Annotated in this window: 51 protein-coding genes and 2 pseudogenes; 46 read left to right on the top strand and 7 right to left on the bottom strand. The window is 33.0% G+C overall.

Going from position 1 to position 45781, the window contains the following annotated elements; translation table 11 throughout:
* The 4 genes from JCM14822_RS24525 to JCM14822_RS10445 form a co-directional block, all read right to left on the bottom strand.
* Positions 1–143: MerR family DNA-binding transcriptional regulator (locus JCM14822_RS24525; protein WP_157047720.1), on the bottom strand; the 143-nt coding region annotated here is incomplete at its 3' end.
* 181 nt (positions 144–324) lie between these two features.
* Complete coding sequence (locus JCM14822_RS10450; RefSeq protein ID WP_054742164.1) at positions 325–936, bottom strand: YesL family protein; 612 nt, start codon at positions 934–936, stop codon at positions 325–327.
* The gene (locus JCM14822_RS24520; RefSeq protein ID WP_334291647.1) at positions 936–1061 is read right to left on the bottom strand and encodes a hypothetical protein; all 126 of its coding nucleotides are present in this window, start codon (positions 1059–1061) and stop codon (positions 936–938) included. The genes JCM14822_RS10450 and JCM14822_RS24520 overlap by 1 nt, the downstream gene beginning before the upstream one ends.
* A 7-nt stretch (positions 1062–1068) precedes the next feature.
* Complete coding sequence (locus JCM14822_RS10445; RefSeq protein WP_306307335.1) at positions 1069–2001, bottom strand: LacI family DNA-binding transcriptional regulator; 933 nt, start codon at positions 1999–2001, stop codon at positions 1069–1071.
* Between the two features lie 290 nt (positions 2002–2291).
* Between JCM14822_RS10445 and JCM14822_RS10440 the strand changes: the two genes are divergently transcribed.
* The 39 genes and pseudogenes from JCM14822_RS10440 (at position 2292) to JCM14822_RS10265 (ending at position 33255) form a co-directional block, all read left to right on the top strand.
* Complete coding sequence (locus JCM14822_RS10440) at positions 2292–3218, top strand: ABC transporter permease (RefSeq protein ID WP_054742162.1); 927 nt, start codon at positions 2292–2294, stop codon at positions 3216–3218.
* Between the two features lie 14 nt (positions 3219–3232).
* Positions 3233–4129 (top strand): carbohydrate ABC transporter permease, encoded by an 897-nt coding sequence (locus JCM14822_RS10435; protein WP_172674807.1) that lies wholly within the window; start codon positions 3233–3235, stop codon positions 4127–4129.
* A 39-nt stretch (positions 4130–4168) separates the two neighbouring features.
* Positions 4169–5830, top strand: coding sequence for an extracellular solute-binding protein (locus JCM14822_RS10430; RefSeq protein WP_054742159.1), 1662 nt, complete (start codon positions 4169–4171; stop codon positions 5828–5830).
* 117 nt (positions 5831–5947) lie between these two features.
* Positions 5948–6903 (top strand): annotated as a pseudogene (locus JCM14822_RS23135) (glycoside hydrolase family 32 protein); the annotation flags it as partial.
* A 6-nt stretch (positions 6904–6909) separates the two neighbouring features.
* Positions 6910–7437, top strand: a complete 528-nt coding sequence (locus JCM14822_RS25005; RefSeq protein ID WP_408606198.1) for a GH32 C-terminal domain-containing protein — start codon at positions 6910–6912, stop codon at positions 7435–7437.
* A 17-nt stretch (positions 7438–7454) separates the two neighbouring features.
* Complete coding sequence (locus tag JCM14822_RS10420) at positions 7455–8420, top strand: PfkB family carbohydrate kinase (protein ID WP_054742157.1); 966 nt, start codon at positions 7455–7457, stop codon at positions 8418–8420.
* Positions 8421–9049: 629 nt separating this feature from the next.
* Positions 9050–9658: a sugar O-acetyltransferase gene (locus tag JCM14822_RS10410; RefSeq protein WP_054742154.1), complete on the top strand. Its 609-nt coding sequence runs from the start codon at positions 9050–9052 to the stop codon at positions 9656–9658.
* A gap of 90 nt (positions 9659–9748) precedes the next feature.
* A complete protein-coding gene (locus JCM14822_RS10405) occupies positions 9749–10345 on the top strand; it encodes a DNA-3-methyladenine glycosylase I (RefSeq protein ID WP_054742153.1) in 597 nt (198 codons plus the stop codon).
* A 133-nt stretch (positions 10346–10478) separates the two neighbouring features.
* Entirely contained in the window at positions 10479–10730 is a 252-nt protein-coding gene (locus JCM14822_RS10400) for a hypothetical protein (protein WP_054742152.1), read from the top strand.
* A 40-nt stretch (positions 10731–10770) separates the two neighbouring features.
* A complete protein-coding gene (locus tag JCM14822_RS10395) occupies positions 10771–10974 on the top strand; it encodes a helix-turn-helix transcriptional regulator (protein ID WP_054742151.1) in 204 nt (67 codons plus the stop codon).
* Positions 10975–11057: 83 nt separating this feature from the next.
* Positions 11058–11978: an aldo/keto reductase gene (locus tag JCM14822_RS10390; RefSeq protein WP_054742166.1), complete on the top strand. Its 921-nt coding sequence runs from the start codon at positions 11058–11060 to the stop codon at positions 11976–11978.
* 132 nt (positions 11979–12110) lie between these two features.
* Entirely contained in the window at positions 12111–12299 is a 189-nt protein-coding gene (locus JCM14822_RS10385; protein WP_207643264.1) for a hypothetical protein, read from the top strand.
* A 251-nt stretch (positions 12300–12550) separates the two neighbouring features.
* The gene (locus JCM14822_RS10380) at positions 12551–14659 is read left to right on the top strand and encodes a glycoside hydrolase family 3 N-terminal domain-containing protein (protein WP_054742149.1); all 2109 of its coding nucleotides are present in this window, start codon (positions 12551–12553) and stop codon (positions 14657–14659) included.
* A gap of 60 nt (positions 14660–14719) precedes the next feature.
* Positions 14720–15181 (top strand): annotated as a pseudogene (locus tag JCM14822_RS10375) (flavodoxin family protein); the annotation flags it as partial.
* Between the two features lie 544 nt (positions 15182–15725).
* Entirely contained in the window at positions 15726–16925 is a 1200-nt protein-coding gene (metK, locus tag JCM14822_RS10370; RefSeq protein ID WP_054742147.1) for a methionine adenosyltransferase, read from the top strand.
* Positions 16926–16942: 17 nt separating this feature from the next.
* A complete protein-coding gene (locus JCM14822_RS10365; RefSeq protein ID WP_054742146.1) occupies positions 16943–17704 on the top strand; it encodes an ABC transporter permease in 762 nt (253 codons plus the stop codon).
* A gap of 11 nt (positions 17705–17715) precedes the next feature.
* Positions 17716–18189 (top strand): ABC transporter ATP-binding protein, encoded by a 474-nt coding sequence (locus JCM14822_RS23125; RefSeq protein ID WP_306307332.1) that lies wholly within the window; start codon positions 17716–17718, stop codon positions 18187–18189.
* Positions 18190–18224: 35 nt separating this feature from the next.
* Positions 18225–18488 carry a hypothetical protein gene (locus JCM14822_RS23120; protein ID WP_306307331.1) on the top strand — a complete coding sequence of 88 codons (264 nt, stop codon included), beginning with the start codon at positions 18225–18227 and terminating at the stop codon, positions 18486–18488.
* A gap of 30 nt (positions 18489–18518) precedes the next feature.
* Positions 18519–19553: an aliphatic sulfonate ABC transporter substrate-binding protein gene (locus JCM14822_RS10355; protein ID WP_054742144.1), complete on the top strand. Its 1035-nt coding sequence runs from the start codon at positions 18519–18521 to the stop codon at positions 19551–19553.
* Between the two features lie 13 nt (positions 19554–19566).
* The gene (locus JCM14822_RS10350) at positions 19567–19797 is read left to right on the top strand and encodes a hypothetical protein (RefSeq protein ID WP_054742143.1); all 231 of its coding nucleotides are present in this window, start codon (positions 19567–19569) and stop codon (positions 19795–19797) included.
* Entirely contained in the window at positions 19797–20831 is a 1035-nt protein-coding gene (locus tag JCM14822_RS10345; protein WP_054742142.1) for a radical SAM protein, read from the top strand. Before JCM14822_RS10350 ends, JCM14822_RS10345 begins: the two co-directional genes overlap by 1 nt.
* Positions 20832–20844: 13 nt before the next feature.
* Positions 20845–21309: a hypothetical protein gene (locus JCM14822_RS10340; RefSeq protein ID WP_054742141.1), complete on the top strand. Its 465-nt coding sequence runs from the start codon at positions 20845–20847 to the stop codon at positions 21307–21309.
* Positions 21310–21411: 102 nt separating this feature from the next.
* On the top strand, positions 21412–22488 hold the full coding sequence (locus tag JCM14822_RS10335) for a LacI family DNA-binding transcriptional regulator (protein WP_054742139.1): 1077 nt from the start codon (positions 21412–21414) through the stop codon (positions 22486–22488).
* 118 nt (positions 22489–22606) lie between these two features.
* A complete protein-coding gene (locus JCM14822_RS10330) occupies positions 22607–22855 on the top strand; it encodes a DUF1292 domain-containing protein (protein ID WP_054742137.1) in 249 nt (82 codons plus the stop codon).
* A 377-nt stretch (positions 22856–23232) separates the two neighbouring features.
* On the top strand, positions 23233–24330 hold the full coding sequence (locus JCM14822_RS10325) for a 4Fe-4S dicluster domain-containing protein (RefSeq protein ID WP_054742135.1): 1098 nt from the start codon (positions 23233–23235) through the stop codon (positions 24328–24330).
* Positions 24306–24842: a hypothetical protein gene (locus JCM14822_RS10320; RefSeq protein WP_054742133.1), complete on the top strand. Its 537-nt coding sequence runs from the start codon at positions 24306–24308 to the stop codon at positions 24840–24842. The genes JCM14822_RS10325 and JCM14822_RS10320 overlap by 25 nt, the downstream gene beginning before the upstream one ends.
* Positions 24843–24848: 6 nt before the next feature.
* Positions 24849–25430: a TetR/AcrR family transcriptional regulator gene (locus tag JCM14822_RS10315; RefSeq protein ID WP_054742132.1), complete on the top strand. Its 582-nt coding sequence runs from the start codon at positions 24849–24851 to the stop codon at positions 25428–25430.
* Positions 25431–25593: 163 nt separating this feature from the next.
* Positions 25594–25971: a hypothetical protein gene (locus tag JCM14822_RS10310; protein WP_054742131.1), complete on the top strand. Its 378-nt coding sequence runs from the start codon at positions 25594–25596 to the stop codon at positions 25969–25971.
* A gap of 101 nt (positions 25972–26072) precedes the next feature.
* Positions 26073–26261 (top strand): hypothetical protein, encoded by a 189-nt coding sequence (locus JCM14822_RS23875; protein ID WP_054742129.1) that lies wholly within the window; start codon positions 26073–26075, stop codon positions 26259–26261.
* 136 nt (positions 26262–26397) lie between these two features.
* Positions 26398–26667, top strand: coding sequence for a hypothetical protein (locus tag JCM14822_RS23870; protein WP_054742123.1), 270 nt, complete (start codon positions 26398–26400; stop codon positions 26665–26667).
* Between the two features lie 188 nt (positions 26668–26855).
* On the top strand, positions 26856–27032 hold the full coding sequence (locus tag JCM14822_RS20280; RefSeq protein ID WP_157047719.1) for a hypothetical protein: 177 nt from the start codon (positions 26856–26858) through the stop codon (positions 27030–27032).
* A 125-nt stretch (positions 27033–27157) separates the two neighbouring features.
* On the top strand, positions 27158–28279 hold the full coding sequence (locus tag JCM14822_RS10295; RefSeq protein WP_054742121.1) for an alpha/beta hydrolase family protein: 1122 nt from the start codon (positions 27158–27160) through the stop codon (positions 28277–28279).
* Positions 28280–28335: 56 nt separating this feature from the next.
* Complete coding sequence (locus JCM14822_RS10290; RefSeq protein ID WP_054742118.1) at positions 28336–28836, top strand: GNAT family N-acetyltransferase; 501 nt, start codon at positions 28336–28338, stop codon at positions 28834–28836.
* A gap of 122 nt (positions 28837–28958) precedes the next feature.
* Positions 28959–29495, top strand: coding sequence for an MATE family efflux transporter (locus tag JCM14822_RS21860; protein WP_242861474.1), 537 nt, complete (start codon positions 28959–28961; stop codon positions 29493–29495).
* Positions 29496–29509: 14 nt separating this feature from the next.
* A complete protein-coding gene (locus JCM14822_RS21855; RefSeq protein ID WP_242861473.1) occupies positions 29510–30325 on the top strand; it encodes an MATE family efflux transporter in 816 nt (271 codons plus the stop codon).
* 187 nt (positions 30326–30512) lie between these two features.
* On the top strand, positions 30513–30998 hold the full coding sequence (locus JCM14822_RS10280) for a serine hydrolase (protein WP_054742116.1): 486 nt from the start codon (positions 30513–30515) through the stop codon (positions 30996–30998).
* On the top strand, positions 30999–31226 hold the full coding sequence (locus tag JCM14822_RS10275) for an ATP-binding protein (protein ID WP_054742114.1): 228 nt from the start codon (positions 30999–31001) through the stop codon (positions 31224–31226).
* A gap of 73 nt (positions 31227–31299) precedes the next feature.
* Positions 31300–32151 carry a patatin-like phospholipase family protein gene (locus JCM14822_RS10270; RefSeq protein ID WP_054742111.1) on the top strand — a complete coding sequence of 284 codons (852 nt, stop codon included), beginning with the start codon at positions 31300–31302 and terminating at the stop codon, positions 32149–32151.
* Between the two features lie 654 nt (positions 32152–32805).
* Positions 32806–33255, top strand: a complete 450-nt coding sequence (locus JCM14822_RS10265) for a MerR family transcriptional regulator (RefSeq protein ID WP_054742109.1) — start codon at positions 32806–32808, stop codon at positions 33253–33255.
* Between the two features lie 207 nt (positions 33256–33462).
* Here JCM14822_RS10265 and JCM14822_RS10260 read toward each other — a convergent pair whose 3' ends face one another.
* A complete protein-coding gene (locus tag JCM14822_RS10260) occupies positions 33463–34926 on the bottom strand; it encodes a DUF1846 domain-containing protein (protein WP_054742108.1) in 1464 nt (487 codons plus the stop codon).
* Positions 34927–35271: 345 nt separating this feature from the next.
* Here JCM14822_RS10260 and def point away from each other — a divergent pair, with 345 nt between their 5' ends.
* From def to JCM14822_RS10245, 3 genes are all read left to right on the top strand, one after another.
* Positions 35272–35724 carry a peptide deformylase gene (def, locus tag JCM14822_RS10255; protein ID WP_054742107.1) on the top strand — a complete coding sequence of 151 codons (453 nt, stop codon included), beginning with the start codon at positions 35272–35274 and terminating at the stop codon, positions 35722–35724.
* 652 nt (positions 35725–36376) lie between these two features.
* A complete protein-coding gene (locus tag JCM14822_RS10250; RefSeq protein WP_054742101.1) occupies positions 36377–38914 on the top strand; it encodes a beta-glucosidase in 2538 nt (845 codons plus the stop codon).
* 265 nt (positions 38915–39179) lie between these two features.
* Positions 39180–39401, top strand: a complete 222-nt coding sequence (locus JCM14822_RS10245) for an MATE family efflux transporter (RefSeq protein WP_054742099.1) — start codon at positions 39180–39182, stop codon at positions 39399–39401.
* 102 nt (positions 39402–39503) lie between these two features.
* On the opposite strand, the gene JCM14822_RS25000 is transcribed toward JCM14822_RS10245, so the two are convergent.
* A complete protein-coding gene (locus JCM14822_RS25000; protein WP_083461380.1) occupies positions 39504–39767 on the bottom strand; it encodes a helix-turn-helix domain-containing protein in 264 nt (87 codons plus the stop codon).
* A gap of 5 nt (positions 39768–39772) precedes the next feature.
* Entirely contained in the window at positions 39773–40402 is a 630-nt protein-coding gene (locus JCM14822_RS10240) for an AraC family ligand binding domain-containing protein (protein ID WP_054742098.1), read from the bottom strand.
* A gap of 127 nt (positions 40403–40529) precedes the next feature.
* Between JCM14822_RS10240 and JCM14822_RS10235 the strand changes: the two genes are divergently transcribed.
* The 4 genes from JCM14822_RS10235 to JCM14822_RS10220 all read left to right on the top strand — a co-directional run bounded on the left by JCM14822_RS10235 (position 40530) and on the right by JCM14822_RS10220 (position 45734).
* Positions 40530–42557: a glycoside hydrolase family 31 protein gene (locus tag JCM14822_RS10235; RefSeq protein WP_054742097.1), complete on the top strand. Its 2028-nt coding sequence runs from the start codon at positions 40530–40532 to the stop codon at positions 42555–42557.
* A 644-nt stretch (positions 42558–43201) separates the two neighbouring features.
* Complete coding sequence (locus JCM14822_RS10230; protein ID WP_054742096.1) at positions 43202–43867, top strand: YczE/YyaS/YitT family protein; 666 nt, start codon at positions 43202–43204, stop codon at positions 43865–43867.
* A gap of 123 nt (positions 43868–43990) precedes the next feature.
* On the top strand, positions 43991–44725 hold the full coding sequence (locus JCM14822_RS10225; RefSeq protein WP_054742095.1) for a DUF554 domain-containing protein: 735 nt from the start codon (positions 43991–43993) through the stop codon (positions 44723–44725).
* Between the two features lie 838 nt (positions 44726–45563).
* Positions 45564–45734, top strand: a complete 171-nt coding sequence (locus JCM14822_RS10220; RefSeq protein WP_054742094.1) for an alpha/beta-type small acid-soluble spore protein — start codon at positions 45564–45566, stop codon at positions 45732–45734.
* Positions 45735–45781 lie beyond the last annotated feature (47 nt).

Below are 45781 nucleotides of genomic sequence, written 5' to 3'. Positions count from 1 at the left end.
CGAAGTGCTTCAAGTTCATTGCTCTTAAATACTCTAATGCCGGATTTCCTTTCAAGATTAGGGAATAAGCCTTCCTTATCATAATATCTTAATGTTGATACTGGTAGATTAAACATTTCAGAGACTTGTCCAATCGTATACATAAATGTGTCCTCCATATAAGATGTAAAGATATATTAATCTAAAGCTAAGTTTAGGTATTACAATGTATTATATGATTTAGAATATAAAAATGCAATAGGAATATAGAAATCATATAAATAGATAGGGGAGTAGGTATGAAAATATGCTAATGTCATGAAAAAGCATATGAATTTGGAAAAGTTAAGTTTCTAATTGTTTTATAATTCTACTTAATAAAAGAGAACATAAAAAAGCACAAGTACCCATACCAAAGATGATGGCAGGTGTATAGAATCTCACCACTATGACGAGCATTGCAAAATAGATAAGTGCCATGAGAATAGTGCATAGTAAGTAGCGGACACTTAGTATAAGCGCATTCTTAAACATAGCAAAAGTTGTATTTTGGAAGCGAGCAAGTAAAGGAAAGATATACATGAGGATCATACCAAATATAATGCACGCTACAATGAAGATTGCTGTAAGTATAGTCCAAAATACAGATTTAGTGTATAAGTGATAAAGCACATAGCCATCTACGGTTAAGATACTTCCTAAAGCTATTAGGATAACACTGATACGAATCCCTTGTTTCATATTTGCCTTAAATGATTTAAAGAAATTATTTGTGATACGTCCTTCTGTATCATTTACTATGTTCTGACAGCAATAAAAGAGTGCAGCAGTAGATGGGCCAATTGTCACAATTGGGATACAACAGATAAACCAAAGGATATTAAGCCAAATGGTATAAGCTAGTTTAGTAATAAACTGCATAATAGGGTTATCAGGACTAAGTAAGTTACTAAACATTATTTTTCTCCTTTAATTAAAGTTGATTCTCTATAGATAAGATCTGTCTCTGTATAAAGTGTACGATAGTTTAAATCAGGTTGATTGATTCTTGAGATGAGTAACTGCGCTGCAGAGAACCCCATGATTTGACTATGAATGTGACAAGTTGTAAGTTTTGGCGTCATAAGCTATTGATTCTGGTGAATCATCAAATCCAACTATTAAGATATCATCTGGGCAATTAATGCCTTGTTTTTTTAATGCTTGAAGCAAATCAATGGCAGCAAAGTCATTGGCACAGATAAAAACTTCAGGTAATTCTTTCATATTTTCTACAGAATTATATAGATACTCTGTATAGTGCATGCCATTAGGGCTTGCTTCTTTAAGTGAATATTCTTCAACAACAGGAAGAGAGTATAAGTACATTGCGTCTCTAAATGCTGTATAACGTTCAAAGAATGAACGACAGTGAGTGATTTCACCAACGAATCCGAATTTACTTAATCCCTTCTTTTGAAGATCATTTATTAATTCAAAAATCCCTGTATTATTATTCATAAGTAACATATCTGCATTTAAAGGTCTGGCATATGTAAGCACAGGCCCATCTACCATGAGCATAGGAAGATTTAAGTCACTGAGTATTTTACAGTAGTTATAATCAAACATTTCAATGCACATAATCCCTTTTGTATTAATTGGATTAAATGTAATCGGTAAAGTTTGTGTCTCTATGTTTTCAGGTGAAATTCTGTGTATGGTCATACTATATCCTAATGCAGAGATATCTTTTTGAAATTTATCTAACATAATTGAGGCAAAATGTGAATTCCCAATAAAATTCCCTGTAAATAAGGCTATTTCTCCAGGAGCCTTAGCTATTTGTTTATTGACTTCCTCTGGACTAGGTAGTGAAGCTAAATAGGAAAATTGCTTATATCCCATTTCAATTGCTTTTTGTAATATTTTTTCTCTTGTACTATCTGCTAGAACGCCAGTATTGTTAATTGCCTTTGATACGGTATTTCGTGACAAGCCTAGGGCGTCTGCTATATCTTGTATAGTTACTCTTTCAGCCATAAATATAAACTCCTTATCTATGAAATTGTGCAAATGTAAAATAAATGAAATCGTGTAGTATGTACTTGTTGATATTATATATTCTTAAATATATTATATATTCTTCAATTGCATTAGTCAAATGTAAAACAAATGATGCAAAAACTAAATAAAATTTGTGCAAATGTAAAAATATATGTTGACACAAATATAAAAAAATGATTATAATAACAGTATAAATAGTTTTATTTAGAAAATTCATTTTACATTTGCACAATGATGCACAAGATAAGAGAAAGGAGTAGTTTAAAATGCCTTTAAAGGAAAAAACAAATAACAACAGCTTGCGTAATACATTATTATATTTGAAACAACATTGGCAGTTATATGTATTGTTCTTAGGTCCAGCTTTACTACTGACAATTATTTTTAAGTATATTCCTATGGGAGGAATACTGATTGCTTTCCAAAAGTACAACCCAATCAAAGGCATATTAGGAAGTAAATGGGTAGGACTAAAGTATTTTGAAAGATTCTTATCATCACCTGACTTTATAAGATATCTTCTTAATACATTGAAACTAGCTGTTTATGGATTGTTATGGGGATTCCCGGTACCAATTATTTTAGCCTTACTATTAAATAGAATAGGAAGTTCAAAGATTAAGCAAAAGATACAGTTAGTACTGTATATGCCAAACTTCATTTCTATCATCGTTTTATGTGGTATGGTTAGAATTCTTCTTTCTGTTAATGGTCCAATTAATATGTTGTTAGGAACTAAACTTAATTTCTTAACAATGCCTGAAGCATTCAGAAGTATATACATAGCAAGTGGAATATGGCAAGGAGCTGGTTGGGCTTCTATTATGTATACAGCAGCATTAGCCAACGCAAGTAAGGAATTAAAAGAAGCAGCTATGATTGATGGGGCTAATATATTCCAACAAATAAAAGCGGTTGAATGGCCAGCAATTAAAGATATGGTAGTTATTCAATTTATTTTAGCAGCAGGAAATATCATGAGCATTGGATTTGAAAAAGCATATGCCTTACAAACAGATTTAAACTTACATTCTTCAGAAATTATAGCAACTTATGTTTATAAAAAAGGGCTTTTAGATGGTGATTATAGTTTTTCAACGGCAATCGGTTTATTTAATACAATCATCAATTTAATTCTTCTGATTATCGTAAATCAATCAGTTAAAAAGATGAATGATGGCAAAGGCTTATAGGAAGGAGAAAAATTATGGAAAATAATAAGTTTTCAAGATATGGAACTGCTGATAAAGCCTTTCTCATAACAGGGTACATTTTATTAGGATTATTTGTACTAGCAATTATTGTGCCAATGCTATATATCATTGTGGCATCCTTCATTGATCCAGTAACACTACAAAATCAAGGTATCACATTTGACTTTAGTAAATGGACTTTAACAGCTTATGAACGTGTTTTAGCTAATAAACAGATTTGGGTTGGATTTAAAAATTCAATTATTTACTCAATAATATTTACAGTGGTATCAGTAGCTATAACAATGTTATGTGCTTATCCAATGTCTAGAGCAGATTTCAAAGGAAAAGGTTTCTTTAATATCATATTTGTAATCACTATGTTCTTTGGTGGTGGATTAATTCCAACTTACCTTTTAATAAGTAAATTAGGTATGTTAAATAGTATGTGGGCAATCATTCTTCCTGGAGCATTTAGTGTATGGAACATGATTATTGCTAGAACATATTATCAAGGCATTCCAGCAGAACTTAGAGAAGCCGCTGAAGTAGACGGTGCAAATGATGTAGAATTTTTCGCTAAAATATTAATACCAGTATGTACACCAGTAATTGCTGTTTTAGCATTATGGCAATTCGTAGGTATGTGGAATAGCTACTTTGATGCAATGATTTACTTAAATGATGCATCAAAACAACCTTTACAATTAGTTTTAAGATCAATCTTAATACAAAATCAACCAGAATCAGGCATGATCTCAGATATGCAAAGTACAGCACAAAGAGCACAGCTTGCTGAATTATTAAAATATGCAACGATTATTATCTCAAGCTTACCACTGCTTGTAATGTATCCATTCTTCCAAAGATATTTTGATGCAGGAATTATGGCAGGGTCAGTAAAAGGATAAATAGAAGTTAATATAATAAGAGAAAAGGAGAACAAAATCATGAAAAAGAATTTATTATGTTGGACTTTATTATCAGCCATGGCAATGGGAACTTTAGCAGGGTGCGGAAGTAACTCTCAAAGCTTAAATAGTGGAGAAGAAATGCAAAAGGTTGACGTATCAGAACTTTCATTTCCTCTTGCAGAAACTGCAACAATTACAGGGATGACAAGCTATCCTGTAGGAACAGAAGCAAATCCAAACAATAGAACGATTTTCAAACGCCTTCAAGATAGTACAAATGTACATGTAGATTGGACAGCAATCTCATCTGACCAATGGGGAGATAAAATTGCGCTCAATATGGCAAACACAAATACATTAACTGATTTTGTTTTCACAGCTGGCTTTAATGATAATGATCTTATTAAATATGCAGAACAAGGGGTTATCATTAATCTTGAAGAATACATCGATGCCTATATGCCTAATTTAAAAGCAGTTTTTGATGCTTATCCTGAATATCGTACAATGTGTACTGATGAAAATGGACACATATGGGCGCTTCCTTGGATTGAACAATTAGGTTCAGAAAAAACAGCGATTCAAGCAGTGGGAAATATGTCATTTATCAATAAAAAATGGCTTGATTTCCTTGGGCTTCAAATGCCTACAACAGTAGATGAATTTGAAAAAGTTTTAATCGCATTTAAAGATAATTCAGCAAAACTTCAAGCTGAGTTTGGAATCGATGGAGACATTATTCCAATGTCTTGCATCGTTAATAACGGAGACCAAGACCCTTCTTTACTTATCAATGGATTTGGTGAAGGATATGGAGATAATGATGATTCAAGACATATTGCAGTAACAGATGACCTTAAAGTTATTTGTACAGCAACACAACAAGGCTACAAAGATGGAATCAACTGGCTTAACAAATTATATACACAAGGATTAATTGATCCAGAATGCTTTACACAAGAATGGGCGACATACGTTGCAAAAGGTAAATCAGGAAGATACGGCGTATGCTTCTCATGGGATGTTGCTAACATTGATAATATAACAGACTTCGTACCACTTGCAGCATTAAAAGCAGATACAACTAACATTACACCTGAAAATAGTTCATTTACATCTGGATTTGATCGTGGACGCTGCGTAGTAACAGCTGTATGTAAAGAGCCAGCATTAGTTTGTGCTTGGTTAGATCAAATGTATGCACCTATTCAATCTCCACAAAATAACTGGGGAACATATGGTGAGGATGATGGATTTGATATCTTTGAATTAAGTACTAATGCAGATGGCGACGAGATGTTAAAACATGCTAGTCTCGGAGAGGCATCACCTGTTGAAGTAAGAGAAGCAGAAGCTGTAGGTGGACCACTTGCAATTCTTGATGAATACTATGGTAAATATGTAACATGTCCAGATGATGCTAAGTACAGATTAGACTGGATTAAAGATTACTATACAAAAGATATGAATGGTAAATATGTATATCCAAATGTATTCATGAGTTCAGACGATACAGAGGAACTATCAAACTTACAAACAGATATCCAAAAATACATTAATACTAATAGAGCAGCCTGGATTATGGATGGTTTAACAGATGCTAAGTGGGATGAGTATCTTAAAGAATTAGATGCATATGGGTTAGAAGATTACCTTGCTATCTTCCAAAAATACCTCGATACATATTATGCAAAATAATTAGGAAGATAGATAAGTTTCAGCACGAGAAATAATTATTAAGAGGGCTGTCAAATTGGCAGCCCTTATTTAGTAGCACAAAAAGACATTATTTTCATTAAAGGGGACTATAACAATATGATGAGTGAAAAGCTTAAACAAGCAAGAGAATATGAAGTAACAAAAGAAAAAAATATAAAGACAGAAGATCGTCCATGTTTCCATCTTACTTCAAGAGTGGGTTGGATGAATGACCCTAATGGATTTAGTTATCATGATGGGAACTATCATATGTTCTATCAATATCATCCATATAATGCTGCATGGGGTCCAATGCACTGGGGACATGCTGTAAGTAAAGACCTTTTACATTGGGAGTACAAACCAGTGGTTCTTGCTCCAGATGAAAAATATGATAGTTTTGGCTGTTTCTCAGGTAATGCTATCACAATGCAAAATGGTAAACACTTACTCATGTATACAAGTGTAATGAAAGAAAAAATGGAAGATGGCACTGAAAAAGAATACCAACAACAAGCTATAGCAATTGGTGATGGCGAAGAATATGTTAAACATGAAGCAAACCCAGTTATTTCTTCGAATCAAATTCCAGAAGGGCTTAGCACAGTAGACTTTAGAGATCCTAAAATTTGGTTAGGAAAAGATGGCGTATACCGCAGCTTAATTGGTGGCCGCGATGCAGATGGATGTGGTAATCTCCTTCTATATAAAAGTAAAGACTGCGTTAAGTGGGAATTCGCAAAATTTTTGCTAAAAATGATAACCGTTTCGGAAAAATGTGGGAGTGTCCAGATTTCTTTGAATTAGATGGAAAAGGTGTTATCATTGTAAGTCCACAAGATATGATTGCAGAAGGAACAGAGTACTACAATGGAAATGGCACACTTTGTTTAATCGGTGAATATAACGAAGAAACAGATGAATTCGTACCACAATATGATCAATCAGTTGATTATGGTATTGACTTCTATGCACCAGAAAGTATCTGTACACCAGATGGTAGAAGAGTCATGATTGGATGGATGCAAAACTGGGATACTTGTGGTGGACGTGATATTAATGAGCCATACTTTGGACAAATGTCACTTCCAAGAGAAGTAAGCATTATAGATGGCAGATTATATCAAAGCCCAATAAGAGAAATTGAAGCATTTAGAGCTGATGAAGTAAAATACACAGATGTTGAAGTAAATAACACGGAGATTACATTAGATAAAGTATCAGGTAGATGTCTTGATATGACAGTAGAAATTAGTGCGGCAGATAAGGAAACTCTTTATGATCGCTTCGTTATTTCAATGGCTAAAAATGATACATATCATACAGACTTTGTTTTCCGTCCTAAAGAAGCAGCAGTAGAAGTAAACCGCGAAGCGGCTGGCTCTAGAAGAGCATTTGCACACCATAGAAAAGCAGCAGTTACTAATAAAGAAGGTTACTTAAAAGCTAGAATCATCATGGATAAACATAGTATTGAAATCTTCTTAGAAGATGGAAGAGAAGTAATCACAACTACAATTTATACAGAGTTAGAAGCAGATCAAATTACATTCCAAGCTCTTGGAAATGTAAAAATGAATGTTATAAAATATACACTTAATATGTAAAAGTAGGTGCAAAGAATATGAAAAAATTTGATGTTGTAGCGCTAGGTGAATTATTAATAGACTTTACAAGTAATGGTGTAAGTGGGCAAGGTAATCCCCTCTTTGAAGCTAATCCAGGAGGTGCACCTTGTAATGTTTTAGCTATGCTTAATAAGCTTAGAAAGAAGACAGCTTTCATTGGAAAAGTGGGAGATGATATGTTTGGACATATCTTAAAGGATAAAGTAGAAGAAGTTGGTATTGATATATCAGGACTTAGTCTTTCTAAGGAAATTCCTACAACCCTTGCTTTTGTACAAACCTTTGAAAATGGTGATAGAGACTTTTCATTCTATAGAAAACCAGGTGCTGACATGATGCTTGAAAAGGCAGATTTAAATGAAGAGATTCTTACAAATGCAAAGATATTCCACTTCGGTACTTTATCAATGACTCATGAAAATGTGAGAGAAGCTACAAAGGAAGCTATTAGAATAGCCAAAGAAGCGGGTGCAATCATTTCATTCGACCCTAATTTACGTGCCCCTTTATGGAATAGTCTAGATGAAGCAAGAGAACAAATTATGTACGGGCTTAGTGTATGTGATGTTTTAAAAATTGCGGATAATGAAATTGAATTTATGACAGGCACATCAGATTTTGATGAAGGCGTTAAGACTTTAAAAGTAAAATATCCTCAAATAAAAATCTTTAATGTAACAGCTGGTGCAGAAGGGAGTTACTGTTACTATGAAGACAAAAAAGTATTTGTACCTTCATTTAGATTAGGTGGCACTATTGAAACAACTGGGGCAGGAGATACATTCTGTGGAAGTGTATTAAACTATGTTTTAGAAAATGGCTTAGAGGGATATAGTGAAGAAAATATGAAAGAAATGCTTATCTTTGCTAATGCAGCAGCATACATTGTAACAACTAAAAAAGGTGCAATCTGCTCTATGCCAGAAATAGAAGAAATCGAAAAAGTAAAAAATACAAAGTAATAAAAAAAGCTAGGGCCTAATTAATCAATTAGATTAGTTAGGTTGTAGCTCTTTTTGTAAGTATGAAATTATATACTATAAATGTGCAAAATTAGTTTCAATAATTTTCTTTGCAGATGTAAATGAATTTAATATCGAAAAACATTACACAACAATTTCCAGATTTCTTAACAAAAGTTCATGGGATAAATCTTTACTATTTCAGGAAATGAAATGATACGGTTAATGAGAAAACAGTGCCCTCGTCAAAGGCTAAAAATATCATTCAAGGTTGTTCATTTCATAACTTCCATTTAAAAAGAAAAACAGTATATGGACATCAGTTTGTTACTGTTATGCTTCGATGTGGAGATCTTGTGCTCCCGTATGAGATTGTACTTTATCAAAAAGATGCGTCACTTATGCATTTGTTGAACAATACTTTGAAAGAGGACAATGGTTTTTAATTAGTAGTGGCTTAGTAGGCATAATCTTTTTGATGAGCAGTATTATTTATGTGGTAACAAAGCAACGTACATTGAAGCAAAGCTTATTTTCTTCTATGATTACTTATATAGGACTCAGCATGATTGCCATAGCAATTGTGGAAGGTTAAAATAAATAATAAAATGGCAAAGGAGAAAATATTTATGAATAATATTGAGAGAAGAGATGCAGGTTTACCATATATTGGAGATGAAGATGTATTTGAACAGCAAAAACGGGCTAGAAGATTAACACAAAAATTAAACACTACAGATAGAAGTGATTTTGAAGCCATTAGTGAAATTGTAAAAGAGCTTTTAGGCAAATCAGAAGATGCCTTTATTAATCCACCATTTTATTGTGATTATGGATTTAATATTGAAGCAGGTAAAAACTTTTTTGCTAACTATAATTGTACAATTTTAGATGTAGCCAAAGTAATCATAGGGGATAACTGCCAGATGGCACCGAATGTGGCAATTTACACAGCGGGTCACCCAGTGCATCCGGATTCAAGAAATAGTATGTATGAATATGGGATACCTGTGACTATAGGAGATAATTGTTGGATTGGTGGTAATACAGTAATATGTCCAGGTGTTAACATCGGAAATAATGTTGTCATCGGGGCAGGCAGCGTGGTGACTAAGGACATTCCAAACTGGTCTATTGCAGTAGGTAATCCATGTAAGGTCATTAGAAAAATTACAGAGGAAGACCGCAAGTTTTATTATAAAAATAAGGGATTTGATCAAGAGGCATGGCTGATTTAGTAAGCAGAGGATTTGGAGGAAAATAGTATAAAATTAAATACCTTTATATTCTTGTTGTAAGAAAGTAGAAAGCAAACTTAGGAGGACTTTATGGAAAGATGTGATTGGTGCAAGGATAATGATTTGAATCAGCAGTATCATGATGAAGAATGGGGAAATCCTTTACATGATGATCAAAAGCATTTTGAATATATTTCATTAGAAGTGATGCAGTGTGGTTTAAGCTGGTCATTAATGCTAAAGAAGCGAGAGATTTTTAGGGAATGCTTTGCAAACTTTGATTATAAAAAAATAGCCCAGTACACAGAAGAAGATGTAGAACGCATTATGAATGTGGAAGGGATGATAAAATCTAGAAGAAAGATAGAAGCTATCATTTCAAATGCTAAGGCATTTCTTAAGATTATTGAGGAATTTACAAGCTTTGATCAATATATATGGGCATTTACAGATTATCAGACTTATATTTATCCTAAACATCATAATGGTCAATGGGAAGCAAGCAATGCGTTATCTGATAAAATTAGCAAAGATTTAAAGAAGAGAGGCTTTAAATACCTTGGTTCTATTACTGTTTTTTCACATCTTCAAGCTTGCGGTATTATTAACGACCATGCACCAAAGTGTTTTAGGTATAAGGAATTAGTACAGCTAGGAAATATAAAGTATATTGAAAGCTTTTATTAATTAAGCAATGAATTAGAAAAGTGAATTTTGCATAAAGTTATATATTTTTAGTTTTAGTATTGAATGTTCAGAAATAAAGTGATATATTTATCACATGAATGTGAGAAATATATCACTTTATGAGATAGATATTATGGATAAGAAAGTATCGCTAAAGGAGATTGTTGGTACAAAGATAGTTTTGCAATATATGCTAGAAGAATTCTTTGATGAACTTGCAGAACAAAATCTAAGACGTTGTGATGCTATTTGTCTTAAATTATTTGTGGGGCTTATGGTTGTAGCTGCTTGGATGTGTGCCATTATAGGTCATGTAGATACAATGAGTGTAGCAATTGTAGGTTGGGTTATTGTAGTATCTATTATGGTTATATCTATTGTGTGAACAGTAATGTTTTCAATCATGGATCAAAAAGGAGTCTAATATGGCGCTACAAACAAAGGTTAGAGAATACAGAGAAAAGTTTGGTTATAAACAAAGTGAGCTGGCCGAAATGGTAGGTGCTAGAAGAGAAACTATTGTGCATTTGGAAAATGGTAAGTATAATCCATCACTAAAATTAGCCATGGATATTGCTAAGATATTTAATGCTAAAGTAGAGGACTTATTTGAATTTATGGAGGATTAGCAGGAGATTCATATCATATGTATATGTCTTATTATAGAGATAATATACTAAAGATAAAACTTATTGATTTTAAAGGAGAAAATATGAAAAAGATTCATCTTGGAAGCAGTAATATAGAAGTATCAGCTGTTGCAGTTGGTTGTATGAGAATGAGTGGATTAACAGTAAAAGAAGCCGAAAGTTATATTTTATCTTGCATGGAACAGGGGTTAAACTTCTTTGATCATGCAGATATTTATGGTGGTGGACAATGTGAAGAAATCTTTGGGCAAGTTTTAGCACAAAATCCTGGGTTACGTGAAAAGATGTTTTTACAATCTAAATGCGGTATTATTCCAGGAAAAATGTATGATCTGTCTAAGAAACACATTTTAGAGAGTGTGGAAGGTAGTTTAAAAAGACTTCAAATAGATCACTTAGATATGTTATTACTTCACCGCCCAGATGCTTTAATGGAGCCAGAGGAAGTCGCAGAAGCTTTTGATACACTTCAAAGTCAGGGCAAAGTAAAACACTTTGGGGTATCTAATCAAAATCCAATGCAAATGAAACTTTTACAAAAGTATATGAAGCAGCCTATTTTAGTGAATCAGCTTCAATTTAGTGTACCAGTTTCAAATATGGTATCTGTCGGTATGGAAGTCAATATGAACACAGATGGAGCAATTAATAGAGATGGCAGTGTTTTAGATTATTGCAGATTAAATGATATTACAATTCAAGCTTGGTCACCATTCCAAAAGCCTAACTGGGGAGGACTATTCTTAGACAGTGAAGATTATGCGGAGCTTAATAAAGTGTTAGAAGAAATAGCAGCTAATTATGACGTAACAACAACTACTATTGCTACGGCTTGGATATTACGTCATCCAGCTAATATGCAAGTCATTGCAGGCAGTATGAAAACATCACGTATGACAGAAATTGCAAAGGCAGCAGATATTAAGCTTACAAGAGAAGAATGGTATAAAATTTATTTATCAGCAGGACATTTATTACCATAATGATTGGTAATATTTAAAATGAACATAGCATTCATTAACGAAAGTTAGTGGATGCTATTTTTATGTTGCAATAGAAAAAGTATTCTTCGGGAAATATAGATTTAAATTAACAAGGAGGAAAGTAAACCCAACATGGAAGGTACATGTGAATTATGTTATAGAGAAAATGTTGTTTTAACCAAGCATCATTTATTACTTAGAGCAGAAGGTGGGAAAGAAGAACATATATCTTATATTTGTGAGGCATGTCATAAGCATATTCATACGTTATATACCAATAGAGAACTAGCTGTAGGGTTAAATACAATTAAAGATCTTTAAGAAGATGAAAAGACAGCAAAATACCTAGAGTTTATTAAGAAGCAGATTTCTAGTAAAAAAGTGAAAAGTTGTAAGTCTAGAGAAAGAAGAAGGCGTTAGATAAGAAAAAAGAACGTTGCGATTAAGAGAATTTGTAACGTTTTTTTATTTGCTGATTCAAATAGTAATTGTTAAATGGCCAAGGAACATATATAATCAAGATATAGCTAAATTAATTTAGAATATTTTGTTTTGTTGGAGGGGAATAATTTATGAAAAACCGCAAGATAGAAGAACTATTAAAAGTAATGACGTTAGAAGAAAAGGTAGCACAAATGGTGCAGGTTTCTTATGCTCATCTTGGAAGGGAAAAAGCGTTAGAATGGGCTAAGAGAGGGGCAGGTTCATTCCTCCATGTTTTAGGAGATGATGCAAGAGAAGTACAAAAAGTGGCATTAGAATCTGGACATGGTATTCCTGTTATATTTGGTATTGATGCCATTCATGGACACGGGTTAAATGATCATGCAACGATTTTTCCAACTCAACTTGCTATGGCTTGTAGTTGGAATAAAGAACTTATAAAACAAGTGGGAAGAATTACAGCTAAAGAAGTAGCAGCAGATGGTCTTCATTGGACTTTTTCTCCTGTTTTATGCCTTGCTAGGGATACAAGATGGGGAAGAATAGATGAAACATTTGGGGAGGATGCCTATCTTACAGGAGAATTAGGTGCAGCGATTATTGAAGGTTATCAAGGGGAAAGCATTGATAGTCCAGATAGTATATTAGCATGCGCCAAACATTACATAGGTTATGGTGAAGCAATAGGTGCAAGAGATTCTTATGATACAGAAATGACATATCGTAAGCTTAAGGATGTTTTCTTACCACCATTTAAAAAAGCTGTAGATGCTAAATGTGCTACGATTATGACAGCTTATGGTTCTATAGATGGGGAGCCTTTTACTGCAAGTAAAAAAGCACTTAAAGATATCTTAAGAGATGAACTTGGCTTCCAAGGCTTTGTTGTAACAGATTGGGATAATGTAAATAGTTTAGTAAATAAACAATATGTAGCAGCTGATATAAAAGAAGCGTCTAAACTTGCGGCAGAAGCTGGTAATGATATGATTATGAGTAGTTTAGAGTTCTATGAAGCAGCTATCCATATGGTTAAAGAAGGCAAATTAGATGAAGCTGTTATTGATGAGGCAGTTAGAAATATCCTTAACATTAAATTTGAAATGGGATTATTTGAACATCCTGAAAAAGAAATGGACTCAGCATGCATAGGTTGTGCTGAGCACTTAGCATTTAATAAAGAAATGACTAATGAATGTGTTGTTTTATTAAAAAATGAAGATGTGCTTCCTATAAAATCATCAATTAATAAAATAGCTGTTATTGGACCAAATGCTGATGACATCAAAACACAATATGGGGACTGGGCATACTTTACACATCCATTACCAAATCCAGACAGACAGCCAGTAAGACCGTATACTACAGTGATAGAAGGTATTAGAGAAGCAGCTGGAGAAGATGTAGAGGTAAGTTATATTAAAGGGTGTAGTGTATTAGAAAATGAAAATGATGATGTCATGGCTGCTAAAGCAGTAGCTCAGGAAAATGATTTAATCGTATTTGTAATCGGAGATGAAATCGATCAAGCCGGTGAAATCAAAGACCGTGCTAACCTTGAATTATCAGGTAAACAATTAGAACTTTTCCGATTGCTTAAAGAAACAGGTAAACCAATCGTAACAGTATTAGTTTCTTTCAAACCGCTTTGCGTAGAAGAGGTAGTAGAAGGTTCAGATGCATTTATGGTGGCCTTCAATGGTGGTATGTTTGGCGGAAATGCTGTGGCACAAATCTTATTTGGTAATGTGAATCCATCAGGTAAGCTTCCTATTTCATTTCCAAGACATACAGGACAAATACCAGTATATTATAACTACTTACCTGGATGGCATGGTGGTAAATATATGGATTTACCAGAAACACCATTATTTACTTTTGGACAAGGATTATCTTATACAACCTTTGAGTATGGTGCTATGAAAGTAGATGAAGCAAACTTAACAATAAGTGTAGATGTAACTAATATAGGGGCTAGAGATGGTGCTGAAATCGTACAACTTTATTTCAATGATAAAGTAAGTTCTATGATGACACCTGTAAAACAGCTTGTAAGATTTGCAAAAGTATTTATTCCAGTTGGTACAACTAAAACAGTAACATTCACATTAACAAGTGAAGACTTTTCATTTGTAAATTATGAAGAGAAAAGAGTTACAGAACATGGTGAAATCGAACTTATGATAGGTGCAAGTTCAGCAGATCAAGACTTACAAAAAGTAACCATTAATATATAGTGAAATGCAGGCGGCTACAACATAAGCCGCCTATAATATAAATCCTTTGCCTTTGCAGAAGGTGCAAGGGAGCATAATGAAGTAGAGATTATTTCAGTAGCAGACTATAAAGTAAATCCTTGTGTAGGGTGTAACACTTGTTTTAAAAGAGAAGACCATAGTTGTTTTCAAAAAGATGATATGACTAAGGTTTATGAGAAATTAGAAAAGACAGACATTATTGTTATAGCTTCACCAGTTTATTTTTATGGGATTAGTGCGAAATTAAAGGCTATAGTAGATCGCTTACATTCACCTAAGCGTAATGCATTTAAGGTGAAAAAATTAGGGCTTTTATTAGTAGCAGCAGATACGCTTCCTACTGTTTTTGATGCGATTAAGGTACAGTATCAATCTGTATTGGATTACTTTAAATTAGAAGATGAGGGAAAAGTCTTAGTAAGAGGCGTTATAGAAAAAGGTGATATAGAGGGAAATGAAGCTTTAGAAGAAGCTTATAATTTTGGGAAAAACATTAGATAAAAAATGAGTGATGGGGTGATAAAATGTATAAATTTTATTATCCCTTTTTGTTTTTTGAATTTACAGAAAATAATTAACTCGTATATCGAAGCTCGATATAGGAGTTAATTATATATTCAGGTGATATTATGGAAGATAGAATAAGAAGGGTATATTATACTGGAAAGTTTGAAAAAGATTGAGAGAAAACGATTTCTAAAATTAAAATAAACAATAAAAAAGACATAATTTTTTATGTCTTTTTGTCGTTTTTAATTAAAAGATAGCGAGGTGCTGCAAACGATTTCAAAGATAGGTTTTGTTTTTTAGTTGTTAGAATGTTAAGATTACAACATCAAATTTTACAAAACAAATATGAATTACAGGAATTAAGACAAGGGGTGATACTTATGATGAAAAACATGAAAGCGGGCGGAATTATATATTGTATGTATAGTATGGAATAAGGTTGTACCGAGGAGTAATAAGGTAAATCCTTTGTAAGGGTTAAAAGTTAAGAGTAAATATTGATATAAAATTTGATAAATAGATGGGAGATTATAATATGGGAAATTTATATAAAGGAAAATTATTTACATCAGAATCAGTAACAGAAGGACATCCAGATAAAATTGCAGATCAAATTTCAGATGCAATTTTAGATGAACTTATTAAACAAGATCCTTATTCAAGGGTTGCAGCAGAAACAACAGTTGCTACAGGACTTGCACTTGTCGTAGGGGAAATTACTACAAAAGCTTATGTAGACATTGCTAAAGTGGCAAGGGAAACAATTAGAGAGATTGGCTATGCAAACAATATAGATGGTTATAATGCAGATTCAATTGCAGTACTTACTTCTATTGATGAACAGTCAGCAGATATTGCACTTGGTGTAGATAAAGCCTTTGAATCAAAACAGGATGGAGCTACAGAAGATTTTGGAACAGGTGCTGGTGACCAAGGTATTATTTTTGGTTATGCAACAGATGAAACACCAGAGTATTTACCACCAGCTATCTCTTTTGCACATAGACTTACAAGACAACTTACTAAAGTAAGAAAGGATGGCACACTTCCTTATCTTAGACCAGATGGTAAATCTCAAGTAACTGTTGAATTTGGAGAAGATGGCCAAACAGTTAAAAGAGTACATACAATTGTTATTTCAACACAACATTCAGAGGATATAAGCCTCGAACAAATTAGAAAAGATATTATTGAATATGTTATTAAACCAGTTATTCCAGCAGAGCTTTTAGATGAAGACACTATCTACTATGTGAATCCAACAGGACGCTTCGTAATTGGGGGACCACAAGGAGATGCAGGACTTACAGGAAGAAAAATTATTGTAGATACATATGGTGGTACAGGACGTCATGGCGGTGGTGCTTTCTCTGGAAAAGATCCAACAAAAGTTGACCGCTCAGCAGCATATGCAGCACGTTGGGTAGCTAAAAACTTAGTTGCAGCAGGACTTGCAAAGAAAGCAGAAGTAGAACTTGCATATGCTATAGGCGTTGCAAAACCAGTTTCTATAGCAGTTGAGACTTTTGGAACAGGTACAATTCCTGAGGCACAAATTGTAGAGATTATTGAGAAGGTATTTGATCTTCGCCCAGCTGCAATCATTGATGCTTTAGATTTAAGAAGACCAATTTATAAACAAACAGCAGCTTATGGACACTTTGGTAGAACAGATATAGACCTTCCTTGGGAACACTTAGACAAGGTTGAAGAAATTAAAAAATTATTTGCATAAAAGAAAGGAAAAGCAGTATGAAAAGGAATGTAAAACTAATAGAATACGTAGAATATTTTCTTCCTCTAGTGCTGCTTTTAACACTCTGGCACTTTGCAACTTCAAGTGAGACTTATAGTGAGGTACTTTTTCCAAAGCTGACAACAATTATTGATACATTTATAAGAAAGACTATAGATTTGAGTTTGCCAAGTGCCTTAGGTACTAGCTTATTAAGAGTGTTAAAAGGCTATTTACTAGCAGCAGTAAGTGGGATTAGTATGGGCATTTTAATTGGACTTTCAAATCGTTTTCAAAAATGTTCAGATTTACTTATTCAGCTTTTAAAACCAATACCTCCTATTGCATGGATTCCACTTGTGATTTTATGGGCAGGAATTGGAGAAGCATCTAAAGTATTTCTTATATTTATAGGAGGATTCTTCCCTGTTTTACTTAATGTCATTGATGGCATTAGATATACAGATAAGAAGCTCTTAGAAGTAGCATCTGTTATGGAGACACCAAGGAAAAAATATATATTTAAATTAATTATTCCTGCTGCATTTCCAAGTATTTTTACAGGGCTAAGGGTAGCTATGGGAAGCTGCTGGACTTGTGTAGTAGCGGCAGAATTAGTTGCATCATCTAGTGGCATTGGCTATATGATTTCAAATGCCAGAAACTTTGGGCAGATGGATGTGGTTATAGTAGGAATGATTTCTATAGGTATCGTAGGAAAGTTAATGGATGTCATACTTAGGGAGATTGGAAAAAGACTTCTAGCATGGAACTTGTAAGGGGGATTGAGATGAGGAAAAGTTATCTTGAAGTTAAAAATCTATCAAAGCAATTTCAAGTAGGTCAGCAAACGTTAGAGGTGTTTAAGAATATTAATTTTAGTATTCAAAAAGGTGAGTTTATTTGTATTGTAGGCGGCAGTGGATGTGGAAAAAGTACATTACTAAGAGCCTTAGCTGGATTAGATGCAGACCATGGCGGTAAAGTCACTATAGATGGTGAAGAAATTCTAAAACCAAGAAAAGATAGAGGGGTAGTCTTCCAAGAAAGTAGACTATTCCCTTGGCTTACCGTTGAAGAGAATGTAAAGTTTGCCTTAGATGAAGGAAAAGAAGAAGATAAAAGAAAAAAGGTACAAGAAGTACTGGAGTTAGTTAATCTTAAAGGTTTTGAAAAACATCTTCCAAAGGCACTTTCAGGAGGGATGGCACAAAGAACAAATATTGCTAGGGCATTAGTAAACAATCCACCAATACTTTTTTAGATGAACCTTTTGGAGCTTTAGATGCATTTACTAAAATGCAATTACAAGAAGAGCTTATTAATATTAAATATAAAGAAGAAACCACCATGATTATGATTACACATGATATAGATGAAGCTATTTATTTAGCAGATAAGATTATTGTTATGGGAAAACAACCAGGTGGTATCAAAGATATTATATGCATAGATTTACCGAGACCAAGAAATCGTAATCATTATTATTTTACAGAGTTAAGAAAGAGAATTTATGAGTACTTCTTTGAATTCAAAGAGATTGTTGAAGAGTACAATATTTAGGATTATTTAAAAATGAAGGGAGTTGATACTATGAAAAATAGAGTTTGGAAAAAAGGGTTAGTTAAAATGATAACTTTAATAACATCTACATTACTTATAGGAGCGGTGATGACAGGATGTGGTAAAGCAGCAACAGCTAGCAATGAAGGCCAAGAAACAAGTCAGGCAGCAACTAGTTTAAATGTAGCGATTCAACCAGCAGTTGGATTTTTACCAGCATATATTTTAAAAGATGAAAACTTATTACAGAATGCTTTAAAAGAAGCAAATTATGGTGATGTAACAGTAAACTTCACAGAATTTGAATCAGGGCCTCCTGAAAATGAAGCTTTTGCATCTGGACTTCAAGATATTGGTGTAATCGGAAATGTACCAGCAGTATCAGCTATTGCTTCAGGACAAGAAAGAAAGCTTATTGGTATTTCCTATAATGGGGAACAGACCTTATCTGTACTAGTAGGAAAAGATTCAGAAATTACAAAGGTAGAAGATTTAGTCGGTAAGAAAATAGGACTTGTAGTGGGTTCATTTGCTCAAAACTTTTTGTACAATGTTTTAAAAGCTAATAATCTTTCTATTAATGATGTAGAACTCATTAATTTATCAACAGGCGAACAAATTCAAGCACTTACTTCTAATCAAGTAGATGCATTAGCTACATGGGAACCAACAATTACAAAGGCACAAGCTCAAGATGTTGGTAAGATTTTAGTAGATGGAACAGGTGTATTTTTAGGAGAAAATCCTATTATTGCAAGAACGCAGTATGTTGAGGCAAATCCAGAGATTACACAAATTTTCTTAGATACATATAAAAAAGCTGTAGATGAGTTAGCTGCTAATACTGAGCAATATGCCGAGAAGTATGCAGATCAATTTGGAATTGATAAAGATCTTTTAATAACAGCTTTATCTCATGCTCGTGAGCCAGTTGTGATTACTAAAGAAGATGCGAAAGATCTTCAAGAAACAGTAGAGTTTCTTAAAGCTTCAGATATTATCACAAAGGATTTAAATATAGAAGATTATATTGATTATAGTTTTTCAGAAAACATTAAAGAATAGGGGGAGAAAAATCATGGGAATAGATGAAAGTAAATATGGAGACTGGAGAAGTGAAGAATTATCTGCTAAGGAAGTTATTAAAAAGTATCCAGATGTACCTAAGTTTGTAGTTTATAAAACAGATATTCAAAGACGTGGTGTTGTATTTTCTAAAGAAGCTATGAAGTTATTTGATCCTAAAGTTCATTCAGCTGCAGCTAGCTGCCTTTTCTCAAATGATCAAGGCTATAAGCAACTGGATTAATGTTCAGAGATGGAACTTCTGTATTATTCCATGATACAGGTGAAAAACGTCAGCATCGTGCCCCTTATTTAGTAGATAATGTGGATAGCAAATTAGTTTTAACAGATCAAGATGAAGTAATTGAAACAGTTGATTTCTGGGAGAGAGCAGATTACTTTGACCATCAGACTTCAACAGGCAAGAATATGCAAATACTTATAGGGAATAGACCTCAACGCTTTGATGTAACAGGAAGTTGGTATTGCCATTTTTGGGATACTCCAGGTGGAGGATGCAAATATTGCCCTATAGGTGCTCAAGGGGGAGAAAAGAAAAAGAAAGGTGAAGTGCTCTTAACTGATCCTAAAGAAATCGTAGAAGTGCTTGCAGAAGGTATTAAACAAAGAGGGCGATTTGCCAATATCTTAATTACAACAGGTTCTATATTATCAGGGAAACAACTTCTTGACGATGAGCTTAATTATCATATTGAACTTCTTAAGGAAATAGGTAAACTCTTTAAAACAGATCGTTTCCCAAGTCAGTTAATTGGAACAGCTTATAACAGAGAGCAGTTAGAACGTTTATACAATGAAACAGGTTTAATGTCATATACAGCAGATATTGAGGTATTAAATGAAACAGCATTTAATAGATTATGCCCAGGCAAAGCTAAGTTCATAGGTTATCAGGAGTGGAAGAAAAGATTAAAGATTGCAGCTGAAATTTTTGGTAGAGGTAGAGTAGATACAGGACTTGTAACAGGAACTGAAATCGGAAATGGTATAGGCTTTAGAACAGAGGATGCAGCCTTTGCAGCTGTAAGTGAAGAAGCAGAAGAGTTAGCAGAAGCTGGTGTATCTGTAGCGGCTACAATTTGGCAGCCTTCAGATATAGCAATTCTTAAGAATGCTAAAAATCCTTCTCTTGAGTATATGATTAGAATCTCACGTGAATTTGAAAGACTAAGATTAAAATATAACTTAGCGGTAGATTTCGATGACTATAGACGTTGCGGTAATCATCCTAACACAGATTTAGCAAGGTTAAGATAGGAGGGAAAAGATTATGGGAGCAATAATAGATGAAAGATTAAAACAAATTATAAATGACAAAAATTCATTAAAAGTCATTGCTAGTCAAAATGTAGATGGTGAGCTTCACGTAGTTTATAAACAATCACTTCATGTGATTGATGAAGATTTGCTAGAGTTTTATGAAATCATAGAGTCTTCTCAAAATAATAAGAACATGGTCAATAGTATTTGGTATGAGGTACCTGTTGCTATTAATATTCTTTCAGAGGATAGAAAGAGTTTTGAAATAAAAGGGGTAGCGCATAAAGCCCATGTAGCAGGAAAATACTTTGAAGAAAAATATGTGCAGCTTACAGACAAAGGTTATTATGATTTATCTACAGTATGGCAGATTAAAGTTATTGAAGTTAATGAAAAAACCTTTAAAGTTAAAGAACAAGAAGCGCTAGAACAACATCCATCTTATAGACATTTAGATCAGCTTCTAAAAGATTAAGGATATAAAAGAAGGATTGTTGAACTTGAATTTATAATATGATATATTGTAAGAAAAAAATATAATTATAAAAATAATAAGAAATAAGAGAGGTGGGTGAGTATGTCACTAAAAGAAATTGCAAAAATAGCAGGCGTCTCACCTGCTACCGTTTCAAGGGTTTTAAATAATCCTGATTATCACTGCACAGATCCTAAAGCTAGAGAAAGAATTTGGAAAGCTGTTAAAGAGCTTGATTATGTACCTAATGAAGCGGCTAGGAATCTCAAAAAAGGTGATAAGAAGGAGCAGCGTAAGACCCATTATATACAAATTCTTATGACTAGAACGGATAGTGGACAAACAGATGTATTCTTTGATGAATTATTACATATTATAGAATCAGAGATTCATAAAAACTTTTGTATTTTGACCCATGTATGGTATGATTCATTATTTTCTAGTGATAGAAAATGTAAACAGGAAAATGTGGAGTTAGTTGTAAGGAAACTTTTTGAAGAAGTAGAGGATAAGACCAGTGGATTAATCATTGTAGGGAAGTTAAGTTACTTGGCAATTCCAGCAATCAAGAAATACTTCCATAATATTGTTTCAGTAAGCAGAAATAGTTCAGCGCTTGAACTAGATGAAGTGACCTGTGATGGTAGAAAAATTGCCATCCAGGCTATAGAACATTTAATTTCTCTTGGGCATCAAGATATAGGATATGTAGGGGAATGTAATAAAGAATCTAGATATCAAGGATACTTAGAAACATTAGAAAAAAATAACATTGATCAAGTGGCAGAATACATTTGTAATGTAAAGCCAACAGAGGCCAATGGCTTTCAAGTAGTAGAACAAATTATGCAGTTAGAATATCCACCTAGTGCTATTTATTGTGCCAATGATATATTAGCAGTAGGGATGCTTAAGGCACTTTCTAAAACAAGAAAGAGATTCTTTGATTTATCCATTATCTCTAGTGACAATATTGAACTTGCAGAAAGAACTAGCCCATCTCTTACAACTATAGCACTACCCAAAGAAGAAATGGGCAGATTTGCAGTGATGTTCTTATTAGATAGAATAGAAGGCAAACATAAATTAGAAATGCATTTAGAATTAAAATCAAGATTGATTATAAGAGAAAGTTGTAAGCGCTTTGGAAATAATGAATGGAGTGATTATGTCATATAGCACACACTAATAAAATTTGGTGGGTGCTATTTTTATGCTTTGATATGTATAATTGCAATAATATTAGCCCTACAATATAATATTATTTAAAGATTAAACCACAATAGGAGAAGAGATAATGAACGAAGAATATGATGTAATTATGATTCCAGTATCAGATGGTACAGAAAGAGAATTTGCTATCGTTGATACTTTTGAAGTAAGACGTAAAACATATATGGCTGTATCTTTAGTTGAAGATGATGAAATTAAAGACGGTGTATATATCTACCGTTACTTTAATGCTGAAGATGGTGATGTAATCATAGAAGAAATTGATGACCCAGAAGAATATGATAAAGCTGTAAAAGCATATGAAAAGAAATAATGAGAGAAGCTGTCCTAACCTGTAGGATAGCTTCTTTTATTTTGGAGCTTAAAACTTTTATGAGAAGACTTGTCTTTAATAGTGAATCATGTCTATTATTTGTTACCAATCCCAGAAGCTAAAGAGGTATTGCAAGAAAGTTGTGAAATTATAACGGGAAAATAGTTCAATAAGTTTAAAAGGCAATCCAAATCTATGGATTGACTTTTTTATATTCTGAGAACTCTTGACAAGTAAGCGGTCGCTTACTAAACTATAGGTAAGCAATTGCTCACTTTTGTTTAGGATAAAAATTGAAGTTTATTGAAAAGGGATGAGTAAGATGGAACAAAGTATAATTACCAAAGGCAGTGTGAAAGCAAATAAAAATATGAGAAGTGCTCAAAAAGCAGCCAGGAAGTATTATAAGGATAAAATATTTTTCTAAAGAAAATATTGCTAAAAAGAATCATGAAACAAAAGCAGTCATTAGAAAAGCTATAGATATTCATTTAATAAACTCAAAAGATTTAACAACCTATAGTAATTTATCCAATGAAGAAATAAATCAAAGTCTTACAAGGGAAAAGTTAATTGAATTATGTGAGTCACTTAGACTTACAGGAAGAAGTGGTAATGGCTTTTTAGTAGCTGATAAACTAAAAGCTTATAAAAGTCAAAAAGGGATTTTATTAATTAATGGGGTAGAATGTGATCCTGGGCTTATTCATGATGCATGGCTTTATAGAAATCAGTTAGCTAAGGTGCAACAAGGGGCAGATATCCTTCAAAAGGCATTAGGGTTTGAAAAAGTGATATTAGCCACTAAGGAGCCCATAAGAGAAGGGAAATTTAAATATAGTCAGATAAAAATCAGAGACCAATTCCCTATGGGTTATGAAAATTACTTGATTAAAACTGTGCTTGGAAGGAAAGTGCCACAAGGCAAAAGGGCTACTGATATGGGGATTTTGGTCATGAATCTTCAAACGGTATTAGCTATAGTTGAAGCAGTAAATAATAGGGCTAGTGCTTATACAAAATGGATTACTATAGCAGATATGAGAAGTGCAAAGGCCTATGCAGTCAAGGTTGAACTTGGAAAAGATATTATGGAAATCATAAAGCAAGTATTTAGGACTCAGGTTTTTAGTAAAGGGGAAGTTTTTGCTGGGGAAGGGGCATTAAACTGTCATGAACTGGAAAAAGATGAAGTGATTACAGACACCACTTCCTTTGTGGCCATAGGTAGTATGCCAAATTATTCAAAAGCTAAAAAATGTGTAAAATGTGGGAAGTGTTCTAGAAAATGTTCTGCTGGGGTAGAAGTATTAAACATTATTCAGCACGTTCAAAAATATGGCAAAGTAAATAGGCAGGCCTGTCAATCATATCATCCTGAAAAATGCATTGGTTGTGGTGCATGTACTTATGGCTGTGGGGCAGGAAAAGATGTAAGGGGGATTGTTGGATGGGCAAAAGGCGAAAATATTTAAATGTGATGATTATTATATTATTTTTGTTGTCATTTTATTTTGTAGAGTATGGCGTTGCAGGAAGTAATATTGTAGCTGGTTATAATCATGGTTATGGAACCTTTGATATGAAACATTATGATCCATCAAAGGTAGCTTGTGTATTATCTGAAATGAGTCCTAAAGGTATTATGACTTACAGATGGTATTATGTGTTTGATTTTATTTTTATTGGATGTTTACTAGCCATTCAGTGTATGTGCTTCATGGGATTATTTTCGTGGTGGAATTCTACCAGAGGTAAAATAATGGTGTGCAGTATCCCTGTATTACGTGGGCTTTTTGATATGATAGAGAATATTATATTACTAAATACCTTATTTACATTTCCGAAGGTTAATGATACGGTTATAAGAATTTCAATGAGATGTACCTATGCAAAACTTTGGCTGGTTAAGCTGTGGCTGGTTGAATTGATTATTAGTATAGTCCTTTGTATAATAATAAAAAAACGAAAAGTAAAAGAGGATTAAAGATACATGACAACTAAAGAAATGATTATTTATGAGTCATTAAAGTTATTTTCTGAGAATGGCTTTGATGCAGTATCAACCAGGACTATAGCTAGAGCTATTAATTGTTCGGATTCTGTAATTTATAAACATTTTAAAAGTAAGCAGGAAATACTTGATCAAATTATTGAAGAATGTAGCAGTCGCTATTTAGAAAAGCGTAATAGTATCAAACTGGAAAGTTTATGTTGGAAAGACGTTGAGGCCATTTGTATGGATATGTTCCGCTTTCAAACAACAGATAAGTGGATTACACTATTTCGTAAATTACTTATTGTGGAACAATATAAAAATTCTAAGATTGCAGATTTGTATAAAGAGTTATTCATTGACTCCCCAGTACAAAGTATGTCAAAAATGTTTGAAGCATTAATTCAAATGGGATATATGAAAGCAGGAAATCCAGAGGTTTATGCTATAGAATTATATGGGCCATTTTTTATGTATCATATGACAAATGATATTAACGAGGAGACATTAAAGCATTTAGAAGAACATGTGACAAACTTTAGAAAAAATGTGATAACAGAGGCATGTTATTTGGAGTAGTAACAATATATGAAAATAAGTAAATTATAAGGAACTGGTATACAAAAGAGATGACCAGTTCTTTTTTATGAAAATATTTATAGAGAAGTGGATTTACAAATGACGTAGCATATAAAAGTTGTTATAATTAGTTGAATATAAAGAAAATTGTTGAGAGGGGATTATTTATGAAAAAGAATTAGGATTTGGAAGATGTGGACTTGCCTGTGCTTTATGTGGTCAAAATGTAAATTGCACAGGGTGTGATTCAGGAAGCTACTCTGGAAGCAGTTGGTGTGAAAATAGACGTTGTTCTATGGAGAAAGGTATTAAGGGCTGTTATGAGTGTGATGAAGTATGTGAAAAAGGGCTTCTTGGGAAGATTAAGCCTCATACATTTTCAGCTTTTATTAAAAAGTATGGGGTAGAAAAATTACTTGCTTGTCTTGAAGAAAATGAGAAGAAGGGCGTTGTATATCATAGAGAAGGTATAACCGGTGATTATGATGATTTTGACAATGAAGAAGCACTTATAAAATTTATACTAGGTGAAAATAAATAAGATACTGTATAGGTTTTTGATGTAAGGGTTAAGCTGATAAATACTAATAAAATTGAAATAAAGATATAACTATTCTTAAATTAAAAAATGGAAATTATAAGATGAAGTCAGGATTTCATTTTCTATGTTTTCAATCTGATTTTCTCATAGAAGAAGCAGATGAGTGGCGGAAGGAAGGCAGGCAGATGATTAAGCAGCGTAGTGAATGTACCTTTTTATTTCTAACGAAACGCATTGATCGTTTTATGCAGTGTATCCCTGAAGATTGGGAGATGGCTATGAGAATGTAGTTGTAAGTTGTACTATAGAAAATAAAAAAATTTAGACTATAAGCTAGGCATTTTTAAAGATTTACCTATTAAGCATAAAGGGATTACCGCGCAGCCTTTAATTGAGAAAATTGATATTAAGCAGTATTTAAAAGGCATGGAATTTGTAGTTGTAGGTGAGGAGTCAGATGAAAATTTTATTAAAGATGGAAAAAACTATGAACTAAAGGTAAAAGATTTATGTAGTCAGGCAAGACGTGCTAATATTAGAAGTTTATATACGAGAAGAAATCGAAACATTACCAAATGCACTTCGATAGTTTTTTGGAGTACAAGTATAGCAATTGTTATAGCATCTATTTTAGGGGCCATGTTATATGAAAAAGTAAAACAAGGAAGACATGTAGCTAATAGAATAGCATGTTAAATAGTAAGGAGTATAAATCTAGATAGGTTTATGCTCCTTTAATATATTCAATGACAAATAGAGATGTAATTGTTATAATATTTGAAAATAATAAAAAGATTTTATAAGAGGAATAAAATGGATATTAAAAAGATGAAGTTGTTAACTATTTTGGGGTTTATTGGGGGTTTATTAGCTTTTTATCACAGATGGGGTATGTCATAGCTTATAGTGTTTCTGGTGTATTAGCTGATTTTATTGGCAAAAGGACTGCTGCAGGCGTTGGTAGGGGAGCAGCTTGGGTTATAGGTGTTTCAGGGATATGTTTAGTTATTATTTCCGCACTTACTATAACAAATAAAGATATTCGAGAGTTAGAAAAATAGTAAGTAGGGATCAATGAAGATGGGAGATATAATTTGAGGATTTCTTATAAAGATGGTATAAAATATAGTTGAATGATAAAATTTAAAATATTAAAATAAATTGTAGAATAAATAGGGGGGATACTATGGTAGGGGTAGAAAAGTTTACTTGTATGCAAGAAGATAAGACAATTGAAGGTGTATTATGTTTTCCAGAGGAATTTGATGAAGGCAAAAAATATGGTGTAGTCATTGTAAGTCATGGTTTTGTTTCAAATTTTATAGAAGCCATACCTTATTGTGAGTATTTAGCAGAGCTTGGTTATCTTACAGTTTGCTTTAATTTCCATGAAGGTGTTAAGATGAACATTACTTCAGAAATCAATGAATTAATGGCTGTTAAATCGTATATACAATCATTAGTATATGTGGATGTAAAAAATATTGCATTAATGGGATTTAGTCAAGGTGGATTGGTTGCAGGTTTAACAGCGGCTAAGTGTAAAGATGAGATTGCAAAGCTGATTATGGTATATCCAGCTTTATGTATTCCAGATCATGCAAGAAGAGGCAAGTTAGGTGGCGGAAAATATGATGTGAATGATGTGCCAGAAGTCATTGATTGTGGCAAAACAGTAGTTGGCAGAGGATTTCATGAAGATGTAGTGAATAGAGATGTTTATTTAGAAATAACAGCATATAAAGGACCTGTATTAATCTTACATGGTACAGCAGACAATATAGTGGAATATACCTATTCTATTCATGCACAAAAGATGTATGAAGAAGGTCAATGCCATTTACAGGTTATTGAAAATGCAGGACATGGATTTAATAAAGAGGAAAGAAAAAGTGTATGTGAATCCATTAAGGCATTTTTAGAAGAGAAAAAAGAAATCCTTACAATCAATATCTTCGTTACAGATTGTGAAGGAGAAAATGTAGAAGAAAAATTCATTAATAAAGTTTATTTTACAGGTTATTGTAACAACGACTTATTTAAAGGGACAGTTGTTCAAGGCGGTTGTGATACACAAGAATATCAAGATGATCAGTTAATTAGTATGAATGCTGAATATACATTAGTTGGTTTAGATAGTGAAAATAAAAAGAGCTATATCCATATTATTAATAAAAGAGTAGGAGATGAATGGAAACCAATATTGCATACGAATAGTTATGCGCTTAAATGGATGAATGACACAGACTTTACAGCAGTATTAGAGCATTCACCTTGTGGCCCTAAAGTTAGAATCTTTGCCAACTAGGATAGGATCAGTTTGGATCAGTTTGGTGGCTAAAATCAAAGGATAGGAGACAAAAAATGGACTTAATATATAGGGTAGGATGTTTAAGTGACTTAGATGAAATAGAATTATTAGTTGATGATGCAATTGAAGAAATGAAGAAACACGGCATCAATCAATGGGATGACTTATATCCCATACGTGAAGAATTTGAGGATGATATTAAAAAAGGACAGCTATTTGTAGGATTAATAGAAGGAAAAATATCTGTTATTTATACTTTAAATAATGAAGCAGATGCAGCTTATGAAGATGGAAAGTGGCAAGAGCCACAAAAGAGTTATAACGTTATCCATAGATTATGTGTAAATCCTAAATTTCAAAATCAGAAAGTGGCGAAAAGGACTATGACACACATAGAAGAAAGTATAAGCGCAGAGGGAGTACAAGCTATTAGATTAGATATATATTCTTTAAATCCTTATGCACTTAAATTATATACAAGTTGTGGTTATACAAAAGTAGGAGAAGTTAAGTGGCGAAAAGGACTTTTTTATTTAATGGAAAAGTATATGTAGTGAAAACTGTAAGTCTTAGTTTATAAGACTTACAGTTTTTTGTTGACTATAATTAATTTAAAATAGTGGTTTAAAAAGATATAATATATTTGAGACAAAATTTAGATGGAGATGGATGAAAGATGGAAAATGAGATGGCGAAAAAACAGCAAAGTAAAGCTATAGATATGCTAAATGGCAGCATATTTGATAAGCTCTTATTATTTGCCTTGCCACTAGCGGCAAGTAGTATTTTGCAACAACTATTTAATGCAGTAGATATAGCAGTAGTAGGAAGATTTGCAAGTAGTAAGGCTCAGGCAGCAATAGGGTGTGACGTGCCCGTTATTAATTTATTACTAAATATTTTTATAGGTATTTCAGTGGGAGCAAATGTAGTTATTGCTAAGTATATTGGACAAAACATAAAGACTGAGATTAAAAAGACAGTACATACAGCTATTATTGTGGCACTAATAAGTGGTGTGTTTCTATTGGGATTTGGGCAATTTATTGCAAGACCTGTTTTGATATGGATGCAGACACCTTCAGATGTTATGGAAGACGCAACTCTTTATTTACGTATTTATTTTTTAGGAATGCCATTTATATTACTTTATAACTTTGGTGCAGCAATCCTGAGAAGTATTGGAGATACTAAAAGGCCTTTTATTGTTTAATGGTAGCAGGTATAGTGAATGCTGGATTGAATATGTTTTTAGTTATTGTATTTCATATGGGAGTAGCCGGTGTAGCTATTGCTACTGTAATATCTAATGTTATTAGTTCAAGTTTAGTATTTTATTTTTTAATGCATGAAAAAAGTAGTATAAGGGTAAGCTTAAATGAGCTTAAAGTATATAAGCATGAGTTAAAGCAAATATTAAAAATAGGTTTACCAGCAGGACTACAAACATCTGTATTTTCTATAGCTAATATATTTATTCAAACTGCTTTAAATGGCTATGGATCAGATGCAGTGGCAGGATCAGCAGTTGTTTTGAACTATGAATTTGTCTTATACTTTATTGTATCTGCCTTTGGACAAGCTACAGTAACTTTTACAAGTCAAAATTATGGTGCAGGGCAATATGAAAGATGTAAAAAGGTATTTCGTATGGCTTTACCAACATGTATGGTAATTATTTTATGTGTGAGTTGGTGCTTTATATTAGGAAGATATTTCTTTATCAGCTTATTTACTTCGCAGCCAAAGGTTGTGGAGTATGCAGCTATACGTATGATACATATTATGGCTTTATATATTTTAATTCCAACTTATGAAATAGGAGGAGGTGCCCTTAGAGGAATAGGATATTCTATGACACCAGCCCTTATTACTATATTTGGAACATGTGTATTAAGGCTTGTATGGATTTATACAGTGTGTAAGGTTTATACAAGTTTTGAAACATTGCTTAATGTTTATCCAATTTCATGGGGTGTAACAGGGGCAATCATATTAATTACTTATTTTGTTATACGAAGAAAAGTATTTTCAAAAGCTTAATCAAATAAAGGACAGTATTATGAAATGATTTAGTATTTCATGATACTGTCTTTTTATATATTTATATATAAAACTTTAAGGTTATTTTAAGATTAGATTATGCTCCCTTTTAAACTGGTTATTTATAATGACTACATAGAAAAGTGGGAATAGAAATGAAAAGATATAGTATAGTTTTGAAAATCATATGTTTAATCATCATGATGACAATTACAGTAGAGGCAGTTACACAAAATTTAAAATTGCTTCTATTTCAAAAGCGGTAACGGCTTATGGAGTCATGCAATTAGTAGATGAAAGGGTACTGGATTTAGATAAGCCAGTGAATGATTACTTAACGAGGTATAAAATAACTGATGATAATTTTGCTGGTAATAAAGTGATTTTAAGAATTTTATTATCCCATACTTCTGGCATTAGGGGTGACATGGAAAAAATTTATGAAGGTACAAAACCAGATGTAGCAACAGCTTTATCAAATTTAATAGAATATATTCCTACCATGGAAAAGAATAAATATGTCTTAGATATTGATTTGCCAAAACAAGTAGTTATAGGATGGTGGGATGAGATACGTCTTAGAAGAGTAATACATAATATTATTGATAATGACTTAAAATATGGCATGGATGGTAAGAAAATTAAGGTTCAACTGAAAGAAGAGTCAAATTAAGTGATTTTAAAAATTGAGGATTATGGTAAGGGAATAGCAGTAAAAGATTTAAAATATATAAGGAAAAGATTTTATAGAAGTGACTTAGCTAGAAATAGTAAAACAGGTGGCACGGGGCTGGGAATGTATATTGCAGATGAAATAATACGTCTGCATGAAGGAGAGTTTTTAATTGCAAGTGAAGTAGGAGCAGGAACTTGTATCACAATCAAATTAAAGAAAAATTAACTTATCAAATATAAGATTTGATGTTATATTGAAGTATAAGAAACTAGAATAAAAATGATATTGGAGTATGAATATGAAAGTAGGACTAGTATTAGAAGGCGGCGCAATGCGTGGAATGTATACAGCAGGTGTATTAGATGTATTTCTTGAAAATGGCATAGAATTTGATGGCATTATAGGGGTTTCAGCAGGAGCTATTTTTGGTGTCAACTTCCTTTCAAAGCAAAAAGGAAGAGTGATAAGGTATAATAAACGTTTTAATAGAGACAAAAATTATTTAGGGCTTCGTCCTTTAATTAAAACAGGCAACATTGTGGACACAGAGCTTGCTTATAATAAAGTACCAAGGGAGTTAGATATCTTTGATGATACAACTTATATGGCTTCTAAGGTACCTTTTTATGCTGTTGTTACCAACATTGAAACAGGGCAGGCAGAATATAAACAAGTGACAAGTGTTTTTGAGCAAATGGATACATTAAGAGCGTCAGCCTCTATGCCTTTTGTATCAAAACCTGTAGTTATTGATGGCAATAAGTATTTAGATGGGGCTATAGTAGATAGCATTCCTTTTGAGAAGTTTATAGAGATGGGTTATGATAAATTGGTTGTAGTACTTACAAAAGATAAGGATTATATTAAGAAGCCTATGTCTCCTTTTATTACAAAAGCAGCTTATGGCAAGAAGTATCCTAAGTTTGAATACAGATTAAGACAGCGCTATGCCATGTACAATAGTACTATGGAAAGATTAAAAGCATTAGAGCAAAAAGGAGAAGTATTTGTAGTGCAACCTTCTCAAAGATTAGAAATGAGTAGAATAGAGAAAGACCCTAATAAGTTGCAAGCATTATATGATTTAGGTATAAAGGATGCCCAAGGCATACTCGAAGATATAAGAGAATATTTAAATGATGGAAGATAAGATTTATAAGGAGTAGCAATGAAAATTATTATTTCATCAGAAGACCAATTTATAACTATAGAGTTTGCAGAGTATGTAAATGACAAGGTTAAGCAAAAGAGCACTTAGGCTAAGATGGCTAGAAGAGAAATGGTGCAATTTATGGCAGGAAAGTAGAGAAACCATGGCAGTTTTCCTGTTAAGTCAGATGGTTACAATGCTCAAGGTACCGCAATGATTGCTAGCAGTATAAAACTCCCAATCATCTGTGTAGGCGGCATGTGAAGCGTACAGTATATGGAAGAACTGCTAAACACCACAAACATAGAAGGTATCGCACTTTGCAGACCACTCGTTAGAGAACCGAACCTAGTAAATAAAGGGAAGGAAAATTCAAACTATAAAGCTAAGTGTAATTCTTGTGGTGCATGCTTTGGAATCAAACAGCGTTTCTGTCATCAAGTAAGACAATAACTGTTTGATAAGAAAGAATAAAGATAAGAAGTGTCCCTAAGCGTCAATGCTATTAAGTTCATGCATTGGCGTTTAGGAAAGTTTTTTGTATATATTATGGGCAGAAAACTATAAAATTTAAGATAAATAATGAAAATCCACTTACCCCTAACGTAGCGTGATGCCTTAAAGTAAGCTATAGATAGAAGGAAAAAAGTTATAATGACAGTGAAAGAAATCTCAAGTATAACAGACATTAGTATACGGACACTTCATTACTATGATGAAATAGGCTTGTTAGTACCAACAAGTAAAAGTGATGCTGGATATAGACTTTATGATGAGAAAGCCTTAGAGGTTTTGCAACAGATTTTATTTTTTAGAGAATTTGATATTTCACTGCAAGAGATTAAAGAAGTGCTTCAAAACCCAACATTTAATCGTAATCAAATTTTACAGATGGAGAGGGGAATGTTAAAGAAGAAAAAGAAACATATAGAACGTTTGATAAATAGTATTGATAATCTATTGAAGGGAGATTATCAAATGGATTTCGAAGTATTTACAAAATCAGATATTGAAGAATTAGCAGAAGCTACAATTGATCATATGTTTGAATCTATATTACAGGAAACTATTAAGGAGTTTGGGAATAAGGAGGCTTGGAAGTAACATTATGCAGAACATGCTTCCAAAGAAGATATGCAAAAAGGGTATCAAAAGATGACACCCAATGAGAATCCTAATAGAAAGCTGGGATCGTGGTGTGTTAGAGTCTGCCTGTGGAGTAATTTGCTGATACTCTTTACTTATTAAGCTTAGAGTATCAGCAAATTACGGAATGAGCAGCTCTAACACACCACGACTCCAGAGAACTATCTAGTTCTCAAATACAGCTTCATTAGTTACTTCGATACCAAGTTTTTTAAATGTTTGTCTATCTACAGAAGATAAAATAACAGATGTGTGTAATTGGCAACCTGCAAGTTTTGGAAGCTGTTGAAGCGCAAGTCTTGCATTTGGATCAGTAGCTGCACACATAGAAAGTGCAATAAGTATTTCATCTGTATGAAGACGAGGATTTTTGCTTCCTAAGTATACTGTTTTAACTTTTTGAATTGGTTCAATAAAGTCAGGTGAAATAAGGTGAATTTGATCTGCAATGCCACCTGATGTTTTAATAGCATTTAAAAGGACCGCAGATGAAGCACCAAGTAAATCTGTTGTTTTACCTGTAACGATTGTGCCATCTGGAAGTTCTAATGCAGCAGCAGGTGCACCGATTTCCTGCGCTAATTTATTTGCAACTGGTACAACTGGGCGGTCATTTGTTGTAACTTTTGCTTGTTTAAGTAATAATTCTAATTTATAAATTTCATCTTTAGTTGCTTCTTCTCTTCTAAGACGATTCATAGAGTGATAGTAACGACGGATGATTTCTTGTCTGGACGCCTCTTGACAAACTTCGTCATCAATGATACAATTACCTGCCATGTTAACACCCATATCTGTTGGTGATTGGTAAGGACATTCACCATAGATTCCTTCGAACATAGCAGCAAGTACAGGGTAAATTTCAATGTCGCGGTTATAATTTACAGTAGTTACGCCATATGCTTCTAAATGAAATGGGTCAATCATATTTACATCATTTAAATCAGCAGTAGCTGCTTCATAAGCAAGGTTTACTGGGTGTTTAAGTGGGATGTTCCAGATAGGGAAAGTTTCAAACTTAGCGTAACCAGCTTTTACGCCACGTTTGTTTTCATGGTATAACTGAGAAAGGCAGGTAGCCATTTTTCCACTTCCTGGGCCTGGAGCAGTTACAACAACTAATGGACGAGTTGTTTCAACATAATCATTTTTACCATATCCTTTGTCACTTACAATGTGAGCAATGTTATTAGGATATCCTTCAATAGAATAATGATGGTATACTTTAATACCTCTGTTTTCAAGTTTCGCTTCGAATGATTTAAGGGCAGCTTGACCTGTATAACGTGTGATAACAACACTACTCACATAAAGTCCTTTTTCTCTATATACTTCGATGAGACGTAAAACATCTTGATCGTAAGTAATTCCTAAATCATGTCTTACTTTATTTTTTTCGATGTCAGCAGCATTGATAGAAATAATCATTTCAGCTTGATCAGCAAGTTGAAGTAACATTTGAAGTTTACTATCAGGAGCAAAACCTGGTAATACACGAGATGCATGATAGTCATCAAATAACTTTCCGCCGAATTCTAAGTAAAGTTTGTCACCAAATTGACTAATGCGTTCGCGAATATGTTCAGATTGCATCTTTAAGTATTTGTTATTATCAAATCCAATTTTCATTTTTAATCTTCCTTTTCTTATAAATTTAAGCCCTAAAGAAACTCGTTTCTTTTTAACAAAGATTAAGTGTATCATAGATAATGCATATAAGCACTAAAATAGTTCGTGAAAACAGATATTTCGTAAAAAATCACGAAGAAAAGATATATATTATATATATATATGTTTATTTGTGATGTATATCATGCGATTGTTGTGACTATTTTCAGTATGTGCAGATTTGTATAAGTATATTGGTTTTGTCTGTAATATTTTAATGAGAAGTATTTATAAGAATATATTATGAGAATATAATAAATTAAGAATAAGAGAAAAGTAAATAAAGCGTATGGAGGAAAGATGATAATGGCTATTAGAAATTTGCGTTATGATGAAGATCCAATCTTAAGAAAAAAATGTAAGGAGGTAAAAGAAGTAGATGATAAAATTAAACAAATGCTAGAGGATATGTTAGAAACATTACATCATACTAAAAATGGTGCAGCCATAGCAGCACCTCAAGTAGGCATTTTAAGGCGTTTGGTTGTCATAGACTTTTGTGGACAATTACTCAAATTAGTGAATCCTAAAATTATTAGTGAAAGTGGTACTCAGGAATGTGTAGAAGGCTGTTTAAGCTTTCCAAACCGCTTTGTCAAAACCATAAGACCACAAAAGGTAGTGGTAGAAGCTTTAAATGAATTAGGTGAAAAGGTAACACTTACAGGAGAAGGGGATATGGCAAAATGCTTTTGCCATGAAATAGATCATTTAGATGGTATCGTCTTCTTAGATCATGCTATAGAAGAACTTGAATAAGCTTAAAAACATATATATTTAACTAGGAACGTAATTAAAAATGGATATGTAAAAGGAATATTCTAAGTAGAAATAAGTTAAATATAGATAAAAGAACATTGTTGTTTAGTTACTAACTTTTATTTCCATTGACGTGAAAATAGCCAGCATCAATCTCACAGGTAAAGAGCTTACATTTGTAACTCATCTCATGTGTTATAGTTCAGAAGAAATAGCATGGTTTTATAAAAAACGTTGGGACATAGTGAAAATGCTGAAATAAAGATAAGCTTAATCAATTTAAAGTGTAAAATAAAAAATCAGCTATTCAAACATGTAACCAAGATGCAATGCTATAAAATAGCATTATTTAGTACTTCTTAAAACATGGAAAAGTGAATAGCAATCCAAGTAATTATACCCTTAGTGTATCTAACTTTACTGGATAAATATAGAAATTATTTTTTGAGTCTGTAAAGCATATTTGAGAAGTATAGGCCAATGGAAATTTTAGTTAGTAACTAAACATTAGTGAAAATAAATATAAAAAGATGTCTTACAATAAGACATCTTTTTTTGTGAAAAAATTAATTTAAAATAATAATAAATTCATGTTCATTTGTACAATTTTTTGAATTATAATATTTTTTATTAATAATAAAGGAGAATAGACATGATTAGAATTGAAGATAGAGCAGTACAAAGTTTTGAAATAGAGCACATTGCTAAAGTAAGAAGTTTAGCAGCAGAATGTACGCTATTTTTAAAGAAAGATGATACATTTCCTCTTAAAGAAACAGGTAAAATTGCTGTATATGGAAACGGTATTAGAAACACTATTAAAGGTGGGACAGGTTCAGGAGATGTTAATATACGTCACTTTGTAAATATTGAAGAAGGGCTTAAAAATGCAGGATTTGAAATTACAACAACTGCATGGTTAGATGATTATGATGACATTTTATATAAAGCAAAAGTAGCACACTATAGCAAATTACAAGAACAAGCTAAAGCACAAGGTGTTCCAGTATTAGGATTTGCAGTATTAGGAAAAGCTATGTTAGAGCCAAAATATGATATTCCATTAGAAGGAGAAGGCGATGTAGCAATTTATGTACTTGCAAGAAAATGTGGAGAAGGTGCAGATAGAGAAGTAAGTGCTGGAGACATTCAGCTTACAGAAGTAGAAAAACGTGATATCTTAGCATTAAATGAGAAATATGAAAAATTCATGCTTGTATTAAATGTAGGGGGAATGATAGATTTATCACCTGTTAAAGAAGTGAAAAATATATTACTTCTTGGACAATTAGGAACACCTACAGGAGATGTATTTGCAGATATTATTACAGGTAAAGCGAATCCATCAGGTAAGCTTACAATGACATGGACAGCTATCGAAGATTATTCATCTACAGAGGGATTTGGTCATAAAGATGATACATACTACAAAGAAGGTATTTATGTAGGTTATCGTTATTTTGATACAGTAGGTAAAGAAGTAGTTTATCCATTTGGTTATGGATTAAGTTACACAGAATTTGATGTGACACCAGTAGATCTCACATTAGAAGGACAAGAAGTAACTGTTAAAGCAAACGTAAAAAATATTGGTAAAGCAGCTGGAAAAGAAGTTGTACAAGTATACTACTCTGCAACAGGAACAAAGTTAGATCATGCATATCAAGATTTAGCAGGCTTTGTGAAAACAAAAGAATTACAACCAGGGGAAAGCTGCGTGGTAGCTGTAACATTTAATGTAATAGATATGGCAGCTTATGATGAAAAAATTGCTTCTTATATCTTAGAAAAAGGTCAATATATCATGCGTTGTGGTAACAGCTCAAGAAATACACATATTGCAGGTATTGTAGAAGTTAATGAAACAGCTATAACTAGAAAACTTAAAAATATTTGTGTAGGAGACAAAGTAGAAGAAGTAAAACCTGTAATGACTCCATACACACATGAAGGTGAAAATAAAGAAAGAGAAAATGCAAAAGTGGTAATGTTTGATACTTCAAGTATTGTAGCAGCACAAGCTATTTACTCAGAAGTTATGGCAGAAGTAGATGGTAATGGAAAAATCACTTGGGATGAAGTAAAAGCTGGTAATAAATCTATTGAAGAATTTGTAGGGACTCTTACTGATGAAGAACTTATTTATACTTGTATTGGAGTTTATACAGATGGAAATAAGGAGGATAGTGCCATCGGGGCAGCTGCATTTAGCGTAGCAGGTGCTGCTGGTGAAACAACTCACCGTTTAGATAAGTCTCATAACTTAGAAAAACTAGTATTAGCTGATGGTCCAGCTGGCATTCGTTTAAGTTCATCTTACAAAATTATAGATGGCATTGTTAAAGAAACAACTATTGCATTCGGTGCAGATGTTATTGAATTCTTAAATGTAGAAGAAGATGATCAATTAAGACCAGTTCCACCTACTGAGGCAGAACTTGCGGCTACAGAATATTATCAATACTGCGTAGCTATTCCAATCGGAACAGAACTTGCACAATCATTCAATGTGGAACTTGCAGAAACTATTGGGGATTTAGTAGGTAATGAAATGGAAATGTTTGGTGTACACTTATGGTTAGCACCTGCATTAAATATTCATCGTTCACCACTTTGCGGACGTAACTTTGAATACTACTCAGAAGATCCACTTGTAAGCGGATTAGTAGCAGCTGCAATTACAAATGGGGTACAATCACATAAAGGTTGTGCAACAACTATTAAACACTATGTATGTAATAACCAAGAAACAAACCGTTATTCATCAAATAGTATTTTAAGTGAACGTGCACTTCGTGAAATTTACTTACGTGGATTCGAAATTTGTGTCAAAGAGTCACACCCACGTGCATTAATGACATCATATAATTTAGTAAATGGTGAACATGCATGTAGTAGTAAAGACTTACAAACATATGTCCTTCGTGATGAATGGGGATATGATGGATTAGTTATGACAGATTGGCTTGCAACAACAGAAATCATGATTAAAGAAGGCAGCAAACATAGAGAAGCTTCTGCTGCTGGATGCTTAAAAGCAGGAAATGATCTTATCATGCCAGGAACAACTATGGACTTTAATGATATTATGAAAGCATTAAAAGATGAAAGTCATCCATACCATATCACAAGAGCAGAGTTACAAACATGTGCAATTCATATTCTCAAAGAAATTAAAGGATTAAGCTAAGTAGCTGGTGGGAGTAGTTGCCCCTACATCTATATCTTCCGTAAGTTATGATAGTCTAGATTCGATAATCAATGTAACAGTGGGAACTTGTAGCGTGATAAAGCAAGCGCTGCTCAAATAACCCACCTAAAACCACATTGATTATCTTCACCAAGACTATCAAGAAATTACTCCACAGTTAGAATAGTAGGGGCAATTGCTCCTGCTTCTACTTGGATAATTCTAAGGGAGAGAAAAGAAAAAGTCGGCTCATGCTGTAGTTAAGATGGGGTTGCCGTTAGTTATGGGGATGTTTATTATGGTACTTTATAATTTGGTGGATACTTTTTTTATAGGGCAGCTACATGATGACTATCAGTTGGCGGCTGTTAATTTGGCTTATCCGATTATTATGATGATGGTAGCTTCTGTTACTTTATTAAGTACAAAGCTAAAAAGATATGAACAGATGCAAATTGAAAGTAATTGGCAGGAAATTGCACAATAAAAATATAAGAAGAACTGGTAATTTGCCAGTTCTTCTTTGTATGAGAAATATAGGACGAGGTGTTATGATATTCATTAAATAATGCCAAGAGTAAATGAGGGTTTATAAGGGGCGTTTAAGTGAATTAGACTTGCGATAGACCATAGGGGTCATATGAATGTAGTATTTAAAGATTTTATTATAGTAACTAATATTATTAAAGCCTACATCAAGGGCAATTTCACTGATTTGTTTATCGGTAGAATCTAGGAGTTGAATGCTTTTGCTAATACGGTAATAATTAAGGTATTCGATAACAGACATTTGCGTCATACCCTTAAAGAACCTACAAAGTTGACCTTGACTAATATGAAAGGCATAGGCCATTTGCTCTAGAGAAATAGATTCAGTGTAATGGCTTGAAGCCAGGTAATCATAGATTTAATGCGAGTAATTTTATGGGTTTGGTCCTTTTCATGAGCTGAAATGTTTTGAGCAGCATGGGTATATAATATATACCATATTTCATAAATAGCGCATTTAATAAGAAGTTCATACCCCATTTCTTTACGTTCAAACAAATCTTTGATTTTATTTAAGTTTTGTAAAAGCGCCATACCCCAATTTTCATTAGGTGAAATATAACTTGGAAAAAATAAAAGACCAGTATTTACAGGCTCAATATATTTTTGCCAGATGGCATCACCTAAATGGCTATTGAGTAAATCAGGGTGAAATACAATGGCGTAGAAATCTAGGGGCATACCACAGGTTGTAGTTATAGCATGTAAATCATCAGATTTAATAAACACAATATCATTTTCTTTAACAGGAATTATTTGATTTTCAATTTGAAATTGAGCACAACCTTTAGTAATTACCAAAAATTCATATTCTGTATGCCAGTGGCATGCTAGTCTTTCAGTTATTTTAGGATTTGAACTCACTTCATGTACCATAAGTGGAAATAAAACATTGCCATGAGGCAGTTTTTCTTTAAGTAATTCGCTATTTTTACCCATATAGAATATCTCCCTATAAATAATCATTATTATGTTAGTTTTCGGCATATATGATGTAGTGAATTAGATTTACAATCATTATAATGTTATTAAATTATCAGTTAATGCTTTATGAGGGGGATAAATAATGCAATTTATAAATGATCATGGTGCGTTAGTTATTAAAACAAAAGGAGAAACAGTGCGAATTGAAGCATGGGGAGAAGATTCTTTTCGTGTACGTGCCACAATGTTTCCACAGTTTACAGGAAATGCATGGGCTTTAACAGAAAAAGTGCCAGCTAAAGCATGTAAGATAGAGATTTATGAAAAAAATCACTGGGTAGGAGATGGCACAATTGATAAGAGAGAATATGCTTCTATTACAAATGGACGTATGAAAGTAGAAGTAAACTTCGTAGGCATTCTTTCGTTTTTCAAAGATGATAAACTTATTCTACGAGAATACTTCCGTTTTTATGATGGAACTATTTCTAAAGGAAGCCGTTGCTTAAAGATTGTAGGGAGAGATTGGAAAGGTGTCATTGGTGGCAGTGATTATACATTGAATCTTAAGTTTGATAGCAATGATGGAGAAAAAATATTTGGCATGGGGCAATATCAACAACCATATATGGACTTAAAGGGTAGCATACTTGAACTAGCTCAACGCAACTCACAAATTTCTGTACCATTTTATATTTCTTCTTTAGGATATGGTATGCTTTGGAATAATCCAGCCGTAGGACGTGTTACTTTTGCTAATAACTATACAGAGTGGATTGCTCAGTCTACTAAAGAGATGGATTACTGGATTACAGCAGGGGATACACCTAAAGCAATTATGGCTTCTTATACTAATGTGACAGGACATGCCCCTATGTTTCCAGAAGATTTAATGGGACTTTGGCAATGTAAATTGCGCTATCGTACACAAGATGAAGTGTTGGAAGTTGCCCGCCAGTATCAAAAAGAAGGCATTAAAATTGATCAAATTGTTATAGATTTCTTCCATTGGACAGTGCAGGGAGATTGGAAATTTGATAAGAAATATTGGCCAGATCCTAAGGCTATGGTAGATGAATTACATGCAATGGGCATTAAAGTCATCGTATCAGTGTGGCCATCTGTAGACCGTAGAAGTGAAAACTTCTATCCAATGACAGAAAGAGGCCTTTTGATTAGAACTGAACGTGGTGCGATGCAAACTTATGATTATCAAGGGGACTGCGTAGAAATTGATCCATTTAATCCAGAGACAAGGGAATATGTGTGGGAAATTTGTAAGAAAAATTACTATGATTTTGGTATAGATGCTTTCTGGTTAGATAATTCAGAACCAGATTATGGTGTTTATGATTTTGATAACTATCGTTATTATGCAGGACCTGCACTTCAAGTAAGTAATATGTATCCTCAAATGTATAGCCGCATTTTCTATGACAAGATGAGTGAAAGGGGAGATGGAAGTGTTGTAAACTTATTACGTTGTGCATGGGCTGGCAGTCAAAAATATGGCAATGTGATTTGGTCTGGAGATATTCCAAGTACATTTGAAGCCTTTAGAGATCAATTACAATGTGGCTTAAATATGGGACTTGCAGGAATTCCATGGTGGACTACAGATATCGGCGGCTTTATGACAGAGGATGTAAATAATCCTGATTTTAGACAATTGCTTATTCGTTGGTATCAATTTGCAGTATATTCAGCAGTACTTCGCATGCATGGAGATCGCGGACCATACAATATTCCACCTCTTGATGATAGAGATTTTGGAGGGGGGTATTTACATACAGGACAACCAAATGAACTTTGGAGCTATGGCGAAGATAATTATCGCATTATGAAAAAATATTATGATATCCGTATTGCAATGCATGATTATATTAGAGATTTATATCAAGAAGCACATGAAAATGGTTCACCACTTATTCGTACCATGTTCTATGAATTTCCAGATGATAAGAAATGTTGGGAAGTTACAGATCAATACATGTTCGGTAGCGAATATTTGGTAGCACCTATTCTTCATCTCAATGAGTTTGAAAGAGATGTTTATTTACCAACAGGTAAATGGAGCCTTACATCTAATCAAATTGCATTTGATGGTGAACAAGTGGTACATGTCAAAGCACCTATTGACTATATGCCAGTATTTAAGAAAGTGTTATAAAAAATAAGTAAAGAAGCTATAACTAAGTTAGAATGGCTATTAGGACATTCAATCCTTTTAGGAGGTATGTTCAAAATATGATACTCAGATTCTAGAATGTAGAGCATTTGAACTATTAAAGCGTCTCCTAGAAGAACAAGTAGAAGTAAATGAAGAAGGTAAAACTGTTTCAAAGGATGGGAAGAGCCTTCATTCCGAAATACTTCAAAATCCAAGTGCTCCAGATGCAACTTATAGAGAGAAATATAGTGGAAATGTAGGATATGTTGCAAATCTAGTAGAAAGTTTTAATGACAATAGTGGTGTTATTACACATTATGATCTTAAACCTAACACCTATTGTGATATTAGATTTTGTGAAGATGTAATAGATGCTCTTGGTAAAGTGCCACAAGTCAATGTATTAGTAGATAGTGCTTACTATTCTTATGAAATGGATCAAAAGGCTAAAAAACAAGGGATTATGTAAAATAAAACAAAGATGATAGCTAAACAACTTTCATCAAGAGGGGGAACATTAATTTGTGAAGACTTGGGAGAAAGAGTGAATATAGGTGGTAAAGCAAAATGTTACTTAAAAGGAGAGTTGGAGGTATAATTAGGAGGTAGATATATTACGTACAATAGAAGGGAGAAACAAAATAATGACATTAGAAAGAACAAAAAAGGAGACTACTAAGCGCTACATTTTATTTATACTTAGTTTATTTTTTGCAGCATTAGGTGTAGCAATTACTAAAAAGGGAGAACTAGGTGTATCACCAGTTTCTTCAACAGCCAATATATTAAGTCTTAAATATACTACTTTATCACTAGGTAATTGGCTTATTATATGGAACTGTATTTTAATAGTAGGACAAATACTTATACTTAGAAAAAAATTTGAATGGATTCAATTATTACAAATTCCACTTTCATTTATATTTGGTTATTTTACTGATTTTGGTATGTGGATTGTAGCAGCTATTGAAGTAAATACATATATGATGCGAATTTTAATGATTTCATTAGGGACAGTAGTTGTAGGTTTTGGTGTTTCATTAGCCGTTATTGCAGATGTGGTAATGAATTCAGGAGAGGCCTTTGTAAAAGCTATTTCAGATACAATAAATAAGGAGTTTGGAAATATCAAAGTAATATTTGATGTGGCTTGTGTAACACTTGCCATCGTATTATCACTTATTTTCTTTGACTTTAGCATTCAAGGTACAAGAGAAGGGACAATTATTGCAGCTTTATGTACAGGATGGATTGTAAAATACTTCTGTAAACTGCTCAAATCGCCGCTTACAAAAGTGTTACAAGCGTAGAAAAATATGTTTAAATAAAGATTCAATAAATAACAAAAAGCTGCCCTGAAATGTTTTGACATTTTAGGGCAGCTTTTTGCTATAATATTTTGGATGGAAATATAAACAGAAGGAGCGTTAGACATGATAGGACTTGGTACAATTATCAATACATTGGCTGTTATTAGCGGGGGTATTGTAGGATTACTGTTAAAGAATGGTTTAAAGAAGCAGTTACAGGAATCTTTAATGCAAGCTTGTGGCATCACAACTATTTTTATAGGAATAGCAGGGGTGCTTACAAAGATGTTAGTGATTACAGATGGAAGCATTGGCACACAAGGCACTATGCTTCTTATCTTTTCTATGGTAATAGGTACAGCCTTTGGAGAATGGATGCATCTAGAGTTTAGAATGGACAATGTAGGTGAGAAGATTAAAAAGGCTGTTAAAAGAGAAAATGATAGTCAATTTGTAGATGGATTTGTCAATGTTTCATTAATTATTTGTGTAGGGGCTATGGCTATTGTAGGATCTATTCAAGATGGAATTAGTGGGGATTATTCGATGTTAGCAGCTAAAGCGGTTTTAGATGCGATTATTGTAATGATTTTTGCATCCACTTGTGGCATAGGTGCTGTTTTCTCAGCACTTGTAGTACTCGTATATCAAGGGAGTATTACATTAATAGCAGCTTTTTGCGGTTCATTTGTAAGTGATGCTATTATTAATGATTTATGTTTTGTAGGTTCTGCACTTATTTTTTGTGTAGGTATTAATGTAGCTTTTGGTAAGAAATTTCGTGTAGGGAATATGTTGCCAGCACTTTTAATACCCGTGGCATATGAGATTATTTGGCCGCTTTTAGGGTTTATGTAAATGTTTAAATAAAAAAGGAATACTAGAACGAATGACAGATTATTTAAAAGATGCAATGGCGATTGATGCAGTGAAAATTATTATAGATAGTGACTGGCGTATTAAAAAGAAGCCTGTAGAAAATTAACTTTAGAAGAAGTAAAAAAAGATATAGAATTTGTAATTAAAATCATAGAAATAAATATAGATGATGAAGAAATTATAAGCTGGTCCAATGAGGTAAAAGAAAGTTGTAAGCAGTGGTTAAATCAATACATTAGAATATGAAAATATATAGACGTTAATATATAATATATGGGTGTTTAAGAGTTATAAGTATATTTTTTGTAGACTTATGACTCTTTTTTTCACGCAAGCTACAAAAATCTGTCTACACTTTTTTAAACACAGAAAATTAGAGCCAACATATGATATAGAAGCTACAATAAGGCGATTTCTACCATAAGACCAAATCGTCAAAGACAGCAAGTAGCTGTCAGTACTACTGGAGTTTTATTTAATTATAGACTATCAATTGATATGAATTAACATCATATTTAAAAAATATATATCAGTTGTATTTCAAGATCATGGCATTGTAGAAGAAGGATCTCATCAGCAGCTCATAAGCAAGGTGTATATGCCAATATGTATAAGCTCCAAGCTACATATTATCAATAAGTGAAAGTATGTTAAATTTATTTAACATGGAAATAAATACATTAAGGTTTAAATGATTTTTTAGTATAGATACAGATTAAATACGTATACTATCAATGTAACTTCAAGGTAATCGAGAAGTTATATATATAATTTTTATATAATACTTTATATGCAACATTATAGGAGGCTCATGAAAATGGCAAATCAAAACGCTTTCGATTCTATGAAATATGAGGTAGCTAAAGAAGTAGGAGTACCATTAAAACAAGGCTATAATGGAGATATTACAGCTCGTGAAGCTGGAAAAATTGGTGGAACAATTGTACAAAAAGTGTTTGAACAATACAAAGGATCACACCAAGGATAAGAACAATAAAGTAGAATATAATATTTAAAAATGAGAATAAAATAGGG

Origin of the sequence: Cellulosilyticum ruminicola JCM 14822, from assembly GCF_001311925.1 — a bacterium.
GTDB classification, from domain to species: domain Bacteria; phylum Bacillota; class Clostridia; order Lachnospirales; family Cellulosilyticaceae; genus Cellulosilyticum; species Cellulosilyticum ruminicola.
Note: the sequence above shows the minus strand (reverse complement) of the source record. Positions and strands in the feature narration are given on the sequence as shown.

Excerpts from the sequence above, each read along its gene's own strand:
- JCM14822_RS10450 (WP_054742164.1), bottom strand. The coding sequence starts at position 936 with ATGTTTAGTAACTTACTTAGTCCTGATAACCCTATTATGCAGTTTATT.
- JCM14822_RS24520 (WP_334291647.1), bottom strand. The coding sequence starts at position 1,061 with ATGGGGTTCTCTGCAGCGCAGTTACTCATCTCAAGAATCAATCAACCT.
- JCM14822_RS10445 (WP_306307335.1), bottom strand. The coding sequence starts at position 2,001 with ATGGCTGAAAGAGTAACTATACAAGATATAGCAGACGCCCTAGGCTTG.
- JCM14822_RS10440 (WP_054742162.1), top strand. The coding sequence starts at position 2,292 with ATGCCTTTAAAGGAAAAAACAAATAACAACAGCTTGCGTAATACATTA.
- JCM14822_RS10435 (WP_172674807.1), top strand. The coding sequence starts at position 3,233 with ATGGAAAATAATAAGTTTTCAAGATATGGAACTGCTGATAAAGCCTTT.
- JCM14822_RS10430 (WP_054742159.1), top strand. The coding sequence starts at position 4,169 with ATGAAAAAGAATTTATTATGTTGGACTTTATTATCAGCCATGGCAATG.
- JCM14822_RS25005 (WP_408606198.1), top strand. The coding sequence starts at position 6,910 with ATGTCACTTCCAAGAGAAGTAAGCATTATAGATGGCAGATTATATCAA.
- JCM14822_RS10420 (WP_054742157.1), top strand. The coding sequence starts at position 7,455 with ATGAAAAAATTTGATGTTGTAGCGCTAGGTGAATTATTAATAGACTTT.
- JCM14822_RS10410 (WP_054742154.1), top strand. The coding sequence starts at position 9,050 with ATGAATAATATTGAGAGAAGAGATGCAGGTTTACCATATATTGGAGAT.
- JCM14822_RS10405 (WP_054742153.1), top strand. The coding sequence starts at position 9,749 with ATGGAAAGATGTGATTGGTGCAAGGATAATGATTTGAATCAGCAGTAT.
- JCM14822_RS10400 (WP_054742152.1), top strand. The coding sequence starts at position 10,479 with ATGGATAAGAAAGTATCGCTAAAGGAGATTGTTGGTACAAAGATAGTT.
- JCM14822_RS10395 (WP_054742151.1), top strand. The coding sequence starts at position 10,771 with ATGGCGCTACAAACAAAGGTTAGAGAATACAGAGAAAAGTTTGGTTAT.
- JCM14822_RS10390 (WP_054742166.1), top strand. The coding sequence starts at position 11,058 with ATGAAAAAGATTCATCTTGGAAGCAGTAATATAGAAGTATCAGCTGTT.
- JCM14822_RS10385 (WP_207643264.1), top strand. The coding sequence starts at position 12,111 with ATGGAAGGTACATGTGAATTATGTTATAGAGAAAATGTTGTTTTAACC.
- JCM14822_RS10380 (WP_054742149.1), top strand. The coding sequence starts at position 12,551 with ATGAAAAACCGCAAGATAGAAGAACTATTAAAAGTAATGACGTTAGAA.
- metK (WP_054742147.1), top strand. The coding sequence starts at position 15,726 with ATGGGAAATTTATATAAAGGAAAATTATTTACATCAGAATCAGTAACA.
- JCM14822_RS10365 (WP_054742146.1), top strand. The coding sequence starts at position 16,943 with ATGAAAAGGAATGTAAAACTAATAGAATACGTAGAATATTTTCTTCCT.
- JCM14822_RS23125 (WP_306307332.1), top strand. The coding sequence starts at position 17,716 with ATGAGGAAAAGTTATCTTGAAGTTAAAAATCTATCAAAGCAATTTCAA.
- JCM14822_RS23120 (WP_306307331.1), top strand. The coding sequence starts at position 18,225 with ATGCAATTACAAGAAGAGCTTATTAATATTAAATATAAAGAAGAAACC.
- JCM14822_RS10355 (WP_054742144.1), top strand. The coding sequence starts at position 18,519 with ATGAAAAATAGAGTTTGGAAAAAAGGGTTAGTTAAAATGATAACTTTA.
- JCM14822_RS10350 (WP_054742143.1), top strand. The coding sequence starts at position 19,567 with ATGGGAATAGATGAAAGTAAATATGGAGACTGGAGAAGTGAAGAATTA.
- JCM14822_RS10345 (WP_054742142.1), top strand. The coding sequence starts at position 19,797 with ATGTTCAGAGATGGAACTTCTGTATTATTCCATGATACAGGTGAAAAA.
- JCM14822_RS10340 (WP_054742141.1), top strand. The coding sequence starts at position 20,845 with ATGGGAGCAATAATAGATGAAAGATTAAAACAAATTATAAATGACAAA.
- JCM14822_RS10335 (WP_054742139.1), top strand. The coding sequence starts at position 21,412 with ATGTCACTAAAAGAAATTGCAAAAATAGCAGGCGTCTCACCTGCTACC.
- JCM14822_RS10330 (WP_054742137.1), top strand. The coding sequence starts at position 22,607 with ATGAACGAAGAATATGATGTAATTATGATTCCAGTATCAGATGGTACA.
- JCM14822_RS10320 (WP_054742133.1), top strand. The coding sequence starts at position 24,306 with ATGGGCAAAAGGCGAAAATATTTAAATGTGATGATTATTATATTATTT.
- JCM14822_RS10315 (WP_054742132.1), top strand. The coding sequence starts at position 24,849 with ATGACAACTAAAGAAATGATTATTTATGAGTCATTAAAGTTATTTTCT.
- JCM14822_RS23875 (WP_054742129.1), top strand. The coding sequence starts at position 26,073 with ATGAAGTCAGGATTTCATTTTCTATGTTTTCAATCTGATTTTCTCATA.
- JCM14822_RS23870 (WP_054742123.1), top strand. The coding sequence starts at position 26,398 with ATGGAATTTGTAGTTGTAGGTGAGGAGTCAGATGAAAATTTTATTAAA.
- JCM14822_RS20280 (WP_157047719.1), top strand. The coding sequence starts at position 26,856 with ATGGGGTATGTCATAGCTTATAGTGTTTCTGGTGTATTAGCTGATTTT.
- JCM14822_RS10295 (WP_054742121.1), top strand. The coding sequence starts at position 27,158 with ATGGTAGGGGTAGAAAAGTTTACTTGTATGCAAGAAGATAAGACAATT.
- JCM14822_RS10290 (WP_054742118.1), top strand. The coding sequence starts at position 28,336 with ATGGACTTAATATATAGGGTAGGATGTTTAAGTGACTTAGATGAAATA.
- JCM14822_RS21860 (WP_242861474.1), top strand. The coding sequence starts at position 28,959 with ATGGAAAATGAGATGGCGAAAAAACAGCAAAGTAAAGCTATAGATATG.
- JCM14822_RS10280 (WP_054742116.1), top strand. The coding sequence starts at position 30,513 with ATGTTTAATCATCATGATGACAATTACAGTAGAGGCAGTTACACAAAA.
- JCM14822_RS10270 (WP_054742111.1), top strand. The coding sequence starts at position 31,300 with ATGAAAGTAGGACTAGTATTAGAAGGCGGCGCAATGCGTGGAATGTAT.
- JCM14822_RS10265 (WP_054742109.1), top strand. The coding sequence starts at position 32,806 with ATGACAGTGAAAGAAATCTCAAGTATAACAGACATTAGTATACGGACA.
- JCM14822_RS10260 (WP_054742108.1), bottom strand. The coding sequence starts at position 34,926 with ATGAAAATTGGATTTGATAATAACAAATACTTAAAGATGCAATCTGAA.
- def (WP_054742107.1), top strand. The coding sequence starts at position 35,272 with ATGGCTATTAGAAATTTGCGTTATGATGAAGATCCAATCTTAAGAAAA.
- JCM14822_RS10250 (WP_054742101.1), top strand. The coding sequence starts at position 36,377 with ATGATTAGAATTGAAGATAGAGCAGTACAAAGTTTTGAAATAGAGCAC.
- JCM14822_RS10245 (WP_054742099.1), top strand. The coding sequence starts at position 39,180 with ATGGGGTTGCCGTTAGTTATGGGGATGTTTATTATGGTACTTTATAAT.
- JCM14822_RS25000 (WP_083461380.1), bottom strand. The coding sequence starts at position 39,767 with ATGGCCTATGCCTTTCATATTAGTCAAGGTCAACTTTGTAGGTTCTTT.
- JCM14822_RS10240 (WP_054742098.1), bottom strand. The coding sequence starts at position 40,402 with ATGGGTAAAAATAGCGAATTACTTAAAGAAAAACTGCCTCATGGCAAT.
- JCM14822_RS10235 (WP_054742097.1), top strand. The coding sequence starts at position 40,530 with ATGCAATTTATAAATGATCATGGTGCGTTAGTTATTAAAACAAAAGGA.
- JCM14822_RS10230 (WP_054742096.1), top strand. The coding sequence starts at position 43,202 with ATGACATTAGAAAGAACAAAAAAGGAGACTACTAAGCGCTACATTTTA.
- JCM14822_RS10225 (WP_054742095.1), top strand. The coding sequence starts at position 43,991 with ATGATAGGACTTGGTACAATTATCAATACATTGGCTGTTATTAGCGGG.
- JCM14822_RS10220 (WP_054742094.1), top strand. The coding sequence starts at position 45,564 with ATGGCAAATCAAAACGCTTTCGATTCTATGAAATATGAGGTAGCTAAA.